This is a genomic window from Janibacter sp. CoH_79_TC_3 (genome assembly GCF_058197955.1).
This window is the reverse complement of sequence record NZ_JBXWIV010000002.1, coordinates 173015-230685: the sequence shown is the minus strand read 5'-3', so window position 1 is coordinate 230685 and position 57671 is coordinate 173015. Positions and strand designations below refer to the sequence as shown.

Sequence of the window (57671 nt, the reverse complement as noted above, 5' to 3'; positions counted from 1 at the left end):
CTCTATTGTTGCATTGTTAGCAGCATCAGCAGTGGTTAGCTTAGGTTTAGTGTCATGGAAGCAAGTGTCTGACAATACCGACTGGGGTGTACTCATGTTGTTTGGTGGCGGTATTGCACTCTCAACCGTTCTAAAAGTCTCAGGCGCCTCTTTGGTTTTGGGTCAAACAGTGGCTAACGGACTCGCATCAGCACCACTTATCATAGTCGTACTGGCAGTTTCGGCATTTATTATCTTTTTAACGGAGTTTGCCTCTAATACCGCTTCTGCAGCTTTGTTAGTACCTGTCTTTGCTGCTATTGCTGAGCAAATGGGTCTGCCACCTGCAGTACTAGTTATGATTATCGGTATCGGTGCTTCTTGTGCCTTTATGCTACCGGTTGCTACTCCGCCAAACGCGATTGTCTTTGGTACGGGTCTGATTAAGCAAACAGAGATGATACGTGTTGGTGTCATACTTAATATCATTGCTACGTTCGTAGTAGGTTTATGGGCGTATTTTTTCTTACTATAGCTCTGTAAACAAGATAATTGTAACCAAAGAAACCCAATGTTTAAGTGACGCTTGAACATTGGGTTTTTCATTTACTAATAGCAATAATGCCTGTATAAATCACTTATTATTTGTTCTGTTGTAGTCGTAAGCACAAGCATTCAAATCGTTATTATAAATAGTAAATAATGTCATCTCATTAAATGGAATTGATAATATGGCACAACGGTTAGTAAAAATTATTATTTATCTGGTTCTTGCTATGATGATACTGATAGCTGCTCTCATAGCCTTGTACTGGGCACCTGATCGTAGCGTGGCTGAGCTCAAGCAATGGCAATTACCTAACAGCAAGTTTATTGCTATTCAAGGTATGCAGGCTCATGTACTGCAATCAGATAAATGTGATGTTTATCGTAGCAGATCGTCAATTGACCAAGCGGTTAGCGCTGGTAAATCGCTACCAGAAGCGATCGTTTTATTGCATGGGACATCTGCAAGTTTGCATACTTGGCAGGGCTGGATCAAAGAGTTAAGTGATGAGTATTGTGTCGTTAGTATGGATTTACCGGGTTTTGGTTTAACCGGTCCTTATACTGATGAGAGCACAAAGTATAGTAGTGCTAATTATGCTAAATTCGTCATTCAAGTACTTAATAGCTTAAATCTAAAGAAAGCGCCTCAACTGACACTAGCAGGTAACTCTTTAGGGGGAAAAATTGCTTGGCGTACTGCTATTCTATATCCTGAGTATGTACAAAAACTGATACTCATCGATGCCGCTGGCTATCCAGCGACGCCAAAACATATACCTCTTGGCTTTAAGCTAGCAAAATATCCTGCCTTAACGCCTGTATTGATTCGTATATTGCCTCGAGAGGTGATCAAAAAAAGTATCCTTAGTGTCTATGCTGATGATACCAAGGTCGATGAGGCGTTGGTTGATCACTATTATGATTTAACGTTGCGCCAAGGTAACCGCAAAGCATTGAATCGTCGTCTGCGCGATACTGATAATGAAAGCAATCCTGCGCAAATCAAGCAATTGGATTTGCCGACTTTGATTATTTGGGGCGCACAAGATGACCTTATTCCCGTCGAGAATGCGGCGCTCTTTCATAAAGATATTGCCAATAGCCAGCTCAAGATATTTGATGATTTAGGTCACGTGCCGCATGAAGAGGATCCTGTAGCAACGGTTAAAATAGCCAAAGACTTTTTAAAGCAGCCACTCAAAGTATCTTGAATAGATCGTTAGCTACTTAATAACGGAATGTATTTATCTAATAAGGAAAGATTTATATGCCAACACTGTTTATGGTGCAACTCGGTGGTCGCCCTAAAGGTCGTTTGATCGAACAGCACGATATTTTCTTTGGGATAGCCAATCAAGTGAGTGAGCTAGTAGAAGATATCAATCAGCATTGGCCTGAAGTTAAAAATAAATGGCACATTGACTCGTACCGAGCGATTAGTAAAGTTGATAATTATGCGATTAAATTGCTCGAATCAAGTAGCCAAGCAGAGAGTGCCGACGGTTTAAAGCTATTCTTTATCAACTTAGGTGGTTATCAGCGCGGCAGTTTTGAGGAATTTCATTACAAACTGCTTATTGTTGCTGCTACTCAAGCGGACGCCATTAAGCAAGCAAAGCAGAGCGAGTTTTATAAAGCGTTTACTTATAAAGATAAAGAGTCGCCTTTTAATGCTGCCTCGCATATTGATGATAAGTTTGAAGTAGATATTGATGATATATACAACGTCAATGACCTTATCTCCAATGTTCGGCTGTTAATTGAGCCGATTACTAATGAGAGTCATGAGCTTGTGAATGCTGATGATAAAGAGTACGTTGGTTATCTCAGTATCAAGAATTTAACGAGCTTAGAATAACATGGCTTTAGATATGTACTATAAAAATGGCATCATTCGCAAAATGCGTTGCCAGATACCTGATGAGCTATTGACCACTCTTTATCAGGTTCACAATAATGCCAATTTTCCACAATTGACATGGTTAATTGATAATCTTTATGAAAATCCGCAGATTCAGCCTGATGTCGCTAAGTCATTAGCTGATGAGTTGGTCGCGTTTGAGAGATTAATACTGTCGTTGCACCTGCCTTTTCCTATGATACCACTTCAAAAGCTACATACCTTCTTTACGGGAGCTGCGACTAGTCGACAGGTCATTTATACCAGTAACACTTAATTTTACTCTTTAGGCCGTTTTCATTAGTTTTAGGGCGTGCTTGATGGTTTAACCATGGGCATAAAAAAACTATTACATTATGGATGCCATCAAAGCTAGGGCTCTCAAAACTGATAAAAGATTTCAATGTGTCAACCAAGCACTATAACCATCTTGAATCATGCCCAAATTACCCCCATAATCTAACAACTTCCAAATAATAAATAGCCTAAGCAAATATGCCCAATACTTCTAAGAATGCCGCAGAAACTCCTACTGAAAATATAACCAAACAATTAAGCTCCAATGACATCAGCTCTAATAGATCAAGTAAAGCTGCCAACCCAAATAATGATTACTCAAATATCATGGCAAACAGTGATAACGCATCTTCGCACGCTAAGGTTGTCGCTGATTTACCAGTTTTAGCTAAAGATAGCTATTTCCTTAGCCGCTTAGAGCGTGACCTGGCGCGTTCCGCTGTGGCTAACAATAAGAGAGATAAGAAAGTTTTTGATAGTAAAGCAGAGGATGAGCTCGCTAAAAAACGTGCGCAGTATGAAAAGATAAAAACCCGCTCACAGCAAGCGGTGCAGGCACGTATGGATAGTATCCCAGACAAACTGGCAGAAAAACTAAATCTTGATTTGCCCGTGAGTCAACGTGCTGATGATTTAATTCAAGGTATTATTGACAACCAAGTGATTATCGTCGCAGGTGAGACCGGCTCTGGTAAAACCACCCAATTACCGAAATTAGCAATGCTAGCAGGTCGCGGTATTACAGGACAAATAGGGCATACACAGCCAAGACGACTGGCTGCTAGAAGTGTGGCAAACCGTATCGCTGAAGAATTGGGTGAGCAACTCGGTAATACCGTCAGTTTCAAGATTCGTTTTAATGAACAAGGCACCGCGCAATCCGTCGTGAAGCTCATGACTGATGGTATCTTGCTTGCTGAATTGGGGCATGATCGTTTTTTAAGTAAATACGACACCATTATTATTGATGAAGCTCATGAGCGTAGCTTAAATATTGACTTTATTATGGGCTATCTAAAAAAACTACTGCCCAAGCGCCCTGATTTAAAAGTCATAATTACCTCTGCAACGCTTGATACCAAGCGTTTTAGCGAATACTTTAGCCGTTATGATAATAAGCTAAAACGCAACGTACCTGCGCCGATTTTTAATGTCGAAGGGCGTAGTTTCCCCGTTGAAGTCCGTTATCGTCCATTAACTGATGAGCCAGTAAACAGCTCGGATGATGATAGCTACGACGATTTTGAAGAGAATCTGCCACGTGCTGTGGTTGCGGCAGTCGAAGAGTGCTTTAGCGATGCACAGAATAAAGGTCATGCTGACCAAGCGGATATTTTAATATTTGCCGCGACCGAAGCAGAGATTCGTGAGCTGCAAGAGGTACTTGAACGTCATGGGCCGAAACACACCGAAGTATTGCCGCTATTTGCACGGCAAACTTACGAAGAGCAGCAGCGTATCTTTCAACCTTCAGGTCGCGGTCGGCGTATTGTTATTGCGACCAACGTTGCCGAAACTGCGCTGACCGTACCTGGTATTCGTTATGTGATTGATTTGGGTTTTGCGCGGATATCACGCTATTCGTATCGCTCGCGCGTACAGCGTTTACCGATTGAAGCTATCTCACAAGCCGCTGCCAATCAGCGTAAAGGGCGTTGTGGTCGTGTCGCACCTGGCGTTTGTATTCGTCTTTATAGCGAGGAGGATTTTACTGGTCGTCCTGAGTTTACCGAACCTGAGATTTTACGTACCAATCTTGCATCCGTTATTTTACAGATGGCCAATCTGCGTTTAGGCAGTGTCGATGACTTTGCTTTTATTGAGCCGCCCGATAGCCGCCTGGTTACTGATGGGCATAAATTGCTTGATGAGTTAGGCGCGATTACCTCTAAAAATGAAGTAACTACCACTAAGCAAACTAACAAGCCTAAAAAAGGTCTTGATCATCTGGTTCTGACACCGACTGGTCAAAAGATGGCACGTATGCCCATTGATCCAAGGCTAGCACGTATGTTGGTTGCTGGTTCTGACTTTGATTGTATCCGTGAAATGCTCATCGTTGTCGCTGCGCTTGCCGTCCAAGATCCACGCGAGCGTCCAGTAAATAAGCGCCAGCAAGCGGATCAAAAGCATGCTGAGTTTCGTCAAGATGACTCTGACTTTTTATTCTATCTGAGCCTGTGGAAAGCGCTGTTTGAAAAAGATGAAGACGGCAATAAGCTGTCTGGCAATCAGCGTAAGAATTTTACCAAGAAAAACTATCTGAGCTTCCCGCGTGTCCGCGAATGGAGCCAAACCCATCGTCAGCTGGTACAAATGGTTACTGAGCTGAAGCTGACCGATGTTAAAGATGTACAAACTACTGATAAAGGTAATGATAAAAATACTTCATTAGAGAATACTACTAGCGACCCTACCGCGATTGAAGATGAAGAACTCAAAGCCGTTAAATATGCCAATTTACATCGCGCGCTATTAACAGGTTTGTTATCTACGATTGCTCATAAAACCGAAAATCGTGGTGAATACTTAGCGGCTCGCCAACAGAAAGCCAAAATCTTCCCCGCGAGTACAGTGTTTAAACAAGTGCCGCCTTGGGTCATGGCCTTTGAAGTGGTGGAAACCTCGCAAGTCTTTATGCGTACCGTTGCTAAGATTGAACCAGAATGGATTATCTCAGCGGCAGGCGACTTATTAAAATATCACTACTTTGAGCCCCATTGGTCGAAAAAGACGGGGCGTGTCAAAGTATACGCACAGATTAGCTTATTTGGTCTGATTATTATTAGTAAACAGCTGACCAACTATGAGCAAGTGAACTTGGCTGAGTCGCGAGAAATCTTTATCCGTGATGGTTTGGTGACCGGTAATTTAGGTCGGCAAGCGCCATTTTTACAGCATAATATGGATAAAATCGCTGATATTGAACGCATCGAAGATAAATTGCGTCGTCGTGATTTATTGGTCGATGAAGAAGCACTGTATCAGTTTTATGATAAAAAAATTCCCGAGCATATTGCCAGTCGCAAAGCGTTTGAGGATTGGCGTGCCGAAGTGGAAAAAGCCGATGCTAAATATTTATTCTTTACCGATGATGATGTTCTTAATAGCCAAGCGCCAACGACAGGCGATTTCCCAGAAGTTTGGAAATTGGGCGATTTAAAATTACCGCTGCGCTATGTCTTTGATCCCTCGATCGATGATGATGGCGTAACCATTCGCGTACCACTTGTGGCGCTACCGCAGCTTGATGCGATCGAGCTATTATGGGGTGTACCCGGTTGGCGCTATGAGCTGGTATTGCAATTGCTCAAGTCATTGCCCAAGGATGTTCGCCGTCAAATCGTACCGATTCCCGACACGGCCGATAGCTTGTTTGATGAATTGCAGCCCTCTGGTGGTCAAGGCTTGCTTAAGCAGCTATGCCAAGCATTAAATCGTCGCGGCATTATGTCAGTAACTCCAGAGAATTTTAATCCATCTAGTATTGATCGCTATTTGCAGCCGCAAATCTGCGTCGTTGATGACAAAAACCGCATTATCGAAAAGGGTCGCGACCTGCAAACGCTGCAAATCCGTCATGCTTCTGAAACCAGACAAGCGGTGAATGAGCAGCAGGGAACGCACACCGAATTCCCTGAGCATTTCGCCTTTAGCAAAAACCATCATAGCGCAGGCGTTGTGATGAAGCAGTTTGCTGCCTTGGTTGCCGACGCGTCAGGCGAAGCGGTATCGATTCATCAATATACCGATGTCAATGCAGCGTTGCAGGCGCACCGTATCGGGGTTTTGACCCTGATTAAAGGTAAGCTGGGTGCTAAGAAGAAACAGCTCACCAGTCAAATAGATAAGATATTCAAATTGGCGTTTGCGCCACTCGGGGATATGGAAAAGCTAAAAACCATTGTCATCGATGCGGCATTGGATGCGGCGCTTGAAGAGCATTATGTGTTATTTGATCATAGTGCCGATTTACCTGAAAGCGCCGATGATAGTGCTGTAGCTCTTGCTGAAGAATTGCCCTTTACACCAGAAGAGTATGAAAAAACCTTGGAAGTGGTGGCGGGCAACTTCCTATTGACCGGTCAAAACGTGATAAAAACGCTCAAAAATGTCTATACGCGCTGGCAACGTATTCGCCAAAGTTTATTGATGCTTGATCGTGAGATATTTGGCGAGTCTATCGAAGATATCGAAGACCAGCTAGGGGATTTGCAGTTGGCTGATTTTGTTTATCGCATGGATTATAGCCATTGGCAGCAGTATCCGCGCTATTTGGAGGCATTAGAGATTCGTATCGAACGCCTTGAGCATAATATTGAATCCGACCTCGACGGTGTCTATGCCCTTGATGAGCATATGGAGCGGCTGGCAAATCGTGCCAATGATAAAGCCATCAGTGACTACCGCTGGATGGTGGAGGAATATCGCATTCAGCTCTTCGCGCAACCGATGAAAACCCGCATGGCGGTATCACCAAAACGTCTAAGCAAGATGTGGGATAAAATGAGTTAAGGCTCGATTTGAGTTTTAAAACTTGTTAATTGACAAGCTATGACAATTATCTTGTATAGCTCTTTAATTTAATCGATAATATTTGATTGAAATGAAGAGCTATTATTGTTTTACACCAAATTTTTCTGGGCTTTACACAATAGATTGATGTAATTTTTTTAGCAGGATAAAAAATAATGATTAAATTTAGACTGATAATATTAGGATTTGCATCAACTATATTTATGATTACGGGCTGTGATGAAACACAAGCTAGTAATAATAAAAACATGAAGGAATTGACGCCAGCAAGCGTGCAAAAAGAAGTGCAGTTACGAGGCGACTTCAAAAGAAGCTTTGAGGTTTATGAATTGGCCTCTAATGGCATCACTTACTACGTATCAGATCCAAAGCAATTATTAATGAAAGATTCGAAGAGTTTCAATCAAAAAGGCTATTACAAATATTTCGAAACTTGCGTCGTTGGCAAAATTAGTTCTATTGGTAAATATGGCCCTCTAGGCAAATATCAAAATCAAATAACTGTCCGTGAAATTTGCGTGTAGTTTTGATAGTGCAGGTTATTGAATGGATATACCTTCCAACTCTAAGTAACTAACCCTCACCATCAATAAAAAGGCCAGATTAGCAATCGCTAACCCAGCCTTTTTATTTAACTATAGATAAACTATAGCAATGCTCTAACCTTTGGATAAACCATATTGGCAGGAGACAAGATGTCATCTAGCGTCTCTTTATCCATCAGTTTTTCTTCTAATACGATGTCATACACACTGCCACCAGTCTCTTGCGCTCTTCTTGCGACAAAAGAAGACGCGTCATAACCAAGATGTGGGTTTAGCGCAGTGACCAGCCCGATATTATTGAATACCTCGACGCTACACGCCTCATTATTCATCATCAGACCATCGATACAGCGAGTGGCAAACATCTCACAGATATTGGCCAGCATGCTCATGCCGGTAAACAAGTTAAAAGCAATCACTGGCTCAAAAATGTTTAGCTGTAGCTGACCATTTTCTGACGCCATAGCGATGGTATGATCGATACCCATCACATGGAAGCAAGCTTGGTTCACCACTTCTGGAATAACAGGGTTTACTTTACCGGGCATAATTGAGCTACCAGGCTGCATTTCAGGCAAGCGATATTGCGCCAAACCGGCACGTGGACCAGAAGATTGCAAACGTAAATCATGGGCAATCTTAGATAAACGGGCAGCAAAAAGACGCAAGTTGCCAGACAGTGCAACATAAGCACTGGTGTCTTGCGTGGCTTCAATCAAGTCTTCAGCGATATAATAAGGTCTGCCAGTCAGCTCTGATAAGCTCTTGGCAACCTCTTCCGAATAGCCAGCTGGGGCATTCAAACCCGTACCAATCGCCGTACCGCCCATATTGATTTCATGAAATAGCGCACGAGTAGATTCGATACGATCCATCTCTTTTTTGATCATGGTTGCAAAGGCATTAAACTCTTGACCTGCGGTCATAGGTACGGCATCTTGTAAATGCGTGCGACCCATTTTTAGTTGATCAGCAAGCTCAACGCTTTTTTTCTTAAGGCTGGTATGTAAGATTGCCATCTTATCTAATAAGCGTACGCAGTAATCATCCAAAGCGACATTCATCGCCGTAGGGTAGGCGTCGTTGGTCGATTGTGACAGGTTGACATCGTTATTTGGATGCACGTGTTGATAGTCGCCTTTCTCGTAGCCAAGGATTTCTAGCGCTCGATTGGCAATCACTTCATTGGCATTCATATTGGTTGACGTACCTGCGCCGCCTTGGAACATGTCAACGATAAACTGGTCGTGATATTTATTATCGATTAAGTCGTCACACGCTGCAGTGATAGCATCTTTAACCGTATCATTGAGGACGCCTACTTTATTATTGGCAATAGCCGCCGCTTTTTTAACGGTCGCAAAAGCTCGAATAAAAGTAGAAAACTGATTTAAGCGCACACCACTAACGGTGAAGTTTTCAAAAGCACGTAAGGTTTGGATGCCGTAGTAAGCATCAGCGGGAACGTCACGATAGCCGAGTAAGTCATGTTCTTGGCGAGTAGCAGTAGTCATTCAATAAAATTCCTTTCAATAAAAAGCCCTGATTAAGACGCAGTGAGGCCGTCATTTATTAAAATGACAGTAGTTGCGTCACATTGGTAAATCAATACAATCAACATTCAAGCATAAGCCTTTTATAAGGTGATTAATAATGAATGTTTATTGCACGATGCATAATAAAACAAAAAAGTTTATATGATAAATGGCTGGTGATAAATATCTTCGATCATACAAATTGGCTGGCTAATACGTTTGATTGCCATTCAATGCTAACCGAAGTTTCACCCTTAATTCAAGTTTGCCCAAATCAATCGAGTAAGACATATAGATATGATAAATGATTAGCATGATAAAATGATAAGTAGTGATCATATAAGCACAATTGAGAATATAAACAGACATCTACTGTACTATGTTTAGATGAGTAAAGCGACAAGGCGTTGCACCTTATATCTCATAAGTTAAAAGCAAAGACAATTGATTCTGTCTTTGCTTTAATAATTACGCCAAATATTCAGATTTATGATTGAGCTTTAAGGTTTGGCTCTTATATTTTCTGTCACCACACCCATGCCATAAAATAACAAGGCGATAAGCGTCAAGGCGACGATAAATGGTGTCAAAACCCAAATCACAATATTGATTAGCAATGATGATAATAAGCCATTAAAGATAATGGTGTGGGGCGCGATAAAATCGGTGACGACATCAACTGCACGTTTGGCAATCGGGAATAGTAGCGTGCTGATAGCCAAAATATAGAGATATTTTGCGAAGTCAGGATTGCTTGAGAGGACTATGAAGTAAAACCCCAAATAATAGGTAATACCCAAAGCCCAACATTTGAGAGTATAGCTGAAACGAATCATGTGACTTCCTCCCCAAAAAACTGCTTGTGATTTGACGTTTTATTAAAGGCGCGCTAGTAGTAGGTTGAAGAACGTCAAAATAAATGCAAAATAGTGAATATATTTATATATGTTATATTATGAATATACGGGTTAAGTCAACTGTTTTTTGCGCTGAATGTATAGTTATTCACTATTGATATGAACAACTATAAAATAGGCTAAGTATATAGGTGTAAAAAAGGATTAAAATATGTGGAACGAGCGTTATAACGAAGCAGAGTATGTTTTTGGTACTGAACCGAATGATTTTTTAAAAGATAAGTTTTCAAAAATACCGATAGATGGCAGCGTTTTATGTTTGGCTGAAGGCGAAGGCAGGAATGCGGTTTTTTTGGCGCAGCAAGGGTACCAAGTAACCGCCATGGATATGTCTGAAGTAGGTTTGAATAAAGCGTTGAAGCTGTCGCAAGATAGAGGCGTTGATATCATCACTCAAGTTGCCGATTTAGCCGACTATGAGTTTGGCGAAGCACAGTGGGATGGTATTGTTTCTATCTGGGCGCATTTGCCAAAAGCAGTACGCCAGCGCGTTTATGCACAGATTGCACCGGCGCTCAAGCCAAATGGTGTGTTTATTCTAGAGGCTTACACTGAGCAGCAACTAAACATGAATGCTGTCGGCGGACCTCCTGCAACACAACAAGAGCGCTTTGGTTCGTTAGCAGTTTTGCGTACTGAGCTGGCAGAGCTAGAAGAAATAACGGGTATTGAAAAGCAGCGCATGATTTCTGAAGGTAAGCGCCATCAAGGTTTGAGTGCGGTGGTACAGTTTATTGCCAAAAAAAAGATAGTGAATTATTGAGTTAATCCATTATTCAACTATCTAATTTTTCAATCATGCAACAATCTTTGGCGGCAGATAAATAGTAAATGTATTTAATGGTTCAATGAGCACACTATAAGGGTGATTTTGCTCTGATAGCGTGACAATGCCTAAGTCTGATAACAGCTTGAAATTGGCAGCAATCAAAGACGCTGGCTGAACTTCAAGTCTTTTATGCCAAACTCGATAAGTACCAAGCTTGCCATCACGGCGATGATAAAATCCTGCTAGCGGATGGGTCAAATAAACAAGTGCCGATTCGGTATCAGGAAAACCTGCGAATGAAAAAGTCTCTTTTGTATTCTGTGCAAGCGATACCGACGCCGCTGCCCATTCTGATTCAGCGTTCACAGAATACTTTACATACCTGCCAGTTGCGTCATCAAATTGACAATCAAAAGTCATCTTCGCGCTATGCCAAGGCAGGCTCCATAAATATCTTGGTACTGCCAATGTCCAAGAATCTAAAGTCGTGCCCAAAAACCACACACAGCGCTCACCCGTTTCTGTATCGATGATATAGATACGATAGTTAGTCTGTCCCATGGTGAAGGTTGGAAAAGGATAAATCGCGGAGGTAAAATCAACATCGATAAAGGGTACGACAGAAATCAAACCTTTTTCTTCACCATCTACCATCACTGTGTCAAGCTTAAACCTAGCAGGAAATATTCCCTCAAACCTTTCTGCTGGCACTGCATAGGTAATAATAGAAAAATGCTTTAAGCCGCAAACAACGTCGATACCGGTCGGCTTAGGTCTGTCATGTAAATAATCCTTAAAACGTCGTAGTTCCTGCACGATATTTCCTTACAAACATTAATTTGGACACTAATTCATAAACGTGCTTGTCAGTTTTGATAATACAGCTATATGTTTATGGACATAAATAGTGAGCTGGCGATTCATTTTAATTATTTAATTCTAAGTATTTAATTCACCGCTCGGACTGACGCCAAATAACCGTTTATATTCTCGGCTAAACTGACTTGGGCTTTCATAACCGACTTGCATAGCGATTTGGGCAATTTGAGCGTCGTTTGCTTGAATCAGTTGTCGAGCTTCCATCAAACGTAGACTCTTTTAATATTGTAGCGGGCTTAACTGAGTAATTTCTTTAAAGTGATGATGGAAGCTCGAGACACTCATGCCGCAGCGACTGGCCAATTCTTCTATGACAATTACCTTATTTAAATGCGTCTTTATCCAATCGGTAGCTTGGGTAATACGGTGCGTATGGCTGCCATTGACTACTAGTTGGCGCAATTTATTGCCTTGCTCTGCTATAAGCAGGCGATAGTAAATTTCTTGCTGGATTAATGAAGCAAGAAACTCAATATCATTTGGATAATCAAGCAAGTGTATAAGGCGCTCAAACGCCGCCATTATAGTACTGTCTAATTGCCACTTTATTCCTAAATGACCTTCAGCGTTAGGTTGTTTAGGCGGTGTTCTTACTAAAACCTCACTAATCAGGGCAAGGTTTAATTTCATAGATAGCACGATGACCGGACGCTCTACCGAAGCATGCTTTATGTGCATGCTTAAAGGAATATTAACTGGGCAAAACATTAGATCGCTCTTATCAAATCTCTGGCATTCGGCACCCAAATAAATCTCACGCGCACCTTGTAAAACGATGCAGATACTAGGTTCTTGAATATAGCTGACGGCTTTACTGGGTTTATCAGCACAGTAAAAAAACAAACCTGGAATATTAGATTCGATAGTTTTGTTTCTAGGCAATATCGACAGTAGTTGCTCAATGGTTGATTGGTTCATTAGGTTTTCTTGTTTTATGCAATTGCTCGATACTATAGATATTTGTAGGATTGGGCAAGACGTTTGGAGCTATGTTCTAACAGATTGTCTCGCTGACTCTTATACTAGCCTTATTGAGACTAATGCAGCCTCATTACTGATTTAATCAAATTTTGTATAAATAAAACACCATAAGGACTACATAATGAAAATATTTTATAAAACTAGCGCCACTGCAACGGGCGGTCGTTCTGGTCATACCGGTCTTGACGATGGTTCATTAGGTTTTGATTTGGTTTCTTTTCAAGAGCAAGATAAAGAAGGGGTCAATCCAGAACAGCTTTTTGCCATGGGTTACGCGGCTTGTTTTGATAGCGCTTTAAATATGACGGCGCAGCAAATGAAACTGCCTATCACTGCTTCAAAAACCTCGACCCAAGTTGGTATTGGTATGAAGGCCGATGGCAGCTATAACTTAGATATCGATTTGTACGTTGAGGTGTCTGGTATCGATGAAGCACAAGCGCAAACGCTTATTGAAGCTGCTCATCAAGTCTGCCCGTACTCCAATGCCACTCGCGGTAATGTCGATGCACGTTTGCATGTGACGGTTGTTTAAGCAGAATTGATACTGACTAAGTATTAACTGATAGCTATTACCGAATAGCAATTATCTAATAACTATAAAAAAATATAAAAATAACAATACTTCCAACTGCTTGGGTACATAAAGTATTCAAGCAGCTTTTTAATGAGTGATGCAATTTTCATAATTAAAATCAAATTATTAAATACAAAAAATGAGTTGCGTACAAAAAAGAGCCAGTAGTTTGACTACTGGCTCTTTTTTTAAATAGATTTTAGTAAAAATACAGATTTTACTTAAGTAACTACCAGTTATTATAGTTGGCAGTTAACTTGATACTGTTGACCATTATCTGATTTGATGGTCATGATGCCATAATCTGCCTTGGTGTGCCAATCGTAAGTAGTTTTAGGATTAACATCATTGACATAACGAGCGCCAGAACCTGATACCGCTTGCTTCATCATGATTTTGGCATTGTTCAAACCAACTTTAGGCAAGGTAACGTTTAGGTTGGCAGCTTGACCATTTGCAGCATATGTAGCAGTCAATTGCCCATTGTCTTCACAAATGAATGATTGAACTACTTGTTGAGTATTGGTCGTTGGCGTAGTAGTGGTTGGTGCATTGGTTGCACAAGCAGCTAGTAATACGGCAAAAGGTGCTACGGCTAATAATTTTTTCATAATATCTCTCAATGTTGATCAAAATTGGTGTGAATCTTGTTTGTTACACTAAGCGGTATGATACAACAAAAACTGTAATTTCATGTTGTGGTTCGAGCTTAGGAAAGTAACATCGGCTAGCGGATTTATGACTGAGTAGTATGGCTAGTCAAGCTTTAAGCGCTAGAGGCTTATTAGATATCTGTTATCAAACCATTTTTTTTGGTCGATTTTTATTTAAGATAAATATCAACACCGCGCCTAAGATAACCGAGCTTGCGATAATAAACTCTAACGTGAGCTGCTCAGATAAAAACACTACGCCCATTATTGCCGCAAGTATAGGTACGCAAAGTTGCACCACCGCAGATTGGGTGGTTTTTAACAGTGGCATCGCCACATACCAAATACTGTACCCGATGCCAGAGGCGATAGCACCTGACGCTGCTCCCAGTATGACGCCCTTCATACTTATGTCTGTAAGGTAACTCATACCGACCAGTGCCAATATCGGCACAGCCACTAGGCTTCTTAAAAAGTTAAAGCCAGTCGTTCTCAAGGGTGATACGCAGGTTTTGCCGCGTATGCTATAGACACCCCAAGCGACACCACTGATTGCCATCGTCAGCGCGCCAGATAGGGAAGGTGTCGTAGCGGACGGTAGCATCAAATACATAAAGCCTATAAATGCTATTAAAAGCGCTAGCCACTGCACGCGGTTCAATTTCTCTTTATTATAAATTCCCCAGCTAATCATGGTGAGCTGTACGACTGCAAACAAAATAAGTGCACCTGTGCCAGTATCAAGTGCTTGGTAAGCCACTGAAAAACAGAGTGCATAAATCACTAAACTAATGGTACTGAGCCAATCGCCTTTGTCCTTTAAGACAGTACAATCAAGATTTTCCGTATATTTCAAATCAGTTCGTTTTAAACGGTTTCGTTTTAGATAGTGTGCTTGCAACGTCATGATTAGCCCAAGGCAAGCGGCGCCGCTTAACAAGCGGATAGCGGTAAAATTCCAAGCATCAATCGCACCGTCTACCAATGCCATTCTGCAAAGCAATGAGTTGGCGGCAAACGCTATTAAGGCAGTCATCGTATATAAAGCGGCTTTCAAAAATAATTCCTACAATCATTAACAGAGTTTTTGCATAAAATGGAGCTGCTTTGAGCACAGTAGTCTGTAACGTGGTTTTGATACAGTAATCCTGCCAAAAAATAATAACAGGGAAAAACACATGGATTGGGCAAGCATCTTTATTTATGACACCACATGGGCATTTGCCGCTGAAATACTCATACGCGTCATCGCGATGTTTACGCTTATTATTTTGTTTTTACGCTTTACCGGTAAGCGCGGCGTGCGGCAGCTGTCTATCTTTGAGCTGACGATTATCTTATCACTTGGCTCTATCGCCGGTGACCCGATGTTCACCGAGGACCTGCCCATTATCCAAGCGGTACTGATTATGAGTACGGTGATTTTGCTTTATCGCCTGTGTACATGGGCGATGATGAAATATCAGCCTTTCGAAGATTTGTTAGAAGGGAAGTCTTTATATATCGTCGAGGACAGTATGTTGGTTCTTGATAAGATAAAAAAGGGCGAAATGTCGCATGATGAGTTTTTTGCCGAAATGCGCCAGCAAGGGGTTGAGCATTTGGGGCAGGTGCGCACTGGTTTGCTTGAGACAGATGGGGAATTTAGTATCTTATTATATGCGCCTGAAGACACCTGCTATGGCTTGCCGCTTTTCCCTAAGCAGTATCAGCCCGTCAAGCAGATAGAGCCACAGGTGTATTATGCTTGTATGTATTGTGGCTACGTGGATTTTATTTCAAGCCGCAATCAAGTATGTAAGCGCTGTGAGAATGACGGTGAAAACTGGGCAAAAGCATTAAACAACAAAATTGTTAGATAGCTTTAAATATTTAGTGGCACAGCATTTAATAATGTCTATTAAATAGCCTAAGCATTTTTATTTAATTATAATCACTCTAATAATTTTACGACTTGTTGAACCCGTTCATCTCTATCACCACCGATACTTTGAAAAGACTTATTATGCAAGGTTAATTGGCTGGCAAAATAATCGCTGATGTCTTCACGTTGATGCGGACTATCACGTAAATCATCGGCGACCCATGGGATATCAACTTCGGTTAATAGAATCATATCGTAATGGTGCGCCAATGCTGCTTTGGTAAGTGCTTCTGGGCAATCGCCATAATACCATTTGGCATACACCATCAGCTCAAATAAACTGGTATCACAAAATAAGTAGCCACTAACAGACGTTTGTGCAGCTTGTTTAGCAAGCTCGTTTTCTAATTCAATTTGACCTTGCGCGATAGGCAATAAATCATCCCACGTACAGGTCAACTGCTCACTATCCCATTTTTTTTGCAGATAAGTGCGCATATATTCTGGCACCCACGGGCAGCCGAAATGCCCAGCCAAATCGCGGCATAATGTAGTCTTGCCGGTACTTTCTGCCCCCAGTATCGCGACATTAATAACGGTTTTAGGCGTATGCTGCGTGAGATTGAACGCGGTAGCGTCGTTGCCATTCATAATATGCCCAGATTGCGATGAGAGTGAAGACTACATATTGTAGCGCCGTAAAGGTAAGACCTTTATAAAAGTATAGCGGTACGGAAATAGTATCAGCGATAATCCACAGTAGCCAATGCTCAATTTTGCGCCGAGCCATCAGCCACATTGCCATTAAAAACAGTGCCGTAGTCAACATATCAGTATAGTCAACCCATGTAAATAAATGCACACCAAGCTCAGCGCCATCAAAGCTAAAGTTATTATTGATAACGGGTCTGAAGTAATAGACCAAGGCGACAAAAGCAGTGGTCGCTGCTGCTAATGCTGTCAGTATAGGCAAATCTTTTTTGTTTACATGCTCAACGTCAATGGCATATTGGGCGTCCGTATTTTGCACGCGCTCCTCTTGCTGCTGGCTGGTTGGGTTTATATGATTTTGATGCTTTTTGATTGCTGTATTGTGCTTATTCTGCGTCCAATTTATCCAACCATAAATACTCATGATACTGTAATAGGCGTTGATAAACATATCGCCGAATAATTGCCACTTCCAAAGCAGATAAACAAAAATGGCGGTGCTAACTAGCCCAATAGGAAAAACTAAAATATTGGTTTTGCTGGCAAGTAAAACGCTGCTGACCCCAAATAGAACCGCGATTAATTCTAAAGCGATAAATAGGGTCGGGTAGTCAGCATATTGCCCGAATAACCAGTTTAGGAGTTCTGCCATTACTGTTCCAAAGTCAAAAAGTAAAAAGAAGAGGTAGATAATATCGGTTGAGTTTATAAAATTTTAACGAGTCAGTGGCAATTAATGCCAATTAGTGGCATTGAGTCACAAGCAAAATAGTTGCAACCAAAAATATCTATATTAGATAAAATAACGCAACCAAGCCTTGATAATCAACGCTGATTATAGCGCAGCTGTCGAGAAATGAAGCCAATTTCTACTTATTCTCATTAAGAAGCTGATTATTTGTAACAAAGTATTAGAAAAATTATATTATTCAGGCATAATAAAGGCACTTATTTTAAGTTTACAGTTATTCACCGAAAATTAGACGACTGTTGTTTTTCTCCACTTTTATGCTTATTTCAAGCACCATCGTAGTAGACAAGGATGCGCATCATGACGACTTGTATCACGGGCACCGGCCTGTATATTCCCCATTATAGTATTAGTAATGAAGAGCTAGTAGATTCATTTAACCAGTATGTTGATAATTATAACGCCAAACATGCTGACGCGATTGAAGCAGGAACGGTTACGGCGCTAGAGCATTCATCAGCGGCCTTTATCGAAAAAGTATCTGGTATCAAATCACGTTATGTGATGGAAAAAGACGGTATCTTAGATCCCGAAATTATGGCGCCTGTGATTCCTTACCGCAATTTGGGTGAAGAGCTATCAATCATGGCAGAAATGGGCACGGCAGCGCTAAAAGATGCGCTAGCAGATGCGGGTCTAGAGGCCAATGATTTAGACGGTATTATTCTTGCATGCTCAAATTTTCAGCGTACTTATCCTGCGGTTTCTATCGAGATTCAGGATGCCATCGGTATGGTTGGCGGCTTTGCTTATGATATGAACGTGGCTTGTAGCGCGGCGACTTTTGGTCTGTCGCAAGCACATGGCTCAATCGTCTCGGGTCTTGCCAAACGCGTTGCCGTAGTCAACGTCGAGATTACCTCAGCGCATCTAAACTGGCGCAACCGTGACAGCCACTTTATCTTTGGTGATGTCGCAACCGCCTCTATCGTTGAGGAGCTTGATACGCCAAAAGGTTATGAGATTTTAAGCACCAAGCTGTTCACCCAGTTTTCAACCAATATCAAAAACGAATACGGCTTTATGGACCGCTCTGAGTTCTTAGCGGCGCAGACTGAGATGTATCCGGATATCAAAGAGCCAGTCACTGACAAGCTGTTTTTGCAAAATGGTCGTAAAGTATTCCGTGAAGTTTGTCCAAAAGTCTCAGAGATTATCACTGAGCATCTGCAAGAAAACGACATCGCAACGTCTGACGTAAAAATGATGTGGTTACACCAAGCCAATGCCAATATGCTTGATTTAATCTTGCGTACAGTCGTTGGACGTGATGCTGATAAGGCGATTGTGCCAAGTGTTATCGCCGAATTTGCCAACACCAGCTCCGCCAGTCCAATGATTGTCTTCCATCGCTATAAAGATGCGCTAAAATCTGGTGATTTGGGCGTTATTTGCTCGTTTGGTGCAGGTTACTCAATTGGTTCGGTACTGGTTCGTAAGGTTTAATAGTTAGTCAAAGCTCTGTTATAACCATAAAAATAGCTAAGAGAGTTCTTAGCTATTTTTTTATGCTTATCGTTTATATTTTTTGCTTCTTTATGCATTTTTATGCCTATAGCAAGTAGAACTAGAGGTTGGTATGTGGGCGTAATTGAGTATAAATTGAGCAGTTTGTGAATATAATGGCAAGATTGCTTAGAGGTTTTAAATTAAGCGCAAAAATTTGCTATAATCACTCTCTTATTTTACTCATTTTAAAAAAGTCCTTTTATGAAAGAATCCTTACGCCTGCGTTTAGACCAGATGGTAGACCGTTATGAAGAGGTCACCGCCTTATTATCAGACCCGAGTGTCATCAGCGATAATAATAAATTCCGTGAATTGTCCGTCGAACACAGCGACTTGATGGATATCACGACATTATGGCAGAACTATGTGCGTGCAGAAACGGATCAAGCGGATGCAGAGGTGATGCTAGCGGAAGCTTCAGACCCTGAAATGAAAGAGATGATGCAGGACGAGATTGACAGTGCGCGTGACACTATCGTAGAGATGGAAGAAGCGCTTAACGTCATGATGTTGCCAAAAGACCCTAATGATAAAGTGCCTGCTTTCTTAGAAATTCGTGCAGGAACGGGCGGTGATGAAGCGGCGATTTTCTCTGGTGATTTGTTTCGTATGTATCAAAAGTATGCCCAAACTCAAGGTTGGACGGTAGATATTCTGTCGGCTAATGAGGGTGAACACGGCGGCTATAAAGAGATTATTACCCGTGTGTCGGGCAATAGCGTTTATGGTCGCCTAAAGTTTGAGTCAGGCGCTCACCGCGTCCAGCGTGTCCCTGAAACCGAAAGCCAAGGTCGTGTTCATACCTCGGCTTGTACCGTTGCTGTCATGCCAGAGGTTGAGATTGATGATACGGTCGATATCAATCCTGCAGACATTAAAATGGATACCTTTCGTTCAAGTGGCGCCGGTGGTCAGCACGTTAACACCACGGATTCTGCAGTACGTTTGACGCACATTCCGACCGGTACCGTGGTAGAGTGTCAACAAGAACGCAGTCAGCATAAAAACCGGGCGCATGCGATGAAAATGCTGGTGTCCAAAATCCAACAAGCAAAAGTACAAGCGCAGGTCGATGTGGCGGATTCAATACGTCGTGACTTGGTCGGTAGCGGTGATCGCTCAGAGCGTATCCGTACTTATAACTTCCCGCAAGGTCGCATGACTGACCATCGAATCAACCTGACGTTGTATAAGCTTGATGCGATTATGGAAGGCGATATGGATGAGTTACTAGATGCGCTGCTGCGTGAACACCAAGCAGACTTGATGGCGAGTATTGGTGGTGCTTAATAAAAAATTGATAAGTCCATGAGAGGCGTGCGTCATGCATATGATAACCAGCTCAGCGATACTATTACCATTCGACAAATTCGCGATGACCATCATTGCGATGTTAATGTCGTTTTGGTTATCTGCTTGTAGCGTTACGCCTTCATCAACGTCAGTCTTACAGCCAGAGCAGAGCGATAGTAGTGCAAAAAATGATACTGCAACAAACGATAAAAATGATCCGTTTGCTTATCAAGCCTGTGTTTATCCGCCTAACGAGATGGTACAAGCTTGTACGGCAAAGGGTGGCGCGTTTTCGCAGCAAGGTATGCTTGGCTGCTATCAATGTGTGGTGACTTATACCGATGCGGGCAAAGCTTGCCAAGACAGTAGCGACTGCCAAGGTAAATGTAAAAACACAGGTGAGTTTCTAGATGCCAACGCTAAAACTCAGTCAGGACAGTGCGCCAGTGATAGTAGCCCGTTTGGCTGTTATCAAACGATTGAAGAGGGCGTGACACAGCCCGCCATCTGTGTCGATTGATTCGGTACTTTTTTAATTTCAAAAACGCATCATCATTATTCAACTGTCTTATTTGAAATTTTTAATTCTGTATTCTAAATTTATAGTTTTCGTTTATTCCTTTAATTATCTAATAATTTTGAGAGTGTTATGTCAAAGCCTAATAATCAAAATCAGCAAAATAACCAAGAGCAAGTTCCAGAAGACGCCAACGAGCTGATTGCTCAATTGCAAGCTAAGTTGGATGATATCGTCGCATCGGGTAAACAACCTTATCCGAACACTTTTAAGCGCACGGATTATGCTCAAGACTTGCAAACGGCTTTTGATGGTATCTCAAAGCAAGAAATTGCGGATAATGACGCTAAAGGCGAAAAAACACAGGTGAATGTCGCCGGTCGCGTCATGCTAAACCGTGGGGCGTTTATTGTTATCCAAGATATGACAGGTCGCATCCAATTATACGTCGCACGTAAAGAGCTAAATGAAGAGACATTGGCCGATATAAAATCGTTAGATTTGGGTGATATCGTTGGCGTATCAGGTTATATCGGTCGCTCGGGTAAAGGCGATTTGTACGTGCACATTGAAGAGATTGAGTTGTTAACCAAAGCATTACGTCCGATGCCAAATAAGTTTCATGGCTTAGCCGACGTAGAAGCGCGCTATCGTAATCGCCATCTTGATTTGATGACCAATGAAACCACTCGCGATACTTTTGTGATACGCAGTCAAGTGATTAGCGGTATTCGTAAGTTTATGTTAAATGAGCGTTTTATGGAAGTTGAAACGCCGATGATGCATCCTATCCCAGGTGGTGCGGTTGCGCGTCCGTTTGTGACCCATCATAACGCGTTAGATATGCCTTTATACCTGCGTATTGCTCCTGAGCTTTATCTAAAACGCCTTGTCGTTGGTGGTTTTGAAAAAGTATTTGAAATTAACCGCAGCTTCCGTAATGAAGGCGTGTCAACCCGTCATAATCCTGAATTTACTATGATTGAGTTTTATCAGGCTTATGCTGACTATCATGACTTGATGGATTTGACCGAGCGCTTGTTCAATGAGCTAGCGATGGATATCTTGGGCACGACTGAGCTGACTTATCAGGGCGAAGCGATTAGCCTAAAAGCACCATTTATCCGCCTGTCTATGTGTAATGCGATTGCTAAGTATGCAGAAAATTTCGATATGGCACGCATTAATGACCGTGACTATCTTGCAGAATATGCTTCAACGACCCTTAGACAACAAGTAAAAGACATCTTTGGTGTGGGCAAATTGCAGACCATTATCTTTGAAGAAACCGCTGAGCATCAGCTACGTCAGCCGACTTTTATCACAGAATACCCTGCTGAAACGTCACCACTGGCACGCCGCAACGATGATAATCCTGAGATTACCGATCGCTTTGAGCTATTTATCGGTGGTCGTGAACTGGCCAATGGTTTTAGCGAGCTTAATGATCCTGCCGATCAAGCCGAGCGTTTCCATGGCCAAGTCGCCGAAAAAGACGCTGGCGATGATGAAGCGATGCATTTCGATGAAGAGTACATCGAAGCCTTGTCTTATGGATTGCCACCAACAGCAGGCGAGGGTATCGGTATTGATCGCTTGGTGATGCTATTTACGGACTCAGCCAGTATTCGCGATGTGATTTTATTCCCGCATATGCGCCGTAAGCATGAAAGCTAGACTGCTTTACTTGCCATAAATACACGCTGAGACTAAACTGAATATAAGAAGGGTTTTCTACTTTTAACGGAATAGTCTCAAGTTCTTTATGAGACCTTATGTATAGGGACATTATGGACACTCAGCAAGTACCAGCGTCGATTTGGCAGCAGATGATTCAGCAGAATTTCTTATCTTTGTACGACTTAACCGCAGACAAAATTACTGACCCTGAGTATCTTCAGGGTTATGATTTTGTTTTTGAGTTTTCCAATGCCATGGTTTACCTTATCGTCAACGATGTAACGATACAGGCTGATAGGCAGGATATCGATAGTACTCAAGTTCGTACGTGGAGAAAAGACGTTGTCAACCAGCTGATTAAGCAGCATGCTCAGTTGTATCTTAAGAATGATCAAGCGCTTGCTTATAAAAACAAATCTAAAAATGAATCGGCATCTGACACAACAGCAGACAAGGCGGTTTATTTTATTGGCTTGACCTCGTTGTCGGTTCAGCATCAAGAGATTGCTGAAAAGAACAGCGCTCAGAAGGGTTATCAAAATAGCTATCAGAATAGTTATCGTAATAACCATCAGAGCAAGCCCATAGAAGCCGCCTCTTATGCGGTTGGCTATGAATATGGTAGTCAGTTTTTTGCGGAAGACTGTGTGCTAGATTTGGACGATGAAGAAAGTGTACTGCAAGTCTTTAGCTATCAGAACTTCACTGAGATACTCAAGCAATTGGTAACGCCCAGTGATTTGACGGCATTTTTAGATTTCCATCGCCGTAAGCTTGCTGGGTTTGAAGCGTTTCAAGACGAATCAACCTTGCTTGCACAGTTTTCACAGTCGCCAGATTTTCATCAAAGAGCGATTGAAGTTCAAAAACAACTGGTCAGCCATAACTTGATAGCGCAGATTGAACCGCGATTACTAAAAGCGGCAGAGCCTGAGCAGGCGGAATTTGCTAAAGCATTGATGGCAGAGATTCAAAAGAATACACGCATGTGGTATCGACTTTTTAATAGCTTAGTCAGAGAGTGTTATGACGCGGGTACGCCACTGCCAAAAGAGCAAGTTGATATTTTGGTCGACGAGTCCATGTACACCTATGCTTGTTTGGTAGAAAAAATATTGGCTCACAGAAGCATTGACCAAGATTCTCGGTGGACGGGCTACGTGCGCCATGAGCATTCTTATAATGTCTTTGGGCGTCATTATCTGCTGGTGTTTTATGCGCAAGATGACAACAGCTCGTTAAGTGCCGACAAGGTGCGTGCGGGTCATCAAGATTTATTATTCGAGCTCAATGCCCAAATGCAGCAGCCTGTTATGCAAGATCTGTTTTTAATTGGTGTCGACGTCAGACCTTGTGAAGATAGCGTGAATACCGAAGTTCATCTTGACGCATTTCATCAGCACGGCTCACTTATCGATGCAAATACCCAGCGTTTGTACCAACAGTTGGCTGAGTTACGAGCTCAATCATAAGTTATTCTAGAAATTAGTTTCAATACTTGGTTTTGATGTTTAGCTTTAATATTTAGCTTTGCTATTTGGTTTGAATAATTGGCTTCGATATCTGGTTTTAAGGTAAATCGCTGATTTGATGCTTTATTTATATTACTACTCACATTGGCATTCATTATGACGCAGCAATATCAAGTTTTAGCGCGCAAATATCGCCCAAAAAACTTTCATGAGTTGATTGGGCAGTCACACGTCTCACAAGCACTGATTAATGCGATTGATTATAATCGTCTGCATCATGCTTATCTATTTACGGGTACGCGCGGTGTTGGTAAGACCACCATTGCGCGTATTTTATCTAAATGCCTAAACTGCGATACCGGTATTACCAGCACCCCATGTGGCGTCTGTGATAACTGCGTGGCGATTGATCAAGGGCGTTTTATTGATCTGATTGAGATTGATGCTGCCTCTCGTACCAAAGTTGAAGACACGCGCGAGCTACTTGATAACGTGCCGTATGCGCCAAGCCAAGGTCGCTACAAGGTATACCTGATTGATGAAGTGCATATGCTGTCGACGCACAGCTTTAATGCGCTGCTCAAAACCTTGGAAGAGCCACCTGAGCATGTAAAATTCTTACTAGCCACCACCGATCCGCAAAAGCTGCCGATCACGATTATCTCGCGCTGTTTACAGTTTGTGCTGCGTCCTTTATCGCAAAGTTTGCTCAGTGAACATCTAGCCAATATCTTAACCCAAGAGCAAGTTGGCTATACGCAGCCTGCGCTTTGGCAATTGGCCAGTGCCGCCAAAGGTTCGGTTCGTGATGCGTTGTCATTGACCGATCAAGCGATTGCTTTTGGGCAAGGTGCGCTCGATGATGTGACAGTTAATGCCATGCTTGGCTTAATTGATGCCGCTGATCTGGTGCGTTTAATCACAGATATTTATAATCATGATAAGTCAGCGGTTGCCACTCATATTGAGCAGATGCGTGCGCAAATGGTCGATGCGACCAGCATGTTCGATGGTTTGGCTGAGCTGCTACATCAATTGGCATTGACGCAACTGCTACCTGAGGTTGCCCTTAACGTAAACGAGGCACAAGCGCAGCAGATTAATCAGCTCGCCCAGCATATGAGCCCTGATGTCTTACAGCTGTATTACGAAATCGTGGTACAAGCGCGTGAAGGCGTCAAACTGGCTAGCACACCGATGCAAGCGCTAGAGATGTGTATTTTACGTCTATTGGCTTTTCGTCCGTTACCCGTCGATGAGATTTTAGCGAACGTACCTGATACTGCTATATCGTCTGACCCTGTATTATCTGGTTCTATAACTTCGGTAGAAGCCGTTACTTCTACTCATGCTACGGCTGAATCTAATACATCATCAATAAATGCAAATACCGTTGAGGTATCAAATACCAATGCGCTTTTAAATACTAATGCGCATTCAGTATCGGCTTCTTTATCAGTGCCAACCTCAGCAGTAGTGGAAGCGATATCAGAATCGCAGCCAGAAACACAGTTAGAACCAGCAGCGAAATCAATACCGCCGCTACAATACTATATTGCTGATTATGACAGCTCAAATCAAAATGAGATTGAGTCATACAACACAAACTATGATGATGCTGAATTTGAACAATATAATAGTTACGGCAATGATGAAAGATTAGATTTGTTAGACAGCAACGTTAACTCTGAGCCTGTTGTTGAGCCTGTTGTTGAGCCTGTTGTTGAGCCTGAGCCTGTTGTTGAGCCTGAGCCTGTTGTTGAGCCTGAGCCTGTTGTTGAGCCTGAGCCTGTTGTTGAGCCTAGCGCAAATGATTCTCAATTATTATCCCAGCTTGATGACCCGCGTACCCTGTTACGTTGCGCCCCGCAAGAGTTGACGGGCGAATGGACACCAGAAAAATGGGACTATTGGCTGCAATGCGCTCGCGAAGCTGGTAGTTTGGCTTCAGATGAATTGGCGTTGGCGCGTCAAGGGATGATGACCGGTCACTGTAATGATAAAGCCGTCTTTGTCACGGCAGTGGACAGCAAGCATTTGCAAGCCACCTTTCAACAACTCGCGGCAAAATTGCAAGAACAGTTTACGCAAGCGGACATCAGCTTGCAGATAGATGGCAGTGTCATGCAGTCCGATGATAAGACCCCTGAGCGCCGCCAACAAAAACGCCTTATAGAAGCCCGTACAGTTGCGGAGTCTAAATTGCTCAATACACCTGTGATGCAATATTTGACGGAACGCGGCGAAGGGAAAATGGGTAAGGTTCAGTTATATTAAACAATCGGCAATTTTATGTTTGGCATTTTTTAATAACTAAACTATTAATAAGCTTATTATATTTACCAAGATATCAAGGTGGAATAACTTTATCGCCTTGATATTTTTGGTTTTATCGATGGAGAAGATTTTTTAGTTGACCATCAGAGTTATATTAAAAAACTGTAAGATTTATGATAATCCGCTATAATGGTTAAGTTATATTAAAAACTAAAAAGCAGCTTAGGTGGGAATATGTTAGATAATTTACGTGGTATGGCTGTGTTTGCCAGTGTGGTCGGACACGGCTCTTTTAGTGGTTCAGCTCGCGAACTGGGTATCACAACCAGTGCGGTCAGTCAGCAAATCCGCTCTTTAGAGAATGAGCTGGGTGTAGTGCTATTGCATCGCTCAACTCGTAAGCTAAGCTTAACAGAAGCGGGTGCAAGCTTTTATGAAGCAGCGAAAGACGTGGTTAGCGCCGCTGAACAAGGGCGTATTAAAGTCAATCAATTACGTGATGAGCTGGCCGGTAGCTTGCGTATTGCAACGACACCTGAGCTTGGCGTTCATCATATTTTGCCCGCTCTATCTACTTGGATGTCGGCGCATGATGACCTTAGCATTACGTATTTTGCCGACAATCATTATATTGACATGATTGATGAGCGTATCGATATTGCGGTACGTATGAGCCCCAATATCAATGACTCAACCTTGAGCAATCATCCGTTATCTGATGTGCGTCAACTGTTGGTCGCCTCACCGCAGTATTTACGTCAGCATAAAAAGATCGAAACACCAAAAGATTTGGCAGACCATCAGCTGATTTGTATCGATATTATGAAAGATGCGAGTCATGTAGAGCTTACCCAGACTGAAACAGGCAAGAAAACACGTATTAAAATGAACTCACGTATCCATACTAATAACGTCTTTATGGCAATGACTTTAGCAAAAGAAGGTCATGGCTTGATTCGTATCATGGAAATGGACGTAAAAAAAGAGCTTGAAAGTGGCAATTTGGTCGAAGTGTTAACGGGCTATCAGCTGCCAAGTTTTGTGTTATATGCCGTCACCTTAAACCGTGATCAGCAACCTGCAAAAATTACCCGCTGCTTAGAGGTGTTAAAAAAGTATTTTCATGCTAATTAAGTCGAGCGTTTAATAATCTTTACTTGAAAATGCTTTTAAAGTGTTAAAAAGCCTATAGATAACTTATCTATAGGCTTTTTTAGCTTTAGACTTTGATTAAATGAACCGTTTAAAACGAAGGCTTTAACAAGTTAACCAAACGCTCGACCACTTGTGAGCTTTCATCACGACTCATATTAAGTGGTGGCAACAGACGAATCACATGACCACCAGTGACGTTGATAATCAATTTTTGCTCATCACGGGCACGGTCAACCAATTTGCTACAGTCCATCGCTTTAGGAAGAGCAATACCAATCATCATCCCAGCGCCGCGAGTGCTGACGCCATATTGTCCAAGTGCATCAATCATACTTTCACGGATGAATTTTCCTTCGGTGACGGCATTGTCCATGATATCGCCATTTGCAAGTACTTCATAAACACTGTGTACTACGCGACTGGCCAATGGTGTGCCACCATATGTTGAACCATGACTACCGGCACCAAACAAGCCATTGGCGCGTCCCCGTACCATGCAAGCACCTACAGGGAAACCATTACCTAAGCCTTTAGCAGTTGTTAGTACATCAGGGCGAGCATTGCTATGCTGATAAGCAAAGTACTTGCCAGTACGGCCGTTACCGGTTTGTACTTCATCCAACATAAATAACCAGTTATGGTTATCGCATACGGCTTGTATCTGTTCAAGGTAAGTAAAACCATTTTCTGCGGTATTAAGACCACCTTCACCTTGGATAGGCTCTACAAATACCGCACAGATATCATCATGGTCTTGAGCTGCTTGTTCAATGGCAGCAATATCACCAAAGGGCACACGGATAAAGTCTTCATCCAAAGTATAAAAACCTTCACGTGCTTTAGGATTGGCGGTTGCTGATAATGAGAGCAAGGTACGACCATGAAATGATTGTTCCATGACGATAACTTTTGGGCGTTTAAAACCTTGCTGGTGCGCATAGAGTCGTGCCAGTTTTAATGCCGCTTCGTTGGCTTCAGCACCACTATTAGCAAAGAATACGCTATCCATTTGCGCGGCATGACATAAGGCTTCGCCAGCACGCTCTTGCCAATCGATACCAAATAAATTACTGGTATGTACCAAGGTCGCTGCCTGCTGCTGAATAGCCTCCGTAACTTTTGGGTGACAGTGCCCTAAGCCGCATACTGCGATACCCGTTAAGGCATCTAAATAAGGCGTGTCATCTTTAGTATAAAGCCAACTGCCTGAACCGCGTGTGAAGCTGATTGGTTGACGATTATAAGTGGGCATCAGGTAAGTAGCAGACATGTAAAACATCCTTGGGATAATGAAAGGTTAAAGGGATTGGTTAGAGCTCATCAGAAAACGGCGTCGATTCAGCAGGTAAGGTATATTCTTCGTTTGCCCATGCGCCTAAGTCGATAAGCTTGCAGTGATGACTACAAAACGGCTTATATTTATTGTCTTGCCAGGCGGTTTGATTGCCGCACTCTGGACAAGGATAGGTTTTAGGTAAGGAATTGGTGCTAGAAGTAGATTCAGTCATAATAAAAGTGGGTATATCCTAGAGGCATGTTAGTAAATGCGGTTATGCAAAACAGCGCTTATAATCAACAGCGAGTATGAATAATGGGTGTTTTCTAAACAGATAAATTGGTACGATTCATTTATTTAGAGGTTGTAAAATCACGATGGCATTAAAATGACAAACTAATGGTCAATCGCACTCATCAATTCGTGGTTGTCGTTCGATGAGCAAGGTCGTTGCCTTACTATCGTGCCTGATTGACTATATAATAGCATGTGGTCGAATAATGACAAATGACAAATACCTTAAGGATAGTAGATGACTCATCATCTTGAGCTTTCACATCAGCAGCAGCGTGCTTTTCAACCACAAAAACTCTCAGCACCACGCGATTTTATCATGCCACAGGTATTGGTCGACGCTGAGCTGTCTTTAGTGTTAGAGATTGGGGCAGGGAAGGGTAAACATGCGCTTAGCTTTGCGCAACAAACCCCTGATAAGCACCTGATAGCCATCGAGCGCACGCGCAATAAGTTCGAGGCCTTTGCTAAATTGGCAGGGCAGCAAAAATCAAGCAATCTAAGTGCAATTCATGCGGATGCCATCGCATGGATTGTTTATGCCATTGCGCCAAACAGTATCGAGCGTATCTTTATATTATATCCCAATCCTGAGCAACATAATCCTAATCAGCAATGGTTGAACATGCCTTTCTTTGAGTTCTTACTCTCTCGTTTGCAGATAGGTGGGGAAGTGGTACTGGCGACTAATATAGAAGCCTATATGGATAATGCAGAACAGCAGGCCAATGAGCTCTGGTGCTTACCGAACACGCGCCATAAAGTGGCAAGTGATAGTCAACGCACACACTTTGAAGTTAAATACTTGGCGCGTGGTGAGACATGTTGGCAGATAAACATGCGTAAGCCTGAAGGGTATCAAACCAGATTTGATACATGGCAAGCAAACCTTGAATCACAGGGTAAATAGCCTAAGCAAAAAACAACAAAAATAATAGTTCAAAAAATCAGAACGTATTTCTAATATACTTGTATAAAATAGCCTAAGCAAAAGAATGTAAGAAATAAAAAAGACCGCTGCAAAAGAGCGGTCCAAAAAATATCAATATTTACGAATTATAAAAAAGGTTTTACCAATTTATTAGAGTCAGTATGTGCATCTAACACTGTCAAGAATGTATAAGCACCAATAAACTTCCTGCTGATAAACATAAACTCTTTAGGTGGTAGGTTAAACTCAAAAGACTGCATCGCCCGCGTGGCATCATTCGAGAGGCGAGTATGTAATTTACTATTGGCCCAAATATAACGCTGCTGTTCATCTAAACAGTTATCAGGTATGTCAGGATTTAGGACAGGGTCACTAAAAGGTTCGGTGGCCAATAAAAACAATGAGGCAATATCAGAACGGACTTTATCACTCATACTATCGAAAAAATCATAACCGGTCATAGCTTGTTTCATTGCCTGATGATCATGACTGTATCCTGCTCGTAATAACCCGTGCGCAATCGTTAATAAGGTATTGTCAAACTGGCGAATGGCACCAAAATCTAGCAAGACCAGTTTATCGATTTCATATTCATCAGGAGCGACACGAACGAGATAATTACCAAAATTTGGGTCCGTCTGCATCTCACCCCAAACAAAAATCTCTTGCATCATGATTTCGATAGCCGCCTGACCAATGGCACTGCGGCGCTCATGCGGTAATAATTGCAGCGCTTCAGAAACTACAGTGATACCGGGCTCATAAGACATGCATAACAAGCGTTTGGTTGAGTAAGTACGATTAATTTTTGGAACGATATAACGAGGATCTTCAGCCAAGCGCTCATAAAAACGCTCTGTGGTCGCCGCTTCCGCTTCATAGTCGACTTCGTGATGGAGTAGGTCGCGTATCTCCTCAAACCAAGCATCGAGTGCGCGTGTTTGCGGAACGATATTACTGACCTTTAATAAACGTTTAAATAAAGCCAAGTCAGAATTGATGGCATCCGCTACACCGGGATATTGAATTTTTAACACCACTTGTTCGCCCGTTGCCAATACGGTTGCTCGATGCACTTGGGCGAGGGAAGCAGTGCCGATAGGAACTGGATCAACCTCAAGCTCATTTAACTTAGCGCCCAATAACTGTCGTAATGTCAGTTCAATTTTTGGCCATGCTAAGGTTGCGGTATCATCATTGAGCGTTTGCAGAGCACGCGTAATTTCGGGCGGTAATATATGCTCGCCGTAAATCGCTAGCATTTGACCAATTTTTACTACTGACCCTTTTAATTTACCCAGCTCTTCTGCCAAATAATGTGCCTGTTCTTCCATAAATATTTGGTTACGCGCCGTACGTGCTTCTTTGTTTAAGAACATACCAGACACGCTATTACCTGCCCAACGACGACCGATATTTAAGGAAGTTTTCGCAATGGACATCCGGCGCTCAAAACCCGAGGTTTTTAAGTTATCGATAGATTGCTTGTTATTAGAAGGTCTAGAGGTGTCATTTGCCATAAATATAATCATTCATCCGGTTGCTATTGATTTGCGGGCGTAAAACCGACAATACAAGGAGATGCGACGTACTGGTACAAAATTGTATCACATAATGGGAGGTAGTTTGAGATGCCTGAGCTTAGCATGAACAGTTACTTTGTAAGCTAAAATATGCTTATTAAAAGTACGCCTATTAATTAATTGTTAAGTAAAAAGCTACTACTAAGCATTAAAGCGCTAAAAATTAAGCACCACAATAATGATCTTTATTCTAACACTAAGCCGTCAAAGATAAATTTTTTAAAATAAGATGATAAAAAATGCGCAGTCAAAAAATCCGACCTAGCATTACACTAGGTCGGATTATGACAAAAACGATATAAGTTTTAAAACAGAACTTTTAAAAAACGGAACTTCTAAGATAGAACCCTTAAATCAGCTCAATTGTATTAAACGTTTTCGCGAGCAATAGCATGGTGCCCGATATCACGGCGATAATGCGCACCATCAAAACTAATCGCAGCAGTGACTGCCAATGCTGCTTGCTGCGCTCCTGAGATAGTATCTGCTAGCGCAGTCACACATAATACGCGCCCACCATCGGTAACAATTTCTTTTTTACTGTGAGTTGTTACATCAGGATTGATATTGTCCAACTTAGCATGACTAAAGGCAGTACCTGCGTGGAAGACTTTTACCGCATTTTGATTGTCTGCATCTAACTCTGGTAAGCCTGCAATTACATCACCTTTTGATGAAGTTTCAGGATAGCCTTTTGAAGCAACGACAATACCAAGAGCAGGGCGATCATCCCATTTGGCTTCGGTCGGTAATTTACCTTCCAATCCTTGTGCGACCAAATCAACCATCGATGATTGCAAACGCATCAAAATAGGCTGTGTTTCTGGGTCACCAAAACGGCAGTTAAATTCAATCACATATGGGTCGCCCGCATCATCAATCATAAGCCCCGCGTATAAAAATCCCGTATAAGGATGACCGGCGGCTTTCATCGCCTCAACGACAGGTTGGATGACTTGCGTCATCACCTTGTCATGAACGTCTTGAGTGACGACTGGCGCAGGAGAGTAAGCGCCCATGCCGCCTGTATTTGGACCAGTATCGCCTTCAAAAGCACGCTTATGGTCTTGACTGGTTGCCATTGGTAAGATGTTTTCACCATCTACCATACAAATAAAGCTGGCTTCCTCACCTTGCAAAAACTGCTCAACGACCACGCGGCTACCTGCATCACCAAATTTATTGTCGGCAAGCATATCATCAATTGCTTCATGTGCTTGTTCGATGGTTTCAGCAACGATGACGCCTTTACCCGCAGCAAGACCGTCGGCTTTGATAACAATCGGTGCACCTTGCTCATCAATATAAGCTTTAGCAGCAGCAGCGTCTGTGAACCCTTGATAAGCAGCCGTAGGAATATTGTTTTGTTCCATAAATTCTTTCGCAAAGGTTTTTGAGCCTTCTAGCTGCGCACAATAAGCGGTTGGACCCCACGCTTTGATACCAGCAGCACGGCAAGCATCGACAATACCTGTCACCAAGGGTGCTTCTGGACCAACAATAACCATGTCTATGGCATTATTTTGGCAAAATTCGATGACTGCACTGTGTTCGTTAGTATTGGCTGAATCCTCTAACGTGACGTTTTGGCATTTAGGTTCAAGGGCAGTGCCAGCATTACCGGGCGCAACATAGATGTTTTGTACGTTGTCGTCTTTTGCACACTGCCATGCTAGCGCATGTTCGCGACCACCTGAGCCAATCACCAAAATATTCATCATACGTCTTGCCCTTAGCATTAAAATTCATAATGTGTGAGTGAGTACTGAGCCAGTAGAACACGGTTCAATATACTGCGGTATTCTAACAAAAAAATGCCGTGATTGTCATGAGTATCCACCTGCCAGCAAGTATTAGACTACATTAGGATGTTATTGTCTCATTATTAAAGGTTATCGACATATTGATGATTCATGAAATGATGTTGTACGCTTTAGCTATGCGCTTAGGTGCGTTACACTTTAATAGATCGGCAGCAGGAAAGACCCGCGAATGGCTATTTATGAGATACACAATTTGAGCCATTGAATGCCAGTAAAATTTAACGAGTATTTTAAAAAAGGGAGATTAACTACATACCCGATACGTATGCTAAATAAGCACGATGATACAGAACTACGGTTGTGTAGAAGCATGGTTATATAGAAGCGGGGTACAAAAATACTGCTAATAAATAGCATGGATGAATGGCTGCAAACAATCGGCATCAAGCAAAAATAAGTCAGTCACAGAAGAAACTAGAACAACAAACTTATAACAAAGGACAATGGATATGCCTAACACCCTAAATATCGCAAAAGAGCGGATTAGCCAAATAAGCGATATTGCCACCAGTTATGTACAAAAGGACAAATCATTATTTGACCATTTTATTCATAGCTATTATCAGCCGCTGCATCAAGAAGCCGCAAAAAATATCAGTAATACTGACTTAGCGGGGATGGCGCTGCATCACTTTACCCTTCTCAAAGCCTATGATGGTAGTCAACCGCAGCTTGCTATTTTAAATCCTATTGCCGAAGAGCAGCATTTTCATAGCTCGCATACGGTTATTCAAATAGTCGCTTACGATAGACCATTTTTAGTAGACACCCTTTTGATGAGCCTAGAAGCGGAAGGTATTGACGTCCATCGCACCTACAACATCATTATGAATATCGAACGTGATGAAAATGGTGGTATTACTCATATCGAAGGCGCAGAGGAAAGTGGCACTTCACACATGTCTTTGATTCATTGTGAAATTGCTTATCAAAACAATGATGAGTTGGCGGCCTTAAAGAAAATGCTGCTCGCAAAAATTGATACACTCGATATCGTTGTTGGCGATTGGCAACAAATACGTACTAAATTGATGGACGTAAAAGCGGAGCTGGCTACTAAGCCGCTACCTGAAGTATTTTACTCTCAGCAAGAGATTCAAGCATTTTTGGATTGGATATTGGATGAGCATTTTATATTTTTAGGCTACCGAGAATATCGCTTGGAAGATGGAAGTAACGTTGACGTTAATAGCACGACTAATCAAGCAGCCAACACGGATTTAGACTTATTTTCAATTGGTAATAGTGGTCTTGGTCTATTACGTGGCAGTAGCGAGGATGCGCTTTCAAAGAGCTTTGATGAGCTGCCGAGTAACCTTAAAAAGCTATTAACTGAGCCTCAGGTGTTGATGCTGTCTAAATCAAGCCGTGTGTCGCCAGTCCACCGTCCGGTATACATGGATTTTTTGGGGATTCATAAGTTTGATGACAATGGCAAACTGATCGGTGAATATCGCTTTATTGGACTATTTACTGCGCAAGCCTATCAGCTAAGCGTACAACAGATTCCTCTACTACGTGAAAAAGCCAATAAAATCATGGCGATGGCGGATTTACCACGTGACGGCCATGCCTATCATAAAATGATGCACGTTATTAATTCTTTACCACGTGATGATCTGTTTCAAGCCAGCGTCGAAGAGTTATATCCTATCGTATCTGGCATTAGCCAGCTTCAAGACAAGAAGAGCTTACGTTTATTTAGCCGCGTCGATCATTATCAGCGCTTTGTCTCCTGCTTGGTCTACATCCCGCGTGATAAGTTCAATACCGAACTGCGTATTAAAGTACAAAATGTCCTAAAAAACGCTTATGGCGGTACGTCATCCGGCTTCACGACGGAATTTAACGAGTCTGAACACGCCCGCGTCCATGTGCATGTACGCACTGTGCCCGGTCAAGTGAACGAGGTAGATACGGCGGCATTGCAAGATAAGCTGTCGGCTCTTATGCAGTCATGGAGCGATAACTACCAAAGAATGCTCTTGGATAATGTGGGCGAGCAGCAGGCCAATGCCTTAATGCGCCGATTTCTAAACTATATTCCTGCGGCCTATCAAGAGCGCTTTGATGCGCGTACAGCGGTTGAAGACACCAAGCGTTTGGCTAACTTGACGGACGAGCAACCGATGATATGGCATTTATACCAGTCAACGGGTGATGCGAGCAATCAGCTGCATCTCAAGCTATATGGTCGTCAGCAGCCAGTCATTTTATCCAAAGTCTTACCGGTATTAGAAAATTTCGGTGTATCGGTTATTTCTGCGCAAACCTATGAGTTTGATTTATCAGAGCAGCCTATCTGGATGCAGGAGTATGAGCTGTTATTAGAGCATGTTGATACTATCGATATGAAAGTGGTACGCACACAGTTTGAAGACAGTCTTAAGCAAATTTGGGCCGGGCGTGTTGAGAGTGACTCCTTTAACGAATTGGTATTGATTACCAAGCTAGACACTTATGATGTGGTGGTCTTGCGAGCCTTGTCACGTTATATGATGCAAGCAAAAGCGCCATTCTCTAGTGTTTACATTCAACAAACCATGATAAAAAACAGTGATATCAGCGTGGCGTTGGCTGATCTGTTTGATGCGCGTATGAATCCTAAATACGATGAAAGTGAACGTGCAACCAAAACCAGTCAAATTCAGGCGCAAATTAACAAAGCTCTAGCAGGAGTTAGTAGCCTAGATGAAGATCGTATCTTCCGTTGGTATTTGGATTTAATTAACGCCATGGTACGCACCAACTTTTACCAAAGAGAGGCGGATGGGCAACGTAAAGACCGTTTGTCGTTTAAGTTCTTGGCAGCAGACATTCCAAACTTACCCAAACCTAAACCGATGTTTGAGATATTTGTCTATTCGCCACGTGTGGAAGCGGTGCATTTGCGCGGCGGCAAAGTAGCACGTGGTGGTCTGCGCTGGTCGGACCGTATGGAAGATTTCCGTACCGAAGTACTCGGTCTGGTCAAAGCACAAATGGTCAAAAACGCGGTGATTGTACCAGTTGGTTCCAAAGGTGGTTTTATCGTTAAGACCAAAACCATGGCTGATGGTCGTGAAGCCTTCCAAGCAGAAGGTATTGCCTGTTATCAAGCATTCCTCCGCGGTATGCTTGACGTCACTGACAATATTGTTGACGGCGAAATCGTTCCGCCAGCCAATACTGTGCGCCATGATGAGGATGATCCGTACTTAGTCGTTGCCGCTGATAAAGGCACCGCCACTTTCTCAGATATCGCCAATGCTTTATCAAGCGAGTATAACTTTTGGCTTGATGATGCTTTTGCTTCAGGAGGCTCGGTTGGGTATGACCATAAAGCGATGGGTATCACCGCACGCGGTGGCTGGGAGTCGGTAAAACGCCACTTCCGTATGCGCGGCATGGACATCCAAAACCGCGATGATTTTACCGTCGTTGGTATCGGTGATATGAGCGGTGACGTCTTTGGTAACGGTATGCTGAGATCCACTCATACCAAGCTGGTTGCTGCCTTTAACCATCTGCACATCTTCATCGATCCAAACCCAGATACTATAGCGTCTTATGCCGAGCGTGAACGCTTGTTTGAAATGCCGCGCTCAACATGGGACGATTATGAAAAATCGCTCATCAGTCAAGGTGGTGGCGTCTTCTCCCGTCAAGATAAGACCATTGCGATCAGTCCTGAAATGAAAGCATTATTTGATATCAGTGAAGATGGCCTTGCGCCCAATGAGTTAATCAGTGCCTTATTAAAGTCGCCTGTTGATCTGATTTGGAATGGTGGTATCGGTACCTATGTGAAAAGCGCGAATGAGAGTCATGCTGATGTTGGTGACCGTGCCAATGACGCCGTGCGCGTCAATGGTGATGAGCTGCGTACGGCAGTCGTTGGGGAAGGTGGTAACTTAGGCTTTACTCAACAAGGGCGTATCGAATACGCACAAACGGGTGGGCGCATTTATACTGATGCTATCGATAACTCGGGCGGCGTAAATTGCTCAGATCATGAAGTGAATATCAAGATTTTACTTGGTAAAGTGGTCGAGCAAGGCGATATGACCTTAAAGCAGCGTAATGAGTTATTAGAGTCTATGACCGACACGGTTGCTGAATTGGTACTGCGCCAAAATTATCTACAACCGCAAGCGCTTGAGCTTAGCCATCTGCGTGCCGCAGCAAACTTAAGCGATCATCAACGCTTTATTCAAATGTTAGAAGCCGAAGGTCGTTTGGACCGCGCCATTGAGTATCTGCCATCCGATGAGGAAATTGCCAAACGCCAAAAGTCAGGCACAGGTCTTACCAATCCTGAGCTGGCAGTCATGATGGCTTACGGAAAAATGTGGGTTTATGATAATTTATTATCGTCAGATTTACCTGATGCGCCGTATTTCGTTAATGAGCTGCGTCAATACTTCCCTGATGAGCTGGCATCGCGCTTCTTTGATGAGATGAAAGAACATCGCCTGCACCGTGAAATTATCAGTACCTATTTGACCAATAGCATCGTCAATCGTCTGGGTATCGAAGCGATATTCCGACTGCATGAAGAAACGGGACAAACACTCGCCACTATTGCACGTGGTTATGCGATTGCACGTGACGTCTTCCATGTGTCAAAAGCATGGGATCTGCTTGAGTCGCTGGACAATCAAGTCGATGCGACCTTGCTGCTCGAGCTTGAGCTGCGTCTGCGTGATGCCCTCGAAAATGGTGTGGTGTGGTTTATCAATGTCTTTGGTCAAGAGTTGCAAGTTGCTGATATGATCAATCGCTTTGAGGACAGTGTCGAGAAATTGACCAAATCCGGTGGTTTTATCGAGCAGCAATTCTCAGAATACTTGCAAGAAGACGTCACAAGCTTGATGGCAGATGACCTCTCTGCTAATGATGCGGCGATGTTTGCAATGTTGCCTTATCATGTCGATGCGCTTGATGCCGCGCTTTTGGCTGAGCAGTATGAGCGCCCAGTTGATGAGATTGCGACCTTATACTTTGAGGCATATCATGTCCTGCAGTTAGATTGGATGATGGACAATATTGCCACGTTACCGCAGCAAGACCACTGGGATCGCCGCGCGCGTCACGCCCTCGTCAACGAAGTCTCGCGCAGCTTACGTATGCTGATGGATACCTTATTGACACAATCTGATGCTAAGCAAGCCTTTAATGACTGGAAATCACGTCATGCCAGCCAGCTTGACGCCGTCACTGCAGAGATGCAAAAAATCGATAGCAATGATGAGAGTACTATCAGCTTATCGACGTTATCAGTGTTAATGAGTGAGCTTAGTGGCCTCGTAACTAAATAGTGAGCAAATAGAAAGCTGGCTAAGTGTTTATATACAATAAGCCCATCGTTTGATTAAAAAAACCACCGTTATGAGTTAACGGTGGTTTTTTATTCTCTAATGCTCAAATAATAAATAGAAGCAATAAAAATGATAAAAGCGCTAATCTACCTTTACGAAGGTATTTAAACGCAGCATTTTACCATTCTTTTCAAGCCATACTTTATCCGCATCATCACGATAACTGTCAAATTGGGGTTTTAGTATCACTTCACCTTTATCATTAATGACCCCAAACTTACCCGCTTGCTTATAAGTATAGAGCTGATGATATAGCAGTTTTCTAATCGGTGCGTCTGATGCGAGGATTAACTTACCATTAGCGTCGATAATTTGAGCGCTAACAATATCCTCTTGAATATCTTCACTCATGCCAGTAGCGGTGCTACCAGTAACTAACGTGCTGCGTAAAAATAGTAGCGGCTTGGCAGAATTATTAAAAGATTCGATATGTTGGTTGGCAGCGAGTGGAATGATGACATCATTGTTTTGGTCAATAAGCGCCGTTTTATTTTTAAAGCTGACTTGTAGGTATAAAGGCTCGCCTGTACAAGCATTTAACGGATGAATCGTATCATATTGCGGTATTACAGCCCAGTAGCCTCTATCATCAAGCAATCCTGTCAGCTCATTATTGTTAGTAACTATAAAATAATCTTGGTCATAATCAGAATCGTAATGCGCATGCTCGATATGAGCATTGTCTAACGGATAAACCCAGCCGCCATGGCGATTGATAATACCCTGTTTGGTCTTACCATCTGATGACTTAACGCTGACAATAAAGCTGGTGGCAATATCCGGTTCGGTTTGAATCTCATCATATGTAAAAGGCACAATTATCTTGCCAGCCGCATTAACAACGCCGTATTTACCATTTTGCTGAGCTAATACATATTTATCCATCACTATATAAGCATCAAACAAATTATCCGTGATGACAGTGCCGTCAATGCCATTTAGATCGTGTAGCTGCTGCGTGCCATCTGTTAATTCGATTAACTTGCCAGCAAAAGGCTTATTATTTTCGATACGCTCAAAATAACTACTGGGTAAATAACCGGCGCAGCTAATTGTTGCATAAGCAGGGGTAAAATTTAAAATAACAGCGATGATTGTGAAGATACCTACCATCATCGGTCGCGCATTCATATGAGTAAGCTGAATCATAATGTGCATAACATTGGCCACTCCAAAATTTCTTTAGCATTAACTGGCTATATGATAGCAGCCTGGACCAGTAATTTTACTAAAGCCTCCTGACAGCTTATCAACTTGAATTTGGGTTAAAATACGCTCTTTTAGGGCTTGTACGTGTGAGATAACACCAATCAATTTGCCTTCTTGTTGCAAGCTGGTCAAGGTATCCAAGGCAATATCGAGTGACTCTTCATCTAGAGTGCCAAAGCCTTCATCCAAAAATAGTGAATCGACGCGGATATTGTGACTGGCCATCTGCGATAACCCAAGTGCAAGCGCCAAACTGATAACAAACCCTTCACCACCGGATAGGTTTTTGGTACTGCGTATCTCGCCACCTTGATAGTTGTCAATGACATTGAGCTCAAGTGGGTTATTGTCATCCCGAGCCAGCAAATAGCGATCGCTCATTTTGTGCAGTTGGGCATTGGCATGTGTCACCATAATATCAAAAGTTAAACCCTGTGCAAAAGTACGATACTTCTTACCACTACTAGACCCTATCAATTCATTGAGCTGTCGCCAGACATGTAGGGTTTCTTTTTGCTGAGCAATAGCTTGACGTTGGGCTTGTTGATTGCCTTTTTTCTCTTCATTGTCTTTGAGCTGTTGACTCATCGCGCCGATCGCCTCAATCAAGCGATGCAACTCGTTTTGCGCCATATGCTGCTGCTGAACCAACGTTTCTCTTTCTTCAGTGGTTAAGGGTTCAGACTTTTTCTTAGTAAGTGCTTGCATGGTTTGAGCCAATAACGATTGCGCTTGCTTGAGCGTATCACTTATCTGCTGCTGCTGCTCCGTCAGGCTATGGCGCTCGGCGGTAGGTAGGCGCGAGCGCATGAAGTCTGCTTCATCAATAAAGTCAGAGCTGGCGAGCGCCGTTTTAAAGATATCTTCTTGCATGGTGAGTGCAGTAGTAGCAGTGGTTAATTGATCGGTAAGCTGTTGCTGTTTTTCCTGTAATTGCTGAAGGATATGCTCAGAACTGTCTAACTGTCTTTGTGCTGAGGCCTGTTCAGTATTTGCCTGTTCTACTAAAGCGCGTAATCTTGTGTCTTCTTCATCAGGATTAATATTGATGTTATTGCTATGATCAGCACTGATATTACGTGCGTTGTCCGTAAAAATCTCGCGCCGTTTAGACGTTAACTGTTCAAGCATTTGAGTTTTATCAGCAACCGCTTGAGTCAGGTGATCAAGCTCAGCCTGGTCTTTATCTAATTGTGCCTGCTTGGTTTCGATTTGCACCGTTACGCTGCCAAGCGCGGTCATCAGGGTTTGCTGCTCATTCTTATACGCATTGAACTGCTGTTTTAATTGCACCAAGTTACTACGCTGCTGACGAAGTGTATGGATATGAGCGTCATAGTCCATTTCGTTTAGTACAATTCTCTCATCTATACTCGTTATCAGCGGCTGTAAGGTGGCAGGCTTGGCGACAGAATCTAATGCATAAGCGAGATACTTATTTAATATCGCTGATATAGCGCCTTTAAGCGTGGTTAATTCAGCAAAATTTGCGCAGGTTTTTTTGTCGATACCTTCTACGGCCAACAAACCTATCTTAATATTGGTTTCAATCTCATGCATATCACTAGCAAGCTTATACTGCTGTTGTTCAAGCGTCTCAAGGGTTTTACTTGTTGTCGTAAGCTCAGCGCTCAGTGCTTCATATTGGCTAAGCGTATTTTTTAGACAAAGCCTGCGCGCGGTAAGTTGGTCTTTAATCGTACCCAGCACTAATAAAGCATCTTCTATAAGATTGAAATCAGCTGAATCAGTCGCTATCTGCCCGCTCAGTAAATCCGTGTTGGCACCAATCTGCCCAAGTCGATTCATGATAGTGGTGAGGGCGTGAGAATCAGAATAGGTTTTATGCAAAAGTGGCTGTATTAAGCGACCGCTGTCTGCGCACAATGTTTTTATCTGCTCATATAGTGGGCTTTTTTGTTCTTGCCACTGCTCAATCTGACTTTGAGTGGTGGCATACTCAATACGCTGCTTAGATAAGGTTTGTTCTAGCGCATTTATCGTCGTATCCAGATCTTTTATCTGCTGCTGCGTTTGGGCAACTTCGGATGGCTCCTTATCTAATACAGGGTGATGCTCACCGTAAGGATGCTCAAGCGCGCCGCAAAGCGGGCAAGGGTCGCCCTCTTCTAATTGGCTAATGTAGCGCTCTAAACTTGCGACGTGTTGCCATGAGTCCAACAGCTTTTGCTTGTCTTGACGACGGTCTTTTGCCTCTATTATGACCGATTCGTGATCAGTAATAGCCGTTGTCAGTTTGACCAATGTCTCATTGAGAGTGGGCAGGGTGGTGTTTATCTTATTAATTTGTGTCGTAAGCGCAGCCATTTGTTGTACTTTAAAGATCACTTGCTCAATCTGGCTGTTGGTGTGGTCGATTTGTTCTTGCTCGCCACGTAAATCAGCCAATGACTGCTCTTGGGTTAAGCCAGCCTGCTTTTTTTGTAAAGCCGTTGATTCCTCACGCGCCTTGGCAATCGAAGATTTAGTAGTTTCTTGATGCTGCTGATATTTATCAAGGTTGGCTTGATAGTCACTGGTTTTATGATGATGGTTATATTTTTCATTTGCTAAAGCTGCATTGTCTTGTAGCAGCACCTTTAGACGGCTGCAATGACTGTCAAAGTTTGCCGCATCGGTATCGATATCGTGCAGAGCGTCAGCATCACTAAGGTACGTCTCGATACTCGTCAGCTGGGTTTGGTCTTGATTGAAACGCTCTTTATGATGGTCTATCTCTAGGTCTAAGCGCTGTATATTGGCTGCTGTGGCTTGCTTTCTTTGGCGATGGTCGTCTAACACATGCCTGTGCTGAGCGATAGCCGCATCCAGCTTACGGGCTTGTGCAATTTTGGGCAAAGTGGTTTGTAGCTCATTACTTGCTGTCTGCGTACGAGCCTTAGCCGCTTGTAGAGCGCTCGTGGCTTGCGTGAGTTGATTTTCTTGCTGCGGCAGTTGATGATTTAGCGACTGCTGTTCATCTTGTAAGCGCTTGACGCTGTCACGGTTATGGACAAGTTGGCTGTATTGACTGTCAATCTCCAGCGCTTTATTGGCGGCGATAAGGCGCTTAGCATGAGGAATAAAGTCTACCTGCGCTTGCTTTGCCGACGTAACATCCTTTTGATAGCTGACGACGTTTTTTTCTAACTCCGTCACGGCATCGAGCCAATTGATTTGCTCGTTAAGATGCTGATAGTATTGTTGCTGCTCGGTTTGTGCGGTTTGATGCGCTGTTAATTTTTCGCCAATCAGCGCTTCTTCATCTGCTTCTAACAACGTTAAGCCATCTAAGCCAAACTGCAACTTGCTCAATATTTCTTCTTCATGACGTTTTTTTTCAAAGACATGGGTTGATATCGTCGCGTAGATATCAGTGCCAGTGATTTTTTCTAAGATGTCAGCACGTTCATCGGCTTTGGCTTTTAAAAAGGCGGAAAAACTCCCTTGAGCCAATAAGATTGAGCGGGTGAACTGTTGAAAATCCATCCGTGTCAGCTCAATGATTTTATCTTTGGTGCGTGACAGCTTGCTTTCTAATATTTCATCGCCCGCTGGGACGTCTACATTGTCTAGATTGCTAGTTTTGGGCTTCACCAAAGCTATCTCGTGGGTAGCATCTTGCAAGCTACCATCCGCTTTGCCATAAGCGCGGCGCTGACCCCAGCGGCAGCGATATTGGGTGCCATTTAAATCAATCACCACTTCAGCGAAACACTCCGCCGTTTGCCGCGTCATGACCTCGTTACTACTTTTGCTGATGCTATTAATCCGCGGTGTCTCACCATATAGCGCAAGACATATGGCATCCAAAATCGTCGTCTTGCCAGCGCCTGTCTGCCCAGTGATGGCAAATATTCCTTCATTGATAAAAGCGGAATCAGCAAAATCGATATGCCATTCGCCTTTTAAGGAATTTAAGTTTTTGAGTCGTAGTTCAATTAGGCGCATGTATAGGTCTTTGTATTTTTAATGGATGGTTTCAATAAGAAAAAGAAAAGAGAGGCTGATTAGATACTAAATAAGCATTTTTACTGAGTATTTTTTACTCAGCCCGACTATCATTATGATAAATATTATGGAGTATCTGCTGATAAGCCGTGCGCAATGACGATTTTTGCGTATCAGCAATACCATTAATTTCTAGGCACTTATCAAACACATCCAGCTCATTTAAGTCTTGTAAATTTTCAGAGGCTTGCTGTTGATTGAGAACTTTATTATACGTACGCGTGTTTTTGATTTTTAACACTTCACAAGTTAAGCCCTCTATCATGACGTTCACTTCTTCACGCAGCTCATTAACGATTTCATCACCGTCATAAATCACTTCTAGCCAAATGGACTCTGAGGGCTTTAATGACTTTACCGCAGTAGCAATAGTGGTCAAATCGCCTGTTATTTGTGCCAATTTCTGAAAACAAGGAATAGGAAGCGAGACAACCTGCATCTGACGCGACTCATCATGATGCAATAACTGAGAGGTTAAAAGAGATGTAACATTGTAAGTAGAGTGAGTGTGATGTATAGCAGCTGTTTGGTTAGAAAGTTCTTTATCAATGCTATTTGGCGTCATTGCTTCGGGCTCTACTGAATCAGGAAAACCAAATAAATCGTCTATAAAACCAGTCGTTTGAGTGGCTGCCTTTTTAGTCACTTGCTTGATTGGTGGTAAAGGATGCTCAGTAAAAGCGGTTGATGTTTTATCCTTAAAACTGTTTTCTATTGCACCAAATTTTACCAGCAATACTTGTTTTTGTTGTTTAGCCTCGCCAAAACCCATCGCGATAGGTGAACCTGAATAACGAATATTCTCACGACCACCGACACGCTGCGGTACATGCAAATGACCAAGTGCCACATAGTCAAAGCCATCATCGAACATATCAGCAGAGATTTGACCTAAATTGCCCACATAAAGGTCACGCACGCCATCATCTTCCGTGGTCTTACTATCAAGAGCAAATAAATGACCAGTGGCGATAATAGGAATTTGACGTTGATGAATCTTCGCTAGTTCAGCTTGTTTGGCTCTGGCAATCTCTGCAACACCATCGTAATGGGCGCGAATGCCTTTGATAACATTGGCATCTTTGCTATCCGCAGACTCGCCAGCTTGACTACTACGCACGTCACGGTCACGCAGGTAAGGTACAGCAGAGATAATACAATGCGGGTTGCCGTCTGCATCGTCTAATACCATCACTTCATCGCTTAAGTCTTCACAAGCGGTACCGATAACATGGACGTTTAAAAATTTTAATACATTGCTTGGTGCATCTAAAAAAGTAGGGGAGTCATGGTTGCCCGCGACGATGACGATATGTTGACAGCATGACTTCGACACTTTGCCTAAAAATTCATAATACAGCGCTTGGGCTCTGTTACTAGGGGTCATGGTGTCAAAGATGTCACCAGCGACAATCAGTACATCCACTTGCTGCGCGCTAATGGTGTCTTGTAACCAGCGCAAAAACGCTTCAAATTCCTCATAACGCATGCGCCCATAAAGCCTGCGCCCTAGATGCCAGTCAGAGGTATGAAGTATGGTTAAAGGGGTAACAGCAGATAAAGACATAATGAGGCTTAATGGCTAATGAAAGACAGCGATTATTCTAGCAAGAATTGCTGCGGTTTGCTGTGGTTATAAACTTCTTGCAAAGCAGATTGGTAGCGGTAACGTAATGGATGATATTAAAAGATCCAATATTTAGTAATATCTAAGCCATCATTAATAAGGGTAAGGGTATGTTATGTCATTTATTAGATTATGCACATTGGCTTTGATTGTCAGCGCTTCTTTAGCGGCTTGCAATAGTTATGAAAAAGTAAGTCTTAATAATAAAGCGCATGTTGTGCAAGCTTCTGAGGCTATTATAGGTGAAGTGACGGAGGTAATAACGAAAGATAGAGAGCAGCAAACAATCACTTTGATGGCTAAAGATGGGCGCACTTATAAAGCCTTTATTAGTAAAGCTAATTTCGGTCAAGAGAATACCTATCAAATACAAAAATTGGCTATCGGTGACGTTGTAGAAGTAATGGGAGAGCAATCGACATTACTAGCAGGGGTAGATAATAAAAGCCAGATTACGGTCCGTGCCATGCCTTATGTTTTACGTAAAATTATCGTCGCTGATCATCAAGAAGATTGCATTGGCGTTGGGCCGCAATCATGCTTGCTAACGAAACTTGCTGGACAGACGAATAGCCAAACAGGTTGGGAGTATCGATATAGTGGTATAGAAGGTTTTGATTATGAGCCGCATTACGAGTACACCTTGCTTATCAAGAATACAACAATCGCCAATCCACCTGCTGATACATCGTCCATTCATAGTAAGCTTATAAAGATAATTGAGAAGAAAAGGACTACAGAAGTCTCTATTAGAGATTGCTTAGAGTATTAATGCATTCTGGCTTGTTACGAACACTTTGTGAATTCTCTGATGCTTGGCTTGCGCATCCTTTCAAAGTTAATCAATCCCAAAAACCAACTCTTTATTAACACTGATTATTAATATTGAATTTCATTACGGCTTAGGCTTATCGTCCCAATCAAGCAAGAATTTTCTACGCAATTCAGGGGTTAGGATTTCAATAGAATGTATAGTTGCTACTCTATCCGTTAAGCATTTTTCATTGCCAGTAGTTTGAAGTGGAGGAATATTTTCCTTATCAATAAAACCGCCTCCTGCGTAAAATTCTGTATCAAATGGAACTGCTGTTGCATTTAAGATTACAGTCTTTGAATCTAAGTCAACCTTGATATTACTAGCTTTCGTATCAAAAACTGGAGTTATATAATCATCTTCATCGCCAAATAGAAGACAGCCATTCTTCATTGTAAATTTACCTGATAATAATGCAGTTAGTTGAACATTATTACTTTTATTATGATAAGAGAATAGATTGAGTGAATTTTTCGCTCTTATGACTGGGTTAGAAGTGTTACTTAATATTTGATTAGAGCAACCAAGCTGAAATAGAATTACAATAGGAATTAAGAACAAATATCTATTTATCATGTTTAATAACCTCATAGCACTGATGAAATAGTAACAGATATTTCATGTGCATTATGTATTGAGGAAAAGTGTTTTGGTAATGAATCGATAATCTCGGTAGTGGCTTGACCTTAATAGCACTTATCCAATTACCAATTGCTCCAAACTATCATCAGCCGTTGCCAAATTAGCTACCATCGATAGCGCATGGGCTTGCTGGTCTATAGGTTGTTTTGAATCTTTGTCCATAGTAGCTGATCCTTCACGTAGCCAGTTGCCATCTGTGTCTTGATTATTTTGCTGGTTTTGTAGGTTATACCAAGCCAAATCATGATGTAAACTGACGACATCACCCATGATAAGCAGAGCAGGTGTTGGTAGCTGGTTTTTTTCTTGTAATTCAACGATGGTTTCAAGTGTTCCTGTCAATACTTGCTGATTGGGCATGCTAGCATTAGAGACGATGGCAATTGGGGTGTCGCTACTACGACCAGCCTCAGTCAAGCCCTCAGTCAAACGCGGCAGTGAATGTAGACCCATATAAAACACGACAGTTTCATCGGTATTTAAGAAGCTCTTAAAGTTACTGTTGGGCGCGCCAGCCTTTAAAAACCCTGTCACAAAACGTACTGACTGCGAATGATCACGGTGAGTGAGCGGAATACCAGCATAGCTTGCAGCGGCATTGGCAGCAGTGATACCCGGCACAACTTGGTAAGGCACGCCGTGCGCACGTAAGCTTTCAATCTCTTCACCGCCGCGCCCAAAGATAAAGGGGTCGCCGCCTTTTAAACGTACTACACGGCGACCTTCTTTTGCGCTATTTACCAACAGCTCATTAATACCGAGCTGCGCTACGGCATGGTTGCTACGTTTTTTACCGACAAACACTTTATCGGCATCTCGGCGGCATAGGTCTAATACTTGCGGTGATACCAACGCATCATAATAGACGATATCTGCTTGCTGCATGAGACGCAGCGCTTTAAAGGTAAGCAGCTCTGGATCACCAGGACCGGCACCAACGATATAAACTTCGCCCATTACATTTTTTACAGATTGAGATTCTGAAAATGCATTATCTAGTGCATTTTTTTCACTGCTAGCGATCACTGCGGCTGTTTTATCTAAATCCGCTTGCAATTGCGCCGCTGCTTCATTTTCATTACCCGCAAACATCAGCTGGCTGACTTCACCTTCAAAAGCGCGTTCCCAAAACTGGCGACGTCCTGTCAAGGTTGGGATTTTAGTTTTGACCTCAGTACGAAAGTCACCAGCAAGCTTGGCCAGTTTGCCATAACCTTGCGGGATTAAAGTCTCTAGGCGTGCCCGTAATAAACGTGCTAGTACCGGCGCTTTGCCATTGGATGAGATGCCAATCACAATGGGATTACGGTCAACGATGGCAGGGAAAATAAAATCGCATAAATGCGGGGTATCAACGACGTTAACAGGAATATTAAGCTCGCTGGCGTCAGCATGAATTTGATGATTCAGCGTTTCATCATCGGTGGCGGCGATGATAACGCGCGCGCCCGTCATATAAGCTTTATTATAATTTTCATAAATCAGTTCGTGCTTGGCTTTGTACTTAGTGTGGCTGAGCAAAGTCTGTATTTCAGTACTGATACTTGGCGCGAGAATAGTAATAGCGGCGCCAGCGCGACTGAGTAAGTCAGCTTTACGTAGCGCGACATCACCGCCACCAACGATCAGCACTTTGCGGTCTTCTAATTTAAAAAATAGCGGAAAGGTGTTCATAGCATCACCAATGATTCAATCAATATAAAATATGTCACCATTATGAGGTATCACAGGCGGACGCTCACCTAGTGAATTGGCATTAACATATTCTTTTTTGTCATGTTACTGATGATTTTTGCTAGGATGTGGAATAGCTGAGGAATAAAAATGCAGAATCGCGGCATAAAAAACCACAAGCTAACTTTTAAGCTTGTGGATGATAGATAATAGTTGATGGTTAATAGCTACATGATGACTTGCATTGGATATTGGCAATGACGTCATTTGACGGACTGCCAAATTCTACTCAAACTCACTTAGCATTTTAGTAATGCGGGCATCTTTTTGTTGCCAAATGTCCTCTAGCCAATCAAACATCATTTTTTTAGTGGCTTCATCACGGTCATAGCCGCCGTCCATGATGGCAGCAAATAATTCGTCTGGTATCTGTAGGCGAGTCACATCGACCCCTAAACGGCGAATATTACCCTTCCATAAATCATCATAGTCAGGCGCACCGTCTGGGTAGACGATTGTAATATCTAAAATAGAATCTAACTCATTACCTAGCGCATTAATGGCTAACGACAAACCGCCAGCCCGTGGTTTTAATAAATGCTGATAAGGTGAGTCTTGCTTATCATGTTTTTCTTTAGTAAAGCGCGTGCCTTCTAAATAGTTCAATAGGGTAAAGGGCTTTTCTTTTAATAACGCACAAGCACGCTTTGCTTCTTCGATATCCTTACCTTTGAGGGCAGGATTTTTAGCAATCGCTTCTTTAGAGTGGCGGCGCATCATTGGGAAGTCTAAAAAGTAAAAGGCTTGACCGATAACGGGAATGTAAATCAAATTAAACTTAGTGAAAAACCGCGTTAAAGGCAGGGTGTCTTGGCTGATATATTGCACAATACTCGTATCAACCCACGACTGATGGTTACTGACCAAGAGATACTGCTTATCTTCGCTTAGCTCATCGGGCAGGTTGATGCGCCAGTCTTTATGAGGTAGGGCGTGGTCGATAACGGCATTATTAGTATTAATCCAATACTTAGTAATCGCAATTAAGGCATCATCGGTCAGTTTTGACCCAGTCAATACTTTCGCCGCGCCCATAGTCCAGACCGGTAGACCAACCAACGCACTATTAGCAGTAAGGACGCTAACTCCCGTGAGAAAAGAAGCCGCTTTGCCTACGACTGGCAGCTTATCGTGGAGTTTTTCATAGAATGAATCAATTTTTTTTATTAAAGGCATATCAAATGTCCGTATTGATGAGTGTGGCAAAGCCATGATTGAGCTTGATTATAAAAATGAGCACAAGTAGCCGCAACGACGGGCAACTTCGGCCATACTTTAGCTTTAAAAGGTTAGCTTAATGTTTAATGTGGTGTTACGCCAGCTTTGAAGCCATAGAATACCTTAATGTTATCCGATAAAACGTTAAGAAAACGTTATTTATGCAACTAAAATGGTTGATATGTGTCAGTTATTAGCTTATAAAAAATATCCAACATAGGCTAACATTGAGTGTTAGGTGACTATGTTAATCTAACCCAGATACAATCAGATAGAAAAAAATCTTAATTTACAATATAAAAAACAAGGATGAATATTATGAAATTACAAGACAGAGTAGCCATTATATTTGGCGGCACCTCAGGACTAGGTGAAGCGACTGCAAAAGCGTATGCCGACGAAGGTGCAAAGGTAATCGTCACGGGTCGCGATCAAGAAGACGGCAATCGCATTGTCAAAGACATGACAGATAAGGGTCAAGAGGCTATCTTTGTGCTTGCTGATGTGACCAAAAAGACAGAGATTCAAGCGGTGGTCGATAAAGCATTAGAAACTTATGGTCAAATTGACATTTTATATAATGGTGCTGGCATCCATGATGGTTATGATAATGCCGTCGAGTTAGAAGAAGATTTATATGACAAACTGATGGCGATTAATGTTAAAGCGCCATATCTCGCGTCAAAAATGGTGATTCCACATTTTATCAAGCAAGGGCGTGGGGCGATTATCAATGTTGGCTCACAAGCGACGCAAATGGCAGGTCCGGGTGGTTCAGCTTATGTGACCTCCAAGCATGCGATATTAGGCTTCACCAAGCAATTGGCATTTGATTTTGGTAGTCAAGGCGTCAAAGTGAATATTCTATCGCCAGGTTTTATCGAGACGCCTATGACCGATGGTATTGATGATGAGCGCTTAAATCGTATCCCAGCCCAGCGCGCTGGCAAGCCCGAAGAGATTGCAGCGCTAGCGGTATTTTTAGCATCTGATGATTCGAACTATATGCATGGCTCGAACGTCTTTATGGATGGTGGTTGGGTGCTTGGTCGTAAATAACCCTCTAAAAAAGCTATAAGCTATCTAAAGCGAAAAAGCCCTTTTATTTTTAAAAGGGCTTTTTACGTTCAAAATAGTTGTTTATTGAATTAAAAATATTACAACTGTGTATGCAATCCACACTCACGGCTTTCTTCTACTTTAGTCGGATCAAAGTAATCAAACTCGTTTGGTAAGTTATGCTCTTCAAGATAAACGTCCAAATCAGCGTCTGTTTTTTCAAACAATGGAGCGACTTTTAACACGCCGTCTTTTGATAGGCTAAGCACATCAAGCCCTTGGCGGAATTCCGTTTGATCCTTACGAATGGCATTAAACCACACGTCTGGCTTTAGCTCATCTAGCGCACGGCGGAACGGCTCTAGCTTTACTTGGTCAGTGAATTCATCATGCTGCGGATTGTCAATGCCTGGGATACCATTCATGGTCGCATCACGATGGGCAGCGGTTTGCTTAGGGATATAGGTGATGACATTTAAGTTTAAATCACGGATGACTTTATTAGCAAATTGATACGTCGCATCGGTGTTATAGCCAGAATCTACCCACAATACCGTAATGTCAGGGCGCTGCTTAGCGACTAAATGCAAAATCGCAGACTCATAAGGGCGGAAGTTAGTGGTGATGATTGGGTTTTTGGCTTGGCTTAACGCCCATTCAACGATTTGCTCTGGGAATTTACCTTGCAAGTCTTGGTTAGCTTGGTCGATATCTAGGTTTGGGTGTAATTGACTCATAATATATTCCTTAGTCGTAAGTAATAATAGCGATAATTAATAATGGCGTAACTAAACTGAAAAATGATTAAGCGGTTAATAATGATTTTGTAGTAAATTAAATAGTTATTTAAGCACCTGCAAACATTGGTAAGTCGGCGACGTTGCGCCCATCGTAGCTACTAGCAAGGGCGTTAAAGGCTTGACTGATATCAGAGATAGACTGCAGGTCATGCTCGTTTATCACAAAGCTGTCAGCACCTGCGCGCAACAGATAAGCGATTTGGTCACGACCAAACTTGCCAGCCATACGAATCTCACCGTCATAACCGATTTGGCGCAGCGTTTGGGCAAAGCTAAAGCCACGACCATCGGTGAAAGCGGGCACATGAATTACAATCAAATCTTGCTGTAATAAAAAATCCGGTATACGCATTAGTACTTCTGTGTCGCTGTCTGATGTCACCCAAACACCAAAACGGCTGGCATGTTCCGATAGCAATTCGCGTACTTGTTGTAATAAACCGCCAGCAATATTGCCTTTAGCATCTAACAAATCACTAAGTGGCAAGAGCACATCAGGCTTTTCTCGTTTTTGTAATAGCTCAAGCAATGATATGTGAGTTAGGGCAATGCCATCTGGTAGTTCATTGGTAGTAAGGGCCAACCAGTGATCGTTTTGACTGATGTTTTCGCCTTGCGCATTTAACACATAATGATTAGCCATAGACCTTCTCCTTAAAGGGTGCGATGCCGATGCGATTGACCAACTCACCAAAGCCTTCTACTTCATTCTCATTGCTGACGCGCTGCTCTAGATAAACGTCTACTATCTTTTGTATCGTCTTTGCTACGTCATCGGATGGAACCGCTCTACCTAGTATCTTGCCGAGTTTGGCATTATTACTAGAGTTACCGCCAAGGCTGATTTGGTACCAGTATTCGCCTTTTTTATCGACACCAAGGATACCGATATCGCCGGTGTGATGATGCGCACAGGCATTCATGCAGCCAGACATATTGAGGCGAATATCACCTAAGTCATAAAGGTAGTCGAGATCGTCAAACTGCTTTTCGATTTGCTCAGCGATATTGTGGGTCGTCGCATTGGCCAGCGAGCAAAAGTCCCAGCCTGGGCAGACAATCATGTCGGTTAAAGTATTGATATTAGGACGGGCTAAATGTAGCTCGACCAGCTGTTGCCATAACTCATAAAGATGATTGGTTTGCACATCAGCGAAGACTAAATTCTGCTGATAAGTACCACGTAGCTCACCAAAGCTATGTTTATCTGCTAGGTCGGCGAGGGCGTCCATTTGCGCTTCACTGATATCACCTGAAGGTACGTACTTACCATTAACCAAACCTGCCTTTAACGAAATTACCACGGCGCGATAGCCCGCGATTTTATGTGCGACGGTATTTTGCTGATACCAATTGGCAAAGTCTTTATCGCTATCAAGGGTTTGTTGTAGCTCTGACTGAACTTGTAAGGCATCAAAGGTAAGGTAATCAGGTTCGGTGAAGAAACTGCTGGCAGTGGCAAAGTTGGCATCGGTCAATGTCAGTGGCCCGTCTTTGGTATGTGCTTCCCATTCCGCATCAACCAATTTAGCGAAGGCAGGCCCACCCATGCTCTCAACCAATATCTTGATACGCGCTTTGAATTTATTGTCACGGCGACCATGTAAGTTATAAACCCGCAAAATAGCATCTAAATAGCTGAGCAAGTGCTGGCGTGGTAAGAACTTGTTAATGGTTTTGCCAATAACTGGCGTACGGCCAAGCCCGCCACCAACGATGACTTCAAAACCAAGCTCACCTGCGTCATTGGTTTTTAAATGCAGCCCAATATCATGAACTTGCGTCGCTGCACGGTCATTAGCCGTACCAATAACCGCAATCTTAAATTTACGCGGTAAAAAAGCGAACTCAGGGTGAAAGGTTGACCACTGGCGAATAATCTCGCAGTAAGGACGCGGATCGGCAATTTCTTCTTTATGAATACCCGCGTAAGGGTCAGTAGTGGTATTACGAATACAGTTACCTGACGTTTGAATCGAGTGCATCTGTACAGAGGCTAATTCTGCCAAAATATCTGGCACTTCTTCAAGTTTTGGCCAGTTTAACTGCATATTGGTACGGGTAGTAAAGTGCCCGTAACCTCTGTCATATTTACGGGTAATCTCAGCTAGCTTGCGCAGTTGATACGTTGCCAATAATCCATAAGGCACGGCGATACGTAGCATCGGTGCATAGCGCTGGATATAAAGCCCATTCTGCAAGCGCAGCGGCAAAAACTGCTCTTCTGGCAGCTCACCTGCTAAGAAACGCTCGGTTTGGTCGCGAAATTGTGCGACTCGTTCTTCCACTAGCGTTTGATCCGCATAATTATATTGGTACATGACGTAATCTCAATGTTATTTTAAAACGTAAAAGCTGCGACAAAAACGATTTGCTTGTGTACTCGATCTTATTGCCAGTCGCAAGGTAAACAATTCAGCTTCACATCATATAAGCTTAATCTTTTAAACATAAATTCCTTTAAGTCATATCTATATCCAAACACAGCATAAATTTTCATAACGAAAGTTAGGTAGCCTATGCTTATCAAAATTTATATCTGCTTTTAATATTAATTTACGGCAGTTAACCCCTTATTCGTCATTCATCGCAAAAATTTTTAAGTAACTTACTTCAAATGCAATTCCTTTTTCTCACCATCTCTTAAGGTTGTAAAATCACCATGAAATCTATCAATGCTAATCAAAAGCCATCAAAACTTGTTCCGCCGCATGGCAGCACTGAGCTTAAGCCATTACTATTACAGGGTGACGCGCGCAAACAAGCGTTAAAAATTGCGACTACTTTGCCAACCATTACCCTAAGCTCACGCGAGCGCGGCGATTTGATTATGTTGGGTATTGGCGGCTTCACTCCGTTAAATGGCTTTATGAACCAAGCAGATTGGCAGGGTGTGGTTGATAACATGCGTCTGCAGAGTGGTGACAATGCCGGCTTGTTTTGGCCGATTCCTATCACTTTATCAGCGCCTAAAGTAACCGCCGATAGCCTAAAGCAAGGTGATAAAGTGGCGTTAGTCGCAAAAGATGGCGAGATTATGGGCATCTTAACGGTAGAAGAAACCTATACCATTGATAAAGCTCATGAGTGCCAACAAGTATTTACGACCACAGATCCAGAGCATCCTGGTGTTCAGCAAGTCTTGGAGCAAGGCGACGTTAATATCGCAGGTCACGTTGAAGTATTAAGTGAGGGTGAGTTCCCAACCTTATATCCTGAGATTTATAAAACGCCTGCTGAGACACGTGAAATTTTGGATGCCAAAGGTTGGCAAACAGTCGCCGCTTTCCAAACTCGCAATCCAATGCACCGCTCACATGAGTACCTTGCCAAGATTGCCATCGAGATTTGCGATGGTGTGTTGATTCATTCTTTACTGGGCGCACTAAAACCAGGCGATATCCCTGCCGAAGTGCGTCAAGAAGCCATCAAAACTTTGATTGATAATTACTTTAGACAAGACACCGTTATCCAAGCCGGTTATCCGCTCGATATGCGTTATGCCGGACCACGTGAAGCACTGCTACATGCGGTGTTCCGCCAAAACTATGGCTGTAGCCATCTGATTGTTGGTCGTGACCATGCCGGTGTAGGTGATTACTATGGCGCTTTTGATGCGCAAACTATCTTTGAGTATGTCGGTAAAGATGATTTGATTACGCAGCCGTTAAAAATTGGCTGGACGTTTTGGTGTAATGCTTGTAATGCCATGGCGTCAGACAAAACCTGCCCGCATGAAGCCTCTGAGCATGTCAAAGTATCAGGAACGAAACTACGTAAAGCATTATCAGAAGACGAAGAGGTGCCAGATAACTTTAGCCGTCCAGAAGTTTTGCAGATTCTGCGTGACTACTACGCCGGTATCGCAAAAGAGGAACGTGCTGAGGTGAAGTTGGTCGGTGCCTCTGCGGTGTAAAAATTCATATTCAATATGAAAAACCAAAGATAATAAAAAGAGGTCAGATTCATCATCTGACCTCTTTTTATTTCTTTTTCTTACTGTTTATCTAATGCTAGAGCTTTTAATTAAACTCTAAGCTTCCTGCCAGCTTTTTATATTCCCCAACAATAGTGCCACCACCAGAACAAAAACGATTTAGCACATATCTGTCTTGGCTATCGATAGTCAGTTTATTGTCTTTAAATTGGAAAAAGACGGCGCTGTCGTCAACCTTAGTCTGAAAGAAAATACCATGGGCGTCATCTTGACCCATAAGCGTTGCTTTACCATCGAATTGGCACGTCGGTTTTTTCACATCGCTACGTGCACGTACTTTGATATCAATCTGCTCGCTATTGTTTGCGCCATCTGCTCGTATTATTACACCCACCCAATCATAGCCTTGTGCACGGTTGGCATAATCTTCAGAAGCATAATCACCAACGACCGCTTGCACAGATGGAGTGACGGCAGCGTTCGGTTGTTTGATAGTTTGGTTATTTACGCTGGGCGTCACGTTATTACAGCCACTTAAGGCAAATAAAGCGACAGAGGTCGTTACAATAACAGCAAAAAAGTGTGAGTGGCGGGCATGACGAGGTGAAGACTTGATCATTGAATTACCTTTAATAAGGGGGCTAGTAAAAAGGAAATAAGTAAAAGAGGCTGGGCTGACAATTATAAATGAAGCGCCCGATATACGAGAAGCTAAGGGATAATATCCATTCTATAAAGGCTCGTCTAGTTAGTAAGCAATACCATAACTTACTCAAAAGTGTCTGCTTATCACTATAGCGCAAAAATACTGAGCAAAAACAAGTACTTTAGAATAACTAACAAAATTACTTATGCCAAGTTAATAACTCGATAAGCGTATTTGTCACTAAGCAATTACCGCTCATGCTGTTAGCATAACGCTCATCATCCATAGAACAGCATTCAAGAAATGATAACCTTTGATACGGCCAATCATATTTGAGAATAAAGCTTCTATCAACATTATCGAGAGCCGTTATGCAAGCAACGAACCGACGCATTGAAAAAGCAACTAATAAACTTGAACTGATTAATACCCAAGCGCTTATTGAGAATAAAAGCAAGCAATCAAAGCTTGCCGCTGACCGTTTTAATTTCAGCTTTAAGTTGGGTGGTGTACTCGCCGTTGCCATGCTAATGACCGGCTGTAATCCTACCGAAGCTACTCAAAGTGGCACGAGCGATGGTACAAATAGTGAGGCAAGCGATAAGCAAGAGATCAGCCTGCTTAATGTCTCTTACGATGTCTCACGTGATTTTTATAAAGATTATAACCCGCTATTTACTAGCATTTATAAGGATCAATACCCTGATAGTAACGTCGATATCCAACAATCGCACGGCGGCGCAAGTAAACAAGCACTATCAGTCGCCAATGGTTTACAAGCGGACGTGGTGACCTTAAACCAAGAAAGCGATATGAACATGTTGGTTGAAAAAGGTCTGGTAAAAGCGGATTGGCGGGAGGCGTTTCCTGATAATGCCGTTCCTTATAGCACCACCATGATATTACTGGTACGTAGTGGCAACCCTAAAAACATTAAAGACTGGGCAGATTTGGCGCGTGCGGATATTGACGTAGTGATGCCCAATCCGAAAACCAGCGGTACGGCGCGCTATGCCTTTTTGGGCGCTTATGGCTCAGGATTGCACCAATTTAAAGAATCGGTCACTCAACCACAAAAGACCGATGCTTTTATGCGAAAAGTACTCGCCAATGTCGTGACTTACGATAATGGCGCACGCGCCGCGACCACCAGCTTTACTCAGCGCGGGCTAGGCGATGTACTCATAACTACGGAAAACGAGGCACATTTGGTCGCCACTCAGCATGCCCAAGGTCAAGTCGACATTGTTTATCCTAGCTACTCCATCACCATTCATAATCCAGTGGCAATCGTCAGTTCGGTGACTGAGAAAAAAGGCTCGACTGCGGCGGCAACTGCTTATCTAAAAACACTGTGGGAC

Annotated in this window: 45 protein-coding genes (2 of these 45 running past the window's edge); 22 read left to right on the top strand and 23 right to left on the bottom strand. The window is 42.7% G+C overall.

Annotated features, from left to right (window positions below; all coding sequences use genetic code 11):
* The 6 genes from AC2FA3_RS03080 to AC2FA3_RS03055 form a co-directional block, all read left to right on the top strand.
* Positions 1–514, top strand: the end of a protein-coding gene (locus AC2FA3_RS03080; protein WP_490508257.1) for an SLC13 family permease. It extends 911 nt beyond the left edge of the window; only the last 514 of its 1425 coding nucleotides appear in the window; its start codon lies beyond the left edge, outside the window; it ends in the stop codon at positions 512–514.
* 196 nt (positions 515–710) lie between these two features.
* On the top strand, positions 711–1739 hold the full coding sequence (locus AC2FA3_RS03075; RefSeq protein WP_422542523.1) for an alpha/beta fold hydrolase: 1029 nt from the start codon (positions 711–713) through the stop codon (positions 1737–1739).
* Between the two features lie 56 nt (positions 1740–1795).
* Entirely contained in the window at positions 1796–2386 is a 591-nt protein-coding gene (locus AC2FA3_RS03070) for a DUF1543 domain-containing protein (RefSeq protein WP_490508256.1), read from the top strand.
* Positions 2387–2399: 13 nt separating this feature from the next.
* A complete protein-coding gene (locus tag AC2FA3_RS03065) occupies positions 2400–2705 on the top strand; it encodes a hypothetical protein (RefSeq protein WP_490508255.1) in 306 nt (101 codons plus the stop codon).
* Positions 2706–2923: 218 nt separating this feature from the next.
* Positions 2924–7240 (top strand): ATP-dependent RNA helicase HrpA, encoded by a 4317-nt coding sequence (gene hrpA / locus AC2FA3_RS03060; RefSeq protein WP_490508254.1) that lies wholly within the window; start codon positions 2924–2926, stop codon positions 7238–7240.
* Positions 7241–7416: 176 nt separating this feature from the next.
* Positions 7417–7785 carry a hypothetical protein gene (locus AC2FA3_RS03055; protein WP_490508253.1) on the top strand — a complete coding sequence of 123 codons (369 nt, stop codon included), beginning with the start codon at positions 7417–7419 and terminating at the stop codon, positions 7783–7785.
* Between the two features lie 122 nt (positions 7786–7907).
* On the opposite strand, the gene AC2FA3_RS03050 is transcribed toward AC2FA3_RS03055, so the two are convergent.
* The gene (locus AC2FA3_RS03050; protein ID WP_490508252.1) at positions 7908–9320 is read right to left on the bottom strand and encodes an aspartate ammonia-lyase; all 1413 of its coding nucleotides are present in this window, start codon (positions 9318–9320) and stop codon (positions 7908–7910) included.
* A gap of 521 nt (positions 9321–9841) precedes the next feature.
* Positions 9842–10177, bottom strand: coding sequence for a hypothetical protein (locus AC2FA3_RS03045; RefSeq protein WP_201546423.1), 336 nt, complete (start codon positions 10175–10177; stop codon positions 9842–9844).
* 232 nt (positions 10178–10409) lie between these two features.
* Here AC2FA3_RS03045 and AC2FA3_RS03040 point away from each other — a divergent pair, with 232 nt between their 5' ends.
* Positions 10410–11021: a class I SAM-dependent methyltransferase gene (locus AC2FA3_RS03040; RefSeq protein ID WP_490508251.1), complete on the top strand. Its 612-nt coding sequence runs from the start codon at positions 10410–10412 to the stop codon at positions 11019–11021.
* A 33-nt stretch (positions 11022–11054) separates the two neighbouring features.
* On the opposite strand, the gene AC2FA3_RS03035 is transcribed toward AC2FA3_RS03040, so the two are convergent.
* From AC2FA3_RS03035 to AC2FA3_RS03025, 3 genes are all read right to left on the bottom strand, one after another.
* Positions 11055–11843, bottom strand: coding sequence for a DUF2071 domain-containing protein (locus tag AC2FA3_RS03035; protein ID WP_490508250.1), 789 nt, complete (start codon positions 11841–11843; stop codon positions 11055–11057).
* 123 nt (positions 11844–11966) lie between these two features.
* On the bottom strand, positions 11967–12110 hold the full coding sequence (locus AC2FA3_RS03030; RefSeq protein ID WP_490508249.1) for a helix-turn-helix domain-containing protein: 144 nt from the start codon (positions 12108–12110) through the stop codon (positions 11967–11969).
* 15 nt (positions 12111–12125) lie between these two features.
* Positions 12126–12824, bottom strand: coding sequence for an AraC family transcriptional regulator (locus tag AC2FA3_RS03025; protein ID WP_490508248.1), 699 nt, complete (start codon positions 12822–12824; stop codon positions 12126–12128).
* Positions 12825–13008: 184 nt separating this feature from the next.
* On the opposite strand from AC2FA3_RS03025, the gene AC2FA3_RS03020 reads away from it, so the two are divergent.
* Positions 13009–13422 carry an organic hydroperoxide resistance protein gene (locus tag AC2FA3_RS03020; protein WP_490508247.1) on the top strand — a complete coding sequence of 138 codons (414 nt, stop codon included), beginning with the start codon at positions 13009–13011 and terminating at the stop codon, positions 13420–13422.
* A 281-nt stretch (positions 13423–13703) separates the two neighbouring features.
* On the opposite strand, the gene AC2FA3_RS03015 is transcribed toward AC2FA3_RS03020, so the two are convergent.
* A complete protein-coding gene (locus tag AC2FA3_RS03015; protein ID WP_490508246.1) occupies positions 13704–14075 on the bottom strand; it encodes an MliC family protein in 372 nt (123 codons plus the stop codon).
* A 187-nt stretch (positions 14076–14262) separates the two neighbouring features.
* Complete coding sequence (locus AC2FA3_RS03010) at positions 14263–15174, bottom strand: DMT family transporter (protein ID WP_490508245.1); 912 nt, start codon at positions 15172–15174, stop codon at positions 14263–14265.
* Between the two features lie 121 nt (positions 15175–15295).
* Here AC2FA3_RS03010 and AC2FA3_RS03005 point away from each other — a divergent pair, with 121 nt between their 5' ends.
* Positions 15296–15979 carry a DUF421 domain-containing protein gene (locus tag AC2FA3_RS03005; protein ID WP_490508244.1) on the top strand — a complete coding sequence of 228 codons (684 nt, stop codon included), beginning with the start codon at positions 15296–15298 and terminating at the stop codon, positions 15977–15979.
* A 71-nt stretch (positions 15980–16050) separates the two neighbouring features.
* On the opposite strand, the gene AC2FA3_RS03000 is transcribed toward AC2FA3_RS03005, so the two are convergent.
* A complete protein-coding gene (locus AC2FA3_RS03000; RefSeq protein WP_490508243.1) occupies positions 16051–16632 on the bottom strand; it encodes an AAA family ATPase in 582 nt (193 codons plus the stop codon).
* Positions 16583–17344, bottom strand: a complete 762-nt coding sequence (gene pnuC / locus AC2FA3_RS02995) for a nicotinamide riboside transporter PnuC (protein WP_490508242.1) — start codon at positions 17342–17344, stop codon at positions 16583–16585. The genes AC2FA3_RS03000 and pnuC overlap by 50 nt, the downstream gene beginning before the upstream one ends.
* A 399-nt stretch (positions 17345–17743) precedes the next feature.
* Between pnuC and AC2FA3_RS02990 the strand changes: the two genes are divergently transcribed.
* From AC2FA3_RS02990 to AC2FA3_RS02960, 7 genes are all read left to right on the top strand, one after another.
* On the top strand, positions 17744–18889 hold the full coding sequence (locus tag AC2FA3_RS02990; protein WP_490508241.1) for a beta-ketoacyl-ACP synthase III: 1146 nt from the start codon (positions 17744–17746) through the stop codon (positions 18887–18889).
* Between the two features lie 264 nt (positions 18890–19153).
* Complete coding sequence (prfA, locus tag AC2FA3_RS02985) at positions 19154–20242, top strand: peptide chain release factor 1 (protein ID WP_201546432.1); 1089 nt, start codon at positions 19154–19156, stop codon at positions 20240–20242.
* Positions 20243–20276: 34 nt separating this feature from the next.
* Positions 20277–20765 carry a hypothetical protein gene (locus tag AC2FA3_RS02980; RefSeq protein ID WP_490508240.1) on the top strand — a complete coding sequence of 163 codons (489 nt, stop codon included), beginning with the start codon at positions 20277–20279 and terminating at the stop codon, positions 20763–20765.
* A 129-nt stretch (positions 20766–20894) separates the two neighbouring features.
* Positions 20895–22439 (top strand): lysine--tRNA ligase, encoded by a 1545-nt coding sequence (lysS, locus tag AC2FA3_RS02975; protein ID WP_490508239.1) that lies wholly within the window; start codon positions 20895–20897, stop codon positions 22437–22439.
* Positions 22440–22552: 113 nt separating this feature from the next.
* Positions 22553–23914 (top strand): hypothetical protein, encoded by a 1362-nt coding sequence (locus AC2FA3_RS02970; protein ID WP_490508238.1) that lies wholly within the window; start codon positions 22553–22555, stop codon positions 23912–23914.
* A gap of 156 nt (positions 23915–24070) precedes the next feature.
* Positions 24071–26191 (top strand): DNA polymerase III subunit gamma/tau, encoded by a 2121-nt coding sequence (gene dnaX, locus AC2FA3_RS02965; protein WP_490508237.1) that lies wholly within the window; start codon positions 24071–24073, stop codon positions 26189–26191.
* A gap of 234 nt (positions 26192–26425) precedes the next feature.
* Positions 26426–27325: a LysR family transcriptional regulator gene (locus AC2FA3_RS02960; RefSeq protein WP_183618283.1), complete on the top strand. Its 900-nt coding sequence runs from the start codon at positions 26426–26428 to the stop codon at positions 27323–27325.
* 109 nt (positions 27326–27434) lie between these two features.
* Here AC2FA3_RS02960 and AC2FA3_RS02955 read toward each other — a convergent pair whose 3' ends face one another.
* On the bottom strand, positions 27435–28616 hold the full coding sequence (locus AC2FA3_RS02955; RefSeq protein ID WP_490508236.1) for an aspartate aminotransferase family protein: 1182 nt from the start codon (positions 28614–28616) through the stop codon (positions 27435–27437).
* 40 nt (positions 28617–28656) lie between these two features.
* Entirely contained in the window at positions 28657–28854 is a 198-nt protein-coding gene (locus AC2FA3_RS02950; RefSeq protein ID WP_149489466.1) for a DNA gyrase inhibitor YacG, read from the bottom strand.
* A gap of 300 nt (positions 28855–29154) precedes the next feature.
* Here AC2FA3_RS02950 and AC2FA3_RS02945 point away from each other — a divergent pair, with 300 nt between their 5' ends.
* The gene (locus tag AC2FA3_RS02945; RefSeq protein WP_490508235.1) at positions 29155–29826 is read left to right on the top strand and encodes a DUF938 domain-containing protein; all 672 of its coding nucleotides are present in this window, start codon (positions 29155–29157) and stop codon (positions 29824–29826) included.
* 146 nt (positions 29827–29972) lie between these two features.
* Here AC2FA3_RS02945 and AC2FA3_RS02940 read toward each other — a convergent pair whose 3' ends face one another.
* Together AC2FA3_RS02940 and purD are read right to left on the bottom strand one after the other, a co-directional pair.
* Positions 29973–31367, bottom strand: coding sequence for an ABC1 kinase family protein (locus AC2FA3_RS02940; protein ID WP_490508234.1), 1395 nt, complete (start codon positions 31365–31367; stop codon positions 29973–29975).
* 431 nt (positions 31368–31798) lie between these two features.
* Entirely contained in the window at positions 31799–33151 is a 1353-nt protein-coding gene (gene purD / locus AC2FA3_RS02935) for a phosphoribosylamine--glycine ligase (RefSeq protein ID WP_490508233.1), read from the bottom strand.
* Between the two features lie 551 nt (positions 33152–33702).
* Between purD and AC2FA3_RS02930 the strand changes: the two genes are divergently transcribed.
* A complete protein-coding gene (locus tag AC2FA3_RS02930) occupies positions 33703–38553 on the top strand; it encodes an NAD-glutamate dehydrogenase (protein ID WP_490508232.1) in 4851 nt (1616 codons plus the stop codon).
* A 141-nt stretch (positions 38554–38694) separates the two neighbouring features.
* On the opposite strand, the gene AC2FA3_RS02925 is transcribed toward AC2FA3_RS02930, so the two are convergent.
* The 3 genes from AC2FA3_RS02925 to AC2FA3_RS02915 form a co-directional block, all read right to left on the bottom strand.
* Complete coding sequence (locus AC2FA3_RS02925; RefSeq protein WP_490508231.1) at positions 38695–39771, bottom strand: WG repeat-containing protein; 1077 nt, start codon at positions 39769–39771, stop codon at positions 38695–38697.
* Positions 39772–39801: 30 nt separating this feature from the next.
* Positions 39802–43773 (bottom strand): AAA family ATPase, encoded by a 3972-nt coding sequence (locus tag AC2FA3_RS02920; protein ID WP_490508230.1) that lies wholly within the window; start codon positions 43771–43773, stop codon positions 39802–39804.
* A 94-nt stretch (positions 43774–43867) separates the two neighbouring features.
* Positions 43868–45400 carry an exonuclease SbcCD subunit D C-terminal domain-containing protein gene (locus AC2FA3_RS02915; RefSeq protein ID WP_490508229.1) on the bottom strand — a complete coding sequence of 511 codons (1533 nt, stop codon included), beginning with the start codon at positions 45398–45400 and terminating at the stop codon, positions 43868–43870.
* 175 nt (positions 45401–45575) lie between these two features.
* Between AC2FA3_RS02915 and AC2FA3_RS02910 the strand changes: the two genes are divergently transcribed.
* Positions 45576–46232: a DUF4377 domain-containing protein gene (locus tag AC2FA3_RS02910; protein ID WP_490508228.1), complete on the top strand. Its 657-nt coding sequence runs from the start codon at positions 45576–45578 to the stop codon at positions 46230–46232.
* Between the two features lie 123 nt (positions 46233–46355).
* Here AC2FA3_RS02910 and AC2FA3_RS02905 read toward each other — a convergent pair whose 3' ends face one another.
* The 3 genes from AC2FA3_RS02905 to yihG form a co-directional block, all read right to left on the bottom strand.
* Complete coding sequence (locus AC2FA3_RS02905; RefSeq protein WP_490508227.1) at positions 46356–46850, bottom strand: hypothetical protein; 495 nt, start codon at positions 46848–46850, stop codon at positions 46356–46358.
* Between the two features lie 120 nt (positions 46851–46970).
* Positions 46971–48590 carry a siroheme synthase CysG gene (gene cysG, locus AC2FA3_RS02900; protein WP_490508226.1) on the bottom strand — a complete coding sequence of 540 codons (1620 nt, stop codon included), beginning with the start codon at positions 48588–48590 and terminating at the stop codon, positions 46971–46973.
* A 285-nt stretch (positions 48591–48875) separates the two neighbouring features.
* Entirely contained in the window at positions 48876–49826 is a 951-nt protein-coding gene (gene yihG, locus AC2FA3_RS02895) for a 1-acylglycerol-3-phosphate O-acyltransferase, YihG family (protein WP_490508225.1), read from the bottom strand.
* Between the two features lie 360 nt (positions 49827–50186).
* On the opposite strand from yihG, the gene AC2FA3_RS02890 reads away from it, so the two are divergent.
* The gene (locus tag AC2FA3_RS02890) at positions 50187–50927 is read left to right on the top strand and encodes an SDR family NAD(P)-dependent oxidoreductase (RefSeq protein WP_490508224.1); all 741 of its coding nucleotides are present in this window, start codon (positions 50187–50189) and stop codon (positions 50925–50927) included.
* 98 nt (positions 50928–51025) lie between these two features.
* Here AC2FA3_RS02890 and AC2FA3_RS02885 read toward each other — a convergent pair whose 3' ends face one another.
* From AC2FA3_RS02885 to AC2FA3_RS02875, 3 genes are all read right to left on the bottom strand, one after another.
* Positions 51026–51664 (bottom strand): phosphoadenosine phosphosulfate reductase domain-containing protein, encoded by a 639-nt coding sequence (locus AC2FA3_RS02885; RefSeq protein ID WP_490508223.1) that lies wholly within the window; start codon positions 51662–51664, stop codon positions 51026–51028.
* A gap of 109 nt (positions 51665–51773) precedes the next feature.
* The gene (locus AC2FA3_RS02880; RefSeq protein WP_490508222.1) at positions 51774–52370 is read right to left on the bottom strand and encodes a DUF934 domain-containing protein; all 597 of its coding nucleotides are present in this window, start codon (positions 52368–52370) and stop codon (positions 51774–51776) included.
* Positions 52363–54048, bottom strand: a complete 1686-nt coding sequence (locus tag AC2FA3_RS02875) for a nitrite/sulfite reductase (RefSeq protein ID WP_490508221.1) — start codon at positions 54046–54048, stop codon at positions 52363–52365. The genes AC2FA3_RS02880 and AC2FA3_RS02875 overlap by 8 nt, the downstream gene beginning before the upstream one ends.
* A 341-nt stretch (positions 54049–54389) precedes the next feature.
* Here AC2FA3_RS02875 and sat point away from each other — a divergent pair, with 341 nt between their 5' ends.
* Positions 54390–55643 (top strand): sulfate adenylyltransferase, encoded by a 1254-nt coding sequence (sat, locus tag AC2FA3_RS02870; protein ID WP_490508220.1) that lies wholly within the window; start codon positions 54390–54392, stop codon positions 55641–55643.
* Positions 55644–55749: 106 nt separating this feature from the next.
* Here the strand turns inward: sat and AC2FA3_RS02865 are convergent, their stop codons facing one another.
* Positions 55750–56283, bottom strand: a complete 534-nt coding sequence (locus AC2FA3_RS02865) for a hypothetical protein (protein ID WP_490508219.1) — start codon at positions 56281–56283, stop codon at positions 55750–55752.
* A gap of 398 nt (positions 56284–56681) precedes the next feature.
* Between AC2FA3_RS02865 and AC2FA3_RS02860 the strand changes: the two genes are divergently transcribed.
* Positions 56682–57671 carry the 5' portion of a sulfate ABC transporter substrate-binding protein gene (locus tag AC2FA3_RS02860; protein ID WP_490508218.1) on the top strand. 192 nt of this gene lie beyond the right edge of the window, so the window shows 990 of its 1182 coding nt (coding positions 1–990); it begins with the start codon at positions 56682–56684; the stop codon falls past the right edge of the window.

Bases quoted from the DNA above. Each gene is read 5' to 3' on its own strand.
- AC2FA3_RS03075 (WP_422542523.1), top strand. From the start codon at position 711: ATGGCACAACGGTTAGTAAAAATTATTATTTATCTGGTTCTTGCTATG.
- AC2FA3_RS03070 (WP_490508256.1), top strand. From the start codon at position 1,796: ATGCCAACACTGTTTATGGTGCAACTCGGTGGTCGCCCTAAAGGTCGT.
- AC2FA3_RS03065 (WP_490508255.1), top strand. From the start codon at position 2,400: ATGTACTATAAAAATGGCATCATTCGCAAAATGCGTTGCCAGATACCT.
- hrpA (WP_490508254.1), top strand. From the start codon at position 2,924: ATGCCCAATACTTCTAAGAATGCCGCAGAAACTCCTACTGAAAATATA.
- AC2FA3_RS03055 (WP_490508253.1), top strand. From the start codon at position 7,417: ATGATTAAATTTAGACTGATAATATTAGGATTTGCATCAACTATATTT.
- AC2FA3_RS03050 (WP_490508252.1), bottom strand. From the start codon at position 9,320: ATGACTACTGCTACTCGCCAAGAACATGACTTACTCGGCTATCGTGAC.
- AC2FA3_RS03045 (WP_201546423.1), bottom strand. From the start codon at position 10,177: ATGATTCGTTTCAGCTATACTCTCAAATGTTGGGCTTTGGGTATTACC.
- AC2FA3_RS03040 (WP_490508251.1), top strand. From the start codon at position 10,410: ATGTGGAACGAGCGTTATAACGAAGCAGAGTATGTTTTTGGTACTGAA.
- AC2FA3_RS03030 (WP_490508249.1), bottom strand. From the start codon at position 12,110: ATGGAAGCTCGACAACTGATTCAAGCAAACGACGCTCAAATTGCCCAA.
- AC2FA3_RS03025 (WP_490508248.1), bottom strand. From the start codon at position 12,824: ATGAACCAATCAACCATTGAGCAACTACTGTCGATATTGCCTAGAAAC.
- AC2FA3_RS03020 (WP_490508247.1), top strand. From the start codon at position 13,009: ATGAAAATATTTTATAAAACTAGCGCCACTGCAACGGGCGGTCGTTCT.
- AC2FA3_RS03015 (WP_490508246.1), bottom strand. From the start codon at position 14,075: ATGAAAAAATTATTAGCCGTAGCACCTTTTGCCGTATTACTAGCTGCT.
- AC2FA3_RS03005 (WP_490508244.1), top strand. From the start codon at position 15,296: ATGGATTGGGCAAGCATCTTTATTTATGACACCACATGGGCATTTGCC.
- AC2FA3_RS03000 (WP_490508243.1), bottom strand. From the start codon at position 16,632: ATGAATGGCAACGACGCTACCGCGTTCAATCTCACGCAGCATACGCCT.
- pnuC (WP_490508242.1), bottom strand. From the start codon at position 17,344: ATGGCAGAACTCCTAAACTGGTTATTCGGGCAATATGCTGACTACCCG.
- AC2FA3_RS02990 (WP_490508241.1), top strand. From the start codon at position 17,744: ATGACGACTTGTATCACGGGCACCGGCCTGTATATTCCCCATTATAGT.
- prfA (WP_201546432.1), top strand. From the start codon at position 19,154: ATGAAAGAATCCTTACGCCTGCGTTTAGACCAGATGGTAGACCGTTAT.
- AC2FA3_RS02980 (WP_490508240.1), top strand. From the start codon at position 20,277: ATGCATATGATAACCAGCTCAGCGATACTATTACCATTCGACAAATTC.
- lysS (WP_490508239.1), top strand. From the start codon at position 20,895: ATGTCAAAGCCTAATAATCAAAATCAGCAAAATAACCAAGAGCAAGTT.
- AC2FA3_RS02970 (WP_490508238.1), top strand. From the start codon at position 22,553: ATGGACACTCAGCAAGTACCAGCGTCGATTTGGCAGCAGATGATTCAG.
- dnaX (WP_490508237.1), top strand. From the start codon at position 24,071: ATGACGCAGCAATATCAAGTTTTAGCGCGCAAATATCGCCCAAAAAAC.
- AC2FA3_RS02960 (WP_183618283.1), top strand. From the start codon at position 26,426: ATGTTAGATAATTTACGTGGTATGGCTGTGTTTGCCAGTGTGGTCGGA.
- AC2FA3_RS02955 (WP_490508236.1), bottom strand. From the start codon at position 28,616: ATGTCTGCTACTTACCTGATGCCCACTTATAATCGTCAACCAATCAGC.
- AC2FA3_RS02950 (WP_149489466.1), bottom strand. From the start codon at position 28,854: ATGACTGAATCTACTTCTAGCACCAATTCCTTACCTAAAACCTATCCT.
- AC2FA3_RS02945 (WP_490508235.1), top strand. From the start codon at position 29,155: ATGACTCATCATCTTGAGCTTTCACATCAGCAGCAGCGTGCTTTTCAA.
- AC2FA3_RS02940 (WP_490508234.1), bottom strand. From the start codon at position 31,367: ATGGCAAATGACACCTCTAGACCTTCTAATAACAAGCAATCTATCGAT.
- purD (WP_490508233.1), bottom strand. From the start codon at position 33,151: ATGATGAATATTTTGGTGATTGGCTCAGGTGGTCGCGAACATGCGCTA.
- AC2FA3_RS02930 (WP_490508232.1), top strand. From the start codon at position 33,703: ATGCCTAACACCCTAAATATCGCAAAAGAGCGGATTAGCCAAATAAGC.
- AC2FA3_RS02925 (WP_490508231.1), bottom strand. From the start codon at position 39,771: ATGCACATTATGATTCAGCTTACTCATATGAATGCGCGACCGATGATG.
- AC2FA3_RS02920 (WP_490508230.1), bottom strand. From the start codon at position 43,773: ATGCGCCTAATTGAACTACGACTCAAAAACTTAAATTCCTTAAAAGGC.
- AC2FA3_RS02915 (WP_490508229.1), bottom strand. From the start codon at position 45,400: ATGTCTTTATCTGCTGTTACCCCTTTAACCATACTTCATACCTCTGAC.
- AC2FA3_RS02910 (WP_490508228.1), top strand. From the start codon at position 45,576: ATGTCATTTATTAGATTATGCACATTGGCTTTGATTGTCAGCGCTTCT.
- AC2FA3_RS02905 (WP_490508227.1), bottom strand. From the start codon at position 46,850: ATGATAAATAGATATTTGTTCTTAATTCCTATTGTAATTCTATTTCAG.
- cysG (WP_490508226.1), bottom strand. From the start codon at position 48,590: ATGAACACCTTTCCGCTATTTTTTAAATTAGAAGACCGCAAAGTGCTG.
- yihG (WP_490508225.1), bottom strand. From the start codon at position 49,826: ATGCCTTTAATAAAAAAAATTGATTCATTCTATGAAAAACTCCACGAT.
- AC2FA3_RS02890 (WP_490508224.1), top strand. From the start codon at position 50,187: ATGAAATTACAAGACAGAGTAGCCATTATATTTGGCGGCACCTCAGGA.
- AC2FA3_RS02885 (WP_490508223.1), bottom strand. From the start codon at position 51,664: ATGAGTCAATTACACCCAAACCTAGATATCGACCAAGCTAACCAAGAC.
- AC2FA3_RS02880 (WP_490508222.1), bottom strand. From the start codon at position 52,370: ATGGCTAATCATTATGTGTTAAATGCGCAAGGCGAAAACATCAGTCAA.
- AC2FA3_RS02875 (WP_490508221.1), bottom strand. From the start codon at position 54,048: ATGTACCAATATAATTATGCGGATCAAACGCTAGTGGAAGAACGAGTC.
- sat (WP_490508220.1), top strand. From the start codon at position 54,390: ATGAAATCTATCAATGCTAATCAAAAGCCATCAAAACTTGTTCCGCCG.
- AC2FA3_RS02865 (WP_490508219.1), bottom strand. From the start codon at position 56,283: ATGATCAAGTCTTCACCTCGTCATGCCCGCCACTCACACTTTTTTGCT.